At 67.9% G+C, this 41,208-nt stretch carries 30 protein-coding genes and 1 pseudogene; 13 read left to right on the top strand and 18 right to left on the bottom strand.

Features of this window, described 5'->3' with window-relative positions:
• From ACGFRF_RS34225 to ACGFRF_RS34210, 4 genes are all read left to right on the top strand, one after another.
• The coding region (locus tag ACGFRF_RS34225) for a WD40 repeat domain-containing protein (RefSeq protein WP_393746726.1) at positions 1-555 on the top strand (555 nt) is incomplete at its 5' end.
• A gap of 701 nt (positions 556-1,256) precedes the next feature.
• Positions 1,257-2,438, top strand: coding sequence for an MFS transporter (locus ACGFRF_RS34220; protein WP_393746724.1), 1,182 nt, complete (start codon positions 1,257-1,259; stop codon positions 2,436-2,438).
• 288 nt (positions 2,439-2,726) lie between these two features.
• Entirely contained in the window at positions 2,727-3,128 is a 402-nt protein-coding gene (gene msrB / locus ACGFRF_RS34215; RefSeq protein ID WP_393746722.1) for a peptide-methionine (R)-S-oxide reductase MsrB, read from the top strand.
• A gap of 344 nt (positions 3,129-3,472) precedes the next feature.
• A complete protein-coding gene (locus ACGFRF_RS34210; RefSeq protein WP_393746721.1) occupies positions 3,473-4,189 on the top strand; it encodes a hypothetical protein in 717 nt (238 codons plus the stop codon).
• Positions 4,190-4,347: 158 nt separating this feature from the next.
• Here the strand turns inward: ACGFRF_RS34210 and ACGFRF_RS34205 are convergent, their stop codons facing one another.
• The 5 genes from ACGFRF_RS34205 to ACGFRF_RS34185 form a co-directional block, all read right to left on the bottom strand.
• Positions 4,348-5,484, bottom strand: a complete 1,137-nt coding sequence (locus ACGFRF_RS34205; RefSeq protein ID WP_393746719.1) for an LLM class flavin-dependent oxidoreductase — start codon at positions 5,482-5,484, stop codon at positions 4,348-4,350.
• A gap of 182 nt (positions 5,485-5,666) precedes the next feature.
• Entirely contained in the window at positions 5,667-6,815 is a 1,149-nt protein-coding gene (locus ACGFRF_RS34200) for an NAD(P)-binding domain-containing protein (RefSeq protein ID WP_393746717.1), read from the bottom strand.
• 58 nt (positions 6,816-6,873) lie between these two features.
• Positions 6,874-7,602: a CE1759 family FMN reductase gene (locus ACGFRF_RS34195; protein ID WP_393746715.1), complete on the bottom strand. Its 729-nt coding sequence runs from the start codon at positions 7,600-7,602 to the stop codon at positions 6,874-6,876.
• Positions 7,599-8,063, bottom strand: coding sequence for a MarR family winged helix-turn-helix transcriptional regulator (locus ACGFRF_RS34190; RefSeq protein ID WP_393746713.1), 465 nt, complete (start codon positions 8,061-8,063; stop codon positions 7,599-7,601). Before ACGFRF_RS34190 ends, ACGFRF_RS34195 begins: the two co-directional genes overlap by 4 nt.
• Before the next feature lie 26 nt (positions 8,064-8,089).
• Positions 8,090-9,274: a CE1758 family FMN-dependent luciferase-like monooxygenase gene (locus ACGFRF_RS34185; RefSeq protein ID WP_393746711.1), complete on the bottom strand. Its 1,185-nt coding sequence runs from the start codon at positions 9,272-9,274 to the stop codon at positions 8,090-8,092.
• Positions 9,275-9,523: 249 nt separating this feature from the next.
• On the opposite strand from ACGFRF_RS34185, the gene ACGFRF_RS34180 reads away from it, so the two are divergent.
• The gene (locus ACGFRF_RS34180; RefSeq protein ID WP_393746885.1) at positions 9,524-10,138 is read left to right on the top strand and encodes a DUF6000 family protein; all 615 of its coding nucleotides are present in this window, start codon (positions 9,524-9,526) and stop codon (positions 10,136-10,138) included.
• Between the two features lie 240 nt (positions 10,139-10,378).
• Here ACGFRF_RS34180 and ACGFRF_RS34175 read toward each other — a convergent pair whose 3' ends face one another.
• Together ACGFRF_RS34175 and ACGFRF_RS34170 are read right to left on the bottom strand one after the other, a co-directional pair.
• Positions 10,379-10,918, bottom strand: coding sequence for a hypothetical protein (locus ACGFRF_RS34175; RefSeq protein ID WP_393746709.1), 540 nt, complete (start codon positions 10,916-10,918; stop codon positions 10,379-10,381).
• A gap of 28 nt (positions 10,919-10,946) precedes the next feature.
• Entirely contained in the window at positions 10,947-19,634 is an 8,688-nt protein-coding gene (locus ACGFRF_RS34170; protein WP_393746707.1) for a DNRLRE domain-containing protein, read from the bottom strand.
• A gap of 1,115 nt (positions 19,635-20,749) precedes the next feature.
• Here ACGFRF_RS34170 and ACGFRF_RS34165 point away from each other — a divergent pair.
• Complete coding sequence (locus ACGFRF_RS34165) at positions 20,750-21,214, top strand: MmpS family transport accessory protein (RefSeq protein ID WP_393746705.1); 465 nt, start codon at positions 20,750-20,752, stop codon at positions 21,212-21,214.
• A gap of 435 nt (positions 21,215-21,649) precedes the next feature.
• Positions 21,650-21,805 (top strand): hypothetical protein, encoded by a 156-nt coding sequence (locus tag ACGFRF_RS34160; protein ID WP_393746703.1) that lies wholly within the window; start codon positions 21,650-21,652, stop codon positions 21,803-21,805.
• A gap of 50 nt (positions 21,806-21,855) precedes the next feature.
• Here the strand turns inward: ACGFRF_RS34160 and ACGFRF_RS34155 are convergent, their stop codons facing one another.
• Positions 21,856-22,038 (bottom strand): hypothetical protein, encoded by a 183-nt coding sequence (locus tag ACGFRF_RS34155; protein ID WP_393746701.1) that lies wholly within the window; start codon positions 22,036-22,038, stop codon positions 21,856-21,858.
• Between the two features lie 645 nt (positions 22,039-22,683).
• Between ACGFRF_RS34155 and ACGFRF_RS34150 the strand changes: the two genes are divergently transcribed.
• On the top strand, positions 22,684-23,916 hold the full coding sequence (locus ACGFRF_RS34150) for an acyl-CoA dehydrogenase family protein (protein WP_393746699.1): 1,233 nt from the start codon (positions 22,684-22,686) through the stop codon (positions 23,914-23,916).
• A 91-nt stretch (positions 23,917-24,007) separates the two neighbouring features.
• Here the strand turns inward: ACGFRF_RS34150 and ACGFRF_RS34145 are convergent, their stop codons facing one another.
• The 7 genes from ACGFRF_RS34145 to gvpJ form a co-directional block, all read right to left on the bottom strand.
• A complete protein-coding gene (locus ACGFRF_RS34145; protein ID WP_393746697.1) occupies positions 24,008-24,601 on the bottom strand; it encodes a GAF domain-containing protein in 594 nt (197 codons plus the stop codon).
• 31 nt (positions 24,602-24,632) lie between these two features.
• A complete protein-coding gene (locus ACGFRF_RS34140; protein ID WP_393746695.1) occupies positions 24,633-25,235 on the bottom strand; it encodes an ATP/GTP-binding protein in 603 nt (200 codons plus the stop codon).
• Complete coding sequence (locus ACGFRF_RS34135) at positions 25,213-25,593, bottom strand: DUF742 domain-containing protein (protein WP_393746693.1); 381 nt, start codon at positions 25,591-25,593, stop codon at positions 25,213-25,215. Before ACGFRF_RS34135 ends, ACGFRF_RS34140 begins: the two co-directional genes overlap by 23 nt.
• A gap of 2 nt (positions 25,594-25,595) precedes the next feature.
• Positions 25,596-26,033 (bottom strand): roadblock/LC7 domain-containing protein, encoded by a 438-nt coding sequence (locus tag ACGFRF_RS34130; protein WP_393746691.1) that lies wholly within the window; start codon positions 26,031-26,033, stop codon positions 25,596-25,598.
• Positions 26,034-26,073: 40 nt separating this feature from the next.
• The gene (locus ACGFRF_RS34125) at positions 26,074-27,648 is read right to left on the bottom strand and encodes an ATP-binding protein (protein WP_393746689.1); all 1,575 of its coding nucleotides are present in this window, start codon (positions 27,646-27,648) and stop codon (positions 26,074-26,076) included.
• Positions 27,649-28,233: 585 nt separating this feature from the next.
• Positions 28,234-29,022: a GvpL/GvpF family gas vesicle protein gene (locus ACGFRF_RS34120; protein ID WP_393746687.1), complete on the bottom strand. Its 789-nt coding sequence runs from the start codon at positions 29,020-29,022 to the stop codon at positions 28,234-28,236.
• Positions 29,019-29,411, bottom strand: coding sequence for a gas vesicle protein GvpJ (gene gvpJ / locus ACGFRF_RS34115; protein WP_393746685.1), 393 nt, complete (start codon positions 29,409-29,411; stop codon positions 29,019-29,021). Before gvpJ ends, ACGFRF_RS34120 begins: the two co-directional genes overlap by 4 nt.
• 481 nt (positions 29,412-29,892) lie before the next feature.
• Here gvpJ and ACGFRF_RS34110 point away from each other — a divergent pair, with 481 nt between their 5' ends.
• Positions 29,893-30,645 (top strand): hypothetical protein, encoded by a 753-nt coding sequence (locus tag ACGFRF_RS34110; protein WP_393746683.1) that lies wholly within the window; start codon positions 29,893-29,895, stop codon positions 30,643-30,645.
• Positions 30,642-31,025 (top strand): GntR family transcriptional regulator, encoded by a 384-nt coding sequence (locus ACGFRF_RS34105; protein ID WP_393746681.1) that lies wholly within the window; start codon positions 30,642-30,644, stop codon positions 31,023-31,025. The genes ACGFRF_RS34110 and ACGFRF_RS34105 overlap by 4 nt, the downstream gene beginning before the upstream one ends.
• Before the next feature lie 807 nt (positions 31,026-31,832).
• On the opposite strand, the gene ACGFRF_RS34100 is transcribed toward ACGFRF_RS34105, so the two are convergent.
• Entirely contained in the window at positions 31,833-34,172 is a 2,340-nt protein-coding gene (locus ACGFRF_RS34100; RefSeq protein WP_393746679.1) for a M4 family metallopeptidase, read from the bottom strand.
• 771 nt (positions 34,173-34,943) lie between these two features.
• Between ACGFRF_RS34100 and ACGFRF_RS34095 the strand changes: the two genes are divergently transcribed.
• Positions 34,944-35,972: a helix-turn-helix domain-containing protein gene (locus tag ACGFRF_RS34095; protein ID WP_393746677.1), complete on the top strand. Its 1,029-nt coding sequence runs from the start codon at positions 34,944-34,946 to the stop codon at positions 35,970-35,972.
• Between the two features lie 602 nt (positions 35,973-36,574).
• Here ACGFRF_RS34095 and ACGFRF_RS34090 read toward each other — a convergent pair.
• Positions 36,575-37,042: a PH domain-containing protein gene (locus tag ACGFRF_RS34090; RefSeq protein ID WP_393746675.1), complete on the bottom strand. Its 468-nt coding sequence runs from the start codon at positions 37,040-37,042 to the stop codon at positions 36,575-36,577.
• An 816-nt stretch (positions 37,043-37,858) separates the two neighbouring features.
• On the opposite strand from ACGFRF_RS34090, the gene ACGFRF_RS34085 reads away from it, so the two are divergent.
• Positions 37,859-38,560 carry a hypothetical protein gene (locus ACGFRF_RS34085; RefSeq protein WP_393746898.1) on the top strand — a complete coding sequence of 234 codons (702 nt, stop codon included), beginning with the start codon at positions 37,859-37,861 and terminating at the stop codon, positions 38,558-38,560.
• 45 nt (positions 38,561-38,605) lie between these two features.
• Here ACGFRF_RS34085 and ACGFRF_RS34080 read toward each other — a convergent pair.
• Positions 38,606-38,783: pseudogene (locus ACGFRF_RS34080) on the bottom strand (IS110 family transposase); the annotation flags it as partial.
• Positions 38,784-39,213: 430 nt separating this feature from the next.
• Between ACGFRF_RS34080 and ACGFRF_RS34075 the strand changes: the two are divergent.
• Complete coding sequence (locus tag ACGFRF_RS34075) at positions 39,214-40,779, top strand: glycosyltransferase family 39 protein (protein WP_393746673.1); 1,566 nt, start codon at positions 39,214-39,216, stop codon at positions 40,777-40,779.
• The last annotated feature ends 429 nt before the right edge of the window (positions 40,780-41,208 follow it).

Raw genomic sequence — 41,208 nt, 5'->3', positions numbered from 1 at the left:
GACGGCCGCACCCTCGCCACCGGCGGTCGTGACCAGACGGTACGGCTGTGGGACGTGGCCACCGGCAAAACCCGCCGCACCCTCACCGGCCACACCGATCCCGTGGAAGCGGTGGCGTTCAGTCCCGACGGCCGCACTCTCGCCACCGGCGGTGACGACGATACGGCGCGGTTGTGGGACGCGGCCACCAGCGAAGTTCGCCGCACCTTCACCGGCCACACCGGCCCCGTGTACGCGGTGGCGTTCAGCCCGGACGGCCGCACCCTCGCCACCGGCGGTCGTGACCAGACGGTACGGCTGTGGGACGTGGCCACCGGCAAAACCCGCCGCACCCTCACCGGCCACACGGGGTATGTGTTCACGGTGGCGTTCAGCCCCGACGGCCGTACCCTCGCCACCGGCGGCTGGGACAAGACGGTGCAACTGTGGGACGTGAACCTCTCCACACCATCCGAAACCATCCGCCACATCTGCCGGGCCGTTCACCGAGACTTCACCGCTGAAGAATGGTCGCTGTATCTGCCAGGCCGGGAACTCAGCCCAGTGTGTGCCTGACTGTGATCGTGTGGTGGGGTGGCAGTGGGTGGGCGCCAGCGGGATCGGGACCTGACACCGAGTGGTGGACACCTCTGCGCCCGATCCCGGCGGGGGCCGAGAGGAGGCCCCGCATCTTCCGCCACACGCACGACGACGCCCGCCTGGTTGCGGTGCAGACTTGCCAGGAATCAAATACGAGCATATCCTCGTATCTGCCAGGGCCGCCCGGCGCCTCGAATGCGTAAGGGGGGAACTTCTCATCATCGGCGGACGTGTCGATCAGGTGCAGGCGCGCGAAGCCGTCGAGCTATGCGATGCGCATCGGGGCCTCGGCAGCTGAGGGGATCCCGTGAGTGCGAGAAGCGGGTGACTGCGGCACGCACGCCCTGACGCTGACGACCTGAAAGCGCCCCAGCTCCCCGAGCCCACCGTCGACCCCGTTGTCGGCCGCCATGGGGAGCGGGGGTCGTCATCGCGTCGCGCTCGGCTGCCCGAGCGGCAGTCGCGACCGGGCGAGGATTCCCCGCCGACCCCGCGGGATGTCCGAAGCCGTGGGGAGCCGACGTACCGGCGTGGCGGCTGTCGCGCTCAGCGAAGGCCGCTCTTGCCTCATCCCTTGAGCGGACCGTCGTCCACACCGGGCCGCTGTCTAAAGCACCGGCCCGCCATCGAACCGTCCTGATGCCGAACCGCTACATGTTTCGTGGAGCTCTTCCGTCGTGTACCGATCACTCCTAGTCCTGTCCGTCGCGATGTTCGCCATCGGAACCGACAGTTTCGTCATCGCCGGCATCCTGCCGGACGCCGCACACTCCCTCGACGTCAGCGTCGGCACCGCGGGTTGGCTGATCACCGCTTACGCCTTTTCCTACGCGGTCCTCGGCCCCGTCATGGCAGCGCTCACCACGCGCTGGCCGCGCCGCAAGTTGTTCCTCACCGGGCTCGGCATCTTCGTCGCGGGCAACCTCCTCACGGCTCTGCTCCCCGTCTTCGGCGTGGCCCTGGCCGCGCGAGCGGTTGCCGGACTCGGCGGCGCCATGGTCAGCCCCGCGGCCGTGGCCGCGGCCGCCGCGCTCGCGCCGCCGGAGAAGCGGGGACGGGCCATCTCCACCGTTCTGGCCGGCCTCAGCGCGGCCACCGCACTGGGTGCCCCCATCGGCACGGCGATCGGCAGCTTCACCGGCAACTGGCGTGTCACGATGCTGTTCGTCTCCGCCCTGGGCGTCCTCGCCGCCGCGGGACTCGCCCTGCTGCTTCCCAGGATCCCCAACCCACCGCTGATTGCCCTGCGTGCCCGCCTCGCACCGCTCGGAGATCGCCGTGTCGGGATGACCCTGCTGACAACCCTCATGGTCTTCACCGGCCTGTTCACCGTCTACTCCTACATCGCGGAGAGTCTGGACCGTGCCACCGGCGGCAGCGGCACCACCCTCGCGGTTCTGCTGTTCGTCTGGGGCGTGGCGTCCACCGTCGGGACGCTCGGTTCGGGCGCTCTGGTCGATAGGCTCGGCGCCCGGCGCATCCTCAACACCGGCCTCGTGGTGCTCGTCATCGACTTCCTGCTGCTGCCCTGGTCCAGCGCGAACCTGGCCACCTCCATCGTGGCGCTCGTCGTGTGGGGCGTCTGCGGATGGGGCCTCCTGACACCGCAGACGCATCGCCTGATCGAGGCCATGCCGGACGCGGCGCCCATGCTTACCGGCCTGAACACCGCCACCACCTACGTCGGTGTCTCCATCGCGCCGCTGATCGGGCAGGTCGGAATAGCCTGGGTCGGTGCGCACCGGCTCGGTCCCATCGGCGCCCTGCTGATCGCGCTCAGTCTCATCGCTGCCGAGACGGCGCACGTGGTCATCCGCCGCCACCGAGCGCACGACGTGGCCGCGGCACACGCGGCGTGAGTCGCCGGCGGCCGAGTAACGCGCGGCCGCGGATCGCGGGGAAGTTCTCCGCTCCGCGACACGGAAACCGGCATGCCTTCCCCTACGTGGAGGTCGGTGATCCGGGCCTTCGCCTTGAGGTCATGTCTGCCGAGTTCCAACTCGTCGGCAGCCACGTAGAATCGACAGTCGACCTCGGCTGGCGTGGTTTTCTGCCGCTGAGTTCCAACTGCACGACAAAAGGCAACGATCCGTCCAGTGCTGCTCACCTCCTGAAGCAGCGTTCCCGTCCCTGAAAAGGATGAAGTCATGGCGTATGATGTCGAGAAGTCAAATGACGAGTGGCGCGCAGAGCTGACCACGGAGGAATACAGGGTGCTGCGTGGCGCTGTGGACGAAGCGGCGTTCACGGGAGAGTACACCGATACCAAAGAAAAGGGTGTGTACTCCTGCAGGGCCTGCGGTGCTGATCTTTTCACTTCCGAGGAGAAATTCGACTCTCGCTGCGGCTGGCCTGCGTTCTACGACCCCAAGGACCTCGACTCGGTCGAAGTGCAGAAGGACGGGTCCTCCTATCCCGTGGTTCGGTGCGCTCGTTGCGGGTCATATCTCGGAGAATTGTTCGAGGGTGAGGGATTCGCGACGCCGACGGACAAGCGATACTGCATCAACAGCCTGTCCCTGCGGCTGAAGCCTGCGGATTCCGAATGATCTGACTCAGCTCGTCAATCCCGAATCATTGTGTCTGGCTCGGCGTCCGCCAGGCCCTCACCGCCGTGCAGGGCGCCGGCAGGCGGAGCCAGACATCAGGATCGCTGAGGTCGGAGCGCCTCGCGCAGGAGGCGGGGGCCGAGGAGGCGGCCGGCGGCGCGGGCCCGAGGTGCCTACCTGCGAGGTCCAGTTCCCCCCTGGACAAGGCGGTCAGAACAGGATCGCCCACTTGCCGTAGCACGGATAGGAGCATATGCTCCTAAATCTTGGGCGGTCGGCGATTCGCCCGGCGATGCCGAACTGGGTGCCGACCACACTCACTACAGCTCACGGGAGGGTTCGCCATGGAAGATCTGGTCACCACCGCCATCGAGGCGCACGGCGGTCTGGACCGCTACAACCAGTACAGCTCGGCCACCGCGCACATCCGCGTTGCGGGTTCGCTGTGGCAGCTGAAGGGGCAGGAGGGGATTCTGAGTCATGCGGCTGTTCGACTCGACCTGCACCGGCAGCATGCCAGCCACTATCCCTTCACCGCTCCCCACCTGCGGACCTCCTTCACGCCCGAGCGGGTGGCCGTGGAGACCGTCAGCGGCGAGGTGGAGGCCGAGCGATTCGACCCTCGCGCCTCGTTCCCGAGCGAGTTGCACGCTCCCTGGGACAACCTGCAGGTCGCCTATTTCGCCGGGTATGCCATGTGGACGTACCTGACCTCCCCGTTCACCTTCAGCTCTCCCGGATTCAAGGCTGTGGAACTGTCTCCGGTCACCGAGGAGGGCGAGACCTGGAGGCGCCTGCAGATCACCTTCCCGGACCACATCGCGACGCATTGCCGCAAGCAGGTGTTCTACTTCGGCTCCGACGGCCTGCTGCGCAGGCATGACTACACCCCCGAGGTCATCAACGCGGGTCACGCCGCGCACTATCCCTCGGACTACGAGGAGTTCGACGGGATCATGGTCCCGACCCGGCGGCGGGTCTTCCGGCTGGGCGAGGACGGAACGGTGTACCGAGACATGGAACTCGTCACCATCGACGTCGAGAGCGTCCTGTTCATCTGACCGTGGAAGCGCTTCGGTGAGGCCCTGGCGCGTCCCCTGCCGCCCCGCCGGTCCCGTCATCCGCCGCATGACGGGGCTTTTGGACGGCCGGGGCGTCTGGATCGCCGCCCCGGCCTGACCACACGGCTACGGTGGAACAAGCTGACCCTCTTACGCGGTCAGTGCCGTGCCTGTTCGATCTTCGTGGCGGCGTCGGGGACGGTTCGGCCGTGGACGGCGGGGCGTCCGCCGTAGGGGTCCTCATCGCTCCACAGTGTCGTCGGGGCGGCCTTGCGGACGAGCGGTATGACCTCGCTGGCGAAGCGTTCGAGCATGGTGAGCTGCTGCTCGTGCGGGAGCATCGTCGGGAGGTTGAAGGACTGCAAGTCGTGTCCGAACGCCTCGTGCCACCAGAGGATCTTCTCGGCGATCTGCTGCGGCGACCCGACCAGGACGGGGCCGCGCTCGATGGCGTCCTCGATGGTCGGGAACTCCACCCCGTTGCCGGGCGTGTGGTTCCCGGGCTGGTTGAAGTAGGCCATGATCTGCTCGTACGTCGGTCCGAAGGCCTTCTGGGCCTCCTGGGTGGTGTCGGCCAGGTAGAGGAAGCCCGCGCCCGCGGCGACATAGGCGAACCGCGGGTCGTGGCCGTGCTGGACGTACTGCGTGCGGTAGTGGTCGATGAGTACGGCGTATTTGTCGCGGGGCTGGAGGGCGTTGGCGGAGAAGAGCGGGTCGCCCCACTTCGCCGCGAGGTTCGCCGAGGTCAGCGTGGTCGCTGACCCGTGCCACACGCGAGGGGCGCCGGCGAAGGGGCGCGGCAGGCTGGTGACCCCGTTCAGCGGTCCGCGGAAGCGGCCCTGCCAGGTGACGTCGTCCTCGCGCCACAGCCGGCGGAGCAGTTCGTACTTCTCCGCCAGAGCATCCCACTGGTCGCCGTTCTCGATACCGAACATCGGGAGCTGACGCAGCTCGTTGCCCTTGCCGATGACGAGTTCGAGCCGGCCACGGGAGAGCTGGTCGATCGTGGCGTAGTCCTCGGCGACGCGCAGCGCATCGTGGATCGACAGGACCGACACACCGGTCTGGAGCCGGACCCGGCTGGTGGTCGCGGCGATCGCACCGAGCAGGACCGTGACACCGCTGGAAAGGAAGTCGCCGGCATGCCGCTCGCCCAGCGCGACCGCGTCATACCCGAACTCCTCGGCGTAGCGTGCCGAGGTCAGCGCCTGGGAGTACCGCTCGTCCGTGCGCACTTCACGCCCGGTCACCGGGTTCTTGACATGCGGCAGGATGTCGAGGACTTGAAATTTCATGAGGAAACCTCTGGTTCTTTCATTGGACTTGTGATCAGACCGCCGTGAGACAGTGCTGGGTCAAGGCTTCGGCCATGCCTCGGCCCTGATAACGGCGCGGCTGCCGCCGTCGGAGGTGGGACCTGGCCGATCACCGTGCGAAGCCGGGAGCATCGACCAGGAATGGACTGGTGCGGGAATGGTCAATCACCGGCCGCTGCGCCCCCTGCGCATGCACGTGCCGCGGTACCTGCGTTGCTCGGCGGACCACTCGAAGCAGCGTTCCACTGCCGCAACAGGCTGTTCACTGCCTGACGACCGGAGCGGTTGGAGCCGACGGTGGACTGAGACGGTCCGTAACCGACCAAGTGCACGCGTGGTTCGTCGGCCACCTGGGTACCGCGCATCGTGATCCCACCGAACTCGTTGCGCAGCCCCAGAGGCTCCAGGTGCGCCAGGGCAGCCTTGAAGCCCGTGGCCCACACGATCGCGTTCACCGACGTGAAGGAACCGTCTGCCTCGCGGACTCCGCCGGGTTCGATGGCGGTGAACATGGGACGACGCCTAAGTGCCCCGCGCTCCTTCGCCGCCAACGCGTACGGCGTCCAAGCCAGGTCGGTGTAGGAGACGACGCTGCCGGTGGGTCTGCCTGCTTCGACATCGGCGGCGACCTTGGCGACGATCTCACGGCCGGCGACCTCGGCCTCGAACTCACCCTCACGGAAGACGGGTTCGCGACGCGTGTACCAGGACGTGGTGGCCACCCGTGAGATCTCCTCCAGCTGCTGGAGTGCCGAGATGCCACCGCCCACAACGGCGACCCGCAGCCCGGCGAGCCGGTCGGCCGAGACGTAGTCGTGGGTGTGCATCTGGATGCCGGTGAAACTCTCCTGCCCCGGGTAGCGGGGACGGACGGGGTTCGTCCAGGTGCCGGTGGCGTTGATGACCGCCCGGGCAGTCCAACTGCCTGCGCTGGAGTCGATCACCAGCTCCCCGTCGTGCTGGGCGTTCACGCGCCGTACGGCGGTGACGGTCACCGGCCGCAGGATCGGCAGATCGGTCACTTGCTCGAAGGCAGCGAAGTAGCGGGGCACCGCTGTACGACTGGGCTCGTCCGGGTCGACGGGCGGTTGAGGGAAGTCGGGCAGGTCGAAGATGCCGTTCACGGTCGCCATCCGCAGCGACTCCCAGCGGTGCCGCCACGCCCCACCGGCTGCCGGCTCTGCATCGAGCACCACGAAGGTCCGGTTGCCGTCCGGGCCGTTCGTGCCCTTCAGCGCGCTGGTGAAGCCGCGCCGCTTCAGGTGGTAGCCGGCCGAGAGCCCCGACTGCCCGCCCCCTATGACCACCACCGTCGCGTGCCCACCGGTTCGATCCAGGCCCGCTGGTCCCCGTGCCGGGGCGGGTACGTCAGCGTGCATCCGCCTGGTCACCGGCCAGGGGGCGTGCGGTTTGGCCGGTGGCCAGGCGCATGAGATCGGTGTCGAAGTCGACGTCTTCGATGCCGTGTTGGGCGCGGGTGGCGTTGCCGCCGAACGCGTGCCGGTAGCCCGCCCAGTTGTCGTCGGCGATTTCGCGGCCGGCGCCGCTGCGCAGGAAGGCGGCAAGTTCACCGGCCGCGCGGGCGATGCGCTTGCCGAGGTCGGTCGAGCCCCAGTCCTCCGGTACGGCGTAAAGAGAGGTCGGCATCGGGATCGCCCGTAGGAACGCGAACAGCGGTCGGAGATGGTCATCCACGACCATGCTGTGCCTGGCCGAGCCACCGGTGGCAGCGAGTACGACCGGTTTGGCGATGAGCAGGTCGTTGTCGATCAGGTCGGCGAACGACTTGAACAGGCCGCTGATCCCCGCCTTGTAGACCGGAGTCGCGGCGATGATCGCGTCCGACTCGGCGAGCTTTGCGATGGCGTGCTTCACCTTCGCATCGTGTATCCCCGAGACGATCGACCGTGCGATCTCAACGGCGAGAGGTCCCAGATCGATCGAGCGCACGGTCGCGGCAATGCCGATCTCACGCAGGGCGTCGATGCTCTTCTGGGCGATCCGGTCGGACAGCAGCCGGGTCGAGGACGGATCACTCACCCCGGCGTTCACGACCGTGATGGTGACTTGCTGGGAGGCGGTGGGCACAGTGTTCATGCGGTGTTCCTTGCGTCTGGCTTCGTGTGCTGCGAGGTTGCCGGCGGGGCTGCGGCGGTAAGCGCCTTCCCGAGGTCGCGCAGCGCTGTCAGTTGTGACGCGGTGAGCGCGCGGGTCATCGCCTCCCGGACGTGTCGCGCGTGTGCGCGACCGAGGCGCTGCTGAACATCGCGTCCCTCGGTGGTCAGGACGATGCGGCAGGCACGGCCGTCGTCGGGATCCGGGAGACGCTCGACAAGGCCGCGCTTCTCCAGCCGCGCCACCAGCCGGGAGACCCCGGCCTGAGTCAACAGGACGTCGTCGATCAGCTCGGTGATGCGCAGACCGCCCTCGGCGCCGGCGAGGGCGTAGAGCACGCCGTACTCACGGGGCGGGAAGTCGCCCCAATCGCCGCAGTACTCGAACTCGCGCGCGAGTGTCGCCTGTGCCCTGAACAGCGCTTCCCAGGCCTCGTTCGCCAACCTGGTCAAGCCCCTGGTGTCCGTCATCACGGGCCGACCGGGAAGCGAGCCGCGTAACCTGAGGCACTGTCCTGGTAGGGCGAGGTGCCCGAGAGGTTGTCGCCCCGATTGGGGTTCGGTCGCAGCTGGCGCGGTTCGGCGTCACCGTACTTCGCCTTGACCAGCGAAGCGTGCGTCGGTGCGTCCGGGACGCCGGGCTTGCGACGCGCCTCCATCTCCCGGCGCAGTACCGGGACCACCTCGGTGCCCAGCAGCTCGACCTGTTCCAGCGCCATGTCGAGCGGGAGGGCGAGCGCGTCGACGGAGAAGAGCTGGCGCTGGTAGTCGCCGAATCCCTCCTGGAAGGTGAGCACCTTCTCGATGACCTGTTGCGGGCTGCCCACCGTCAGCGGCGTGGCGGCCATGTACTCCTCCAGCTTCGAGCCGCGGAAGACCGGGTAATTCTCGAAGTAGGGCCGGTACGTGTTGATGGCGTCCTGGGAGCGCTTGGCGATGAACGCCTGGCCGCCCAACCCCACGATGGCCTGGTCGGCGGTTCCATGTCCGTAGTGCTCGAACCGTTGCCGGTAGAGATCGACGAGCGGCTTGAAGTGGAAGTTCGGGGCCAGGATGTGGTTGGCGAAGAACCCGTTGCCGTAGTACGCCGCCTGCTCCGCGGTCTCAGGGGTGCGGATCGAGCCGTGCCATACGAAGGGCGGGACGTCGTCCAGCGGGCGCGGGGTGGAGGTGAAGCCCTGCAGCGGGGTGCGGAACTGTCCCTCCCAGTCGACCACGTCCTCGCGCCACAACCGGTGGAGCAGGTTGTAGTTCTCCAGGGAGAGTGCGACGCCCTGGCGGATGTCCTTGCCGAACCACGGGTAGACCGGGACGGTGTTCCCACGTCCGAGCATCAGGTCCAGCCGCCCCTTGGCGACGTGCTGGACCATCGCGTAGTCCTCAGCGATCTTCACCGGGTCGTTGGTCGTGATCAGGGTCACGGCCGTGCTCAGGATGATCCGCTCCGTCAGCGCCGCGATGTGGGCAAGCAGAGTCGGCGGAGAGGACATCACGAACGGGGGGTTGTGATGCTCACCCAGCGCGAAGACGTCGAGGCCGACCTCGTCGGCCCGCCGGGCGATCTTGATCAGGTTACTGATCCGCTCCGCCTCGCTCTGGGTGTAACCCGTCGGGTCGGGAGCGATGTCACCGACCCCGAAGATGCCGAACTGCATGCCGTTCTCCTGTCAACTGGTACATGACTGCACTGATACATGACTCCGCATGTATCCAAACAGCATGACGGCGCATGCATTCCCGGACCTGTCCGGCGGCGCTGTGATCCTGGTCATAGCTCACGGCCTCACCCGGCGCGGGTGGCGGTGCCAGGGCGCGGACGTTGCCGCCCCCTTCAGCAGCCGAGCGGCGCAGTGTCGAAAGGAGGTGGCCTCCTTGCACACCAGTGGGGCAGGATCGGCCCTGTGATGCGTCGTGCCCATGAGGATCCCGAGCTGCTGGCCCTGGTTCGCCGCTACGTCACGCCCGAGCGGCGCTACATGAAACTCGGCGGAAACTTGCTGCGCATGCAGAGTCCTGAGTACGACCGCTTCGTGCGAAGGCTGAGCGAGGACTCCAAAGTCATCACTGCGGAAGAGATCACCACCCTTCTTGAGGGCGGGTGGCGGGAACGGAGGACTGCGACTTGGCTCGTGGCCGTCTCTCGCCGAACCGAGTTCCGTGAGCGTCTCGGGGAGCTCCTGCTGGCCAGCGAGGTCTGCTGCGCTGGTTCTGCCTATTGCGTGACCCTGGCCAGTTTCGGGACGCCGCGCGACTCTGAGCTGCTGGTCGCCTACCTTGATCGCTACCTCCGCCGACCCGACCTTGCCTACGACCAGACGGCGGCCATGGCCGCTCTCTTGTTCATCGACCTGAATGCCCAAGGTGACCAAGCCGCCCGTTTCCTGGGACCAGGCGCCCTCTGGCAACAGTGGCTCCAAGACGCACCCCACATGCGGGGTGTCACGGACCCGTCCCCGTCTTCCCTGAGCCACATCCGTCAGCTCTGCGCCTTCGTCGACGAGTGCGCCGACATGAGTTGATGGCACGCCGGCCAGGGCGATGCCTTCGTCGTCCAGCCAGGCCGGCAGTTCCAGCGGCCGCTGAATGAGGGAGCGTGTCCGCGCCAGGGACGAAGGGCTCAGCCCTCGGGACGGCAGGGTGACCGCCTGAGGGCCGGCCGCGGCGCGGCAGGGCGGAGGGCCCGGACCAGGTCCCGGTCCGGGCCCTCCGTTCTCACCGTTTCGCGTAAGCCGCCGGATCGGACGGTTCGCCGCGGTGGGTCAGCGCTTCGTCCAGGCGGCCTCCCCTCGCCCGAAGAGGTCGACGTCCTCCAGCGGGCTCTTGGGGAACTCGCCCCGCAGCAGCCGGGTGAGGAACTCCACCATCCCGCATTCGTAGCGGCTGAAGAGGTCGTCTCCGCGGTTGAACACGAGCACCGGCCAGGCGGCCGGGTCCTCCCCGGAGGCATCCCAGCACATCATGTCGGCGGCGGAGTCGACCCCCCAGTTGATCAGACGGGGGGAAGTCCCCTCCAGCTCCGGTGACTTGTCCGCGAGCTCCCATGCTCCCTCGACGGTCAGGGTCTCCTGGACCATGCCGTCCAGGCCGGCCTCCTCCAGCGGCACCTTGGCCTGCGGCGCGTCGACGACCAGGAAGCCCTGGACGGTTCCGGCGCCGTACTCCTCGATGAACCGCTGGTAGTCGGGCGGGAACGGCCGGCCCCACGACAGGGCCATCCCTTCCCAGTCGACGGACGTGCCGCCGTCCCGCGGCGGCGGCATCAACCGCCGCAGGGCGTCCACATCGGCTCTCGCGCTCATCGTCGGCTCCTCTCCTTCGTCCCGGCCGTCATGGTGTCGAACCCGTCGGTACGGGCGTGCCGTTCTGCGACTGCGTACCCAGGTTGGCCCCCGTGCTCAGGGTGTTCGGGACGGGGACCAGGTTGGTGAGGTTGATCCCCACCGTGCCGTCCGGGTACGTGCCGTAGGCCGAGATCTTGTAGCTCGTCGGGACGGTTCTGCTCCCCTGATAGACGGGCGTCACCGAGTACATCACGTCCTGACCGGCGTTGATCGCCGCCTTCACCTGCTTCTCGACGGTGTACATGCTGTTGCTGCCCTGTGTCGAGCCCGACTGGGGGAAGTTGGCGCCCCGGGCACAGGGGGACAGGTTGCGCAGGTCGGTGCCGGACCCGCCCAGGGCCTTGCCGAGCAGGTGGCAGTTGTTGATGTTCTTCGACTGGTCGAGGCCCTGACTGGTGGCGAAGCCCTGCGCCCACTGGTAGCCGGGCGGCTGGACACTGGCCGGCGTGCCCGTGTGGGAGGCGAGGTATCCCTTGTTCAGGCATGCCGTGACACCCTGCGCGCGGTTGCCGTTGCTCGCGTCCGTGGCCTGGAAGTTGTCCCAGCCCTTAGGTCCGCAGTTGAGGGGCTGTCGGTTGCCCGCCGTGGGCGCCGGTGACGGTGTCGGGTTGCCGCTGGGCGCCGGTGTCGGCGTCGGAGACGGCGACGGTTCGTCGTCCGTGTCGTCGGCCGTATCCGTGTCGGAGTCGACGTTCTCCGCCACCACGACCGCCGTGACCACGACGGCGGCCACCACCGCCGTGACGATCAGGGCGGGGATCACCACCTCCGGGGCGAAGATAGCCGCTGCCGCGAGCGCCCAGGCGAAGTGCCCGTCGATCTCCACGTTGCTGATCGGGTTGCCGCCCGTGAACGCGTAGCGGTTCCCGGTGAACGGATCGCTGCCCAGACCCATGTCGGCGAGGGCGCCGTTGTACATGTCCCGGGTGGTGAAACGGTTGAGCCCCGGGTCGTAGTCGCGGAAGCCCATGTCGTACGTGCCGGAGTTCTCGTCCCACCGCTTGGCGTTGTAGCGGTAGGAGTTGTATTCCTCCTTCGTAGGGTCGGCCGGGTCCGGCTTGTCGATGCCCGTGTACTCCGACTTGTCGGCGTTGCCGTAGGCCGTGTAGCCGTACGTGGCCTTGGTGTTGCCGCTGTCGTCGGTCAGGGTCTCGACGTCGGTGTGGGAGTTGTAGCCGTAGTAGCCGTCCTCCTTGGTCCCGTCGTCGTCGTACTTGACCTGTGACAGGCGCTCACCCCACGGGCTGTACTGGTAGGACTTGGTGAGCTTGTCGGCCACCTCCTCCGTCAGCACGCTGTCGGACATGCCCAGGTACTGGAAGTCCGTCGTCTTGCCGTCGGTGGTGGTCGACCTGGTGCGGTCGAGCGGGTCGTAGGTGCTGGTCGTGGACTTCATCGTGCCGTCCGCACCCCGCTGCTGGGACTCCACGACATGGTCGAAGCCGTCGTAGACGTTCCGCGACTGGACCTTCCCGTCCACGGTCGTCGACTCCGTACGGCCCAGTGGGTCGTAATTGAAGGAGGTGACGGCTCCGCCGGTGGTGGAGGTCTGCAGCCGGTTGCGGTCGTAGGCGAAGTCCGTGGTGACGTCGTCCACCGTCTGCTTGGTGACGTTGGCGTTGTCGTCGTGGACGTACGTCTCCGTGTTCGCGCCGTGGCCGGTCTTGACGGCCTTGGCTATGCGGTCCACCGGGTCGTAGGTGTACGAGGTGGTGGACTCGAGGTACGCCGAGTGGTCGTCGGCGTTCATCTTCTTCGACTGGTCCTGCGACTTGTTGCCGTTGGCGTCGTAGGTGTAGGCGTGCGAGGCGACCAGGGTGCCGTCGGCCTTCTTCTCCTCCGACGTCTTGAGCGTTCCGTCGGCGAAGTAGGAGTTGGTGACGACGTTGCCGTTGTCCTTGGTCTCCGTCGCCGTGTCACCGCGGTCGTTGTACGTGAACGAGGTGACCTTGGGGCCGGCGTCGGAGGGCGAGGTGCCCACGGAGACCGACTCGACCTTCTCCCTCAGGTCGTAGGTGTACGACGAGAACTGTTCGGGGTGGGTGATCGTCTCGGGCTGGTCGTCGGCGTCGTAGGTGTAGGACGTGGTGGTCTTCGCCGCGTCGGCGAGGGACTCGGTGACGCCGCTGACCTTGTTCAGCTCGTTGTAGGCGAGCGTGTACTTGTCGATGTCGGCGCCCGGCGACAGGTCGTCGATCACCGACAGGTTGTCGTTGAGGTCGTACGAGTAGCGGAACAGGTGCTTTTCGTTGTCGGCCTCGTCGGACAGGTCACGGACCAGCTTGACGCCGTCCGCGACGACCGTGCCGTCCGTGCTCTGGAAGAGCTGGAGCTTGGACGTGTTGCCCTGGCTGAAGTCGTACTGGCCGAGGCTGACCCAACTGCCGCTGCCGGCCGACTGGTCGACGGTCTTGTCGACCGTGCCGCCCTTGTGGGTCAGCGTGTACTTCGCCGACTTGCTGCCCCCGGAGACCGTCGGGACCCTCACGTAGGCCGTGTACTTCCCGTCCTTCGGGATGTTCAGCGTCCAGGTGAAGGAGTCCGTCCCGCCGCCCGCGGCGTGGGTGCGCACGTCGTAGCCCAGCTGACCGGTCGCGGTGGTGGTGCTCCAGGTACCGGTGGTGGCGACGTTCTGTCGGTCCGAGTCGTCGACGAGCGGGACCGCGGTGCCCACGGGCACGCCGTCGTCGGTCTTCTCCTTCAGCTTGCCGTTGGGGTAGTAGCTCCAGCCCATGGTGCGGCTGACGTCACCGTCGGCCGAGGAGATGGTGCGGGAGGTCTGCAGACCGACATCGTTGTAGTCGTAGCTCGTCGTGATGTCCCACGGGTCGGTCGAGGTCCTGGCCCACCCGTTGTCGAAGTAGGTCTGCACGGTGTCGTTGCGGACGGTCTGTCCCGCGGACGGCGGCATCGAGGTCTTCACGACGCGGCCCGCCGCGTCGTAGGTGGTCTCCGTGTAGATGTTCGCGTTGTTGTACCGGGAGTCCGACGGGTCGTACGGCAGGTACTGCCTCACCGGCCGGTTGAGCGCGTCGTACTCGGTGCGCGAGGCGAAGTCACGGTCGTCCGCCGTGTCCGTGCCACGCGGCGTGACGGTCCGGGTGAGGTTGCCCACCTGGTCGTACTCGTAACGCGTGATCCGGTAGGCGGTGCCCGAGCCGGTGCCGTCGTGCGGGACCTTGAGCTCGGTCTTCTTGCCGCGCTCGTCATAGCTCGTCAAGGTGGTGTTGCCGAGCTGGTCGGTCGCGGAGACCTGCAGCCCGTCCTTGTCGTAGCCGCGTGAGGAGGTCTTGCCGGCCGCGTCGGTGAGCTGGGTGACGCGGTGCTCGAGGTCGTACGCCATCTTCGACGAGAAGTCGTCCGGATCGGACGTCCGGTTCTTCTTGGGGTCGATGACCTCGGTGTTGTTGCCGACGTCGTCGTACCGGTAAGAGATCTTCTCGCCGAGCGAGTTGACCACGTCGGTGGTCTCGTAGATCGCGTCGTAGTGGTTGGTGGTCGTGTAGTCGTCCGGGTCGTCCGCCGTCGCCGTGCCCTTGGGCTCGGTCGTCGTCAGTACGTGGCCCGTCCTGTCGTAGGTGTAGGTCGTGGTCCGGTCGGGCGCGGTGTCCGAGTCCTTCGGCGCGGTGGCCGCGGTGATCCGGTCGGCCGCGTCGTAGACCGCCGTCGACACCGCACCGCCCGGCGCGGTGGCCTTGGTGACGTTGTCGTTGGCGTCGTAGACCGGGGCCGGCGTGGTGATCAGGACGTTGTTCGCCTGGTCCTTGGGCTCGGTCTGCACCAGCGGACGGCCGTACGTGTCGTAGGTCTGCGTGGTGATGTGACCCAGCGGGTCGGTGACCTTGGTGACGTTGCCGCGCTCGTCGTAGACGTAGCCGCTGCTGTCGTTCAGCGCGTCGGTGATCGTCGCCGGGTATCCGGTCGGGCCGAACTCGCTGTTCGTCGTCGCGTGGCCGCCTGCGTCGGTCGACTTCGACATCTCACCGTACGCGTCGTACACGTAGCGCGTGGTGTAGTCGCCGGCGTCCGGCGTGGCCACGCCCTTCGGGTCGGTGACGGCCGTCAGGTTGCCGAAGGTGTCGTAGCCGAAGTTCCAGGTACGGCCCTGCGGGGACGTCTTGCGGAAGATGTCCGACGAGTAGCCGTCGAGCCGCTTGACGTACTCGTACTGCTGGGAGTTCGCCGGGTACGTGCCCGCCGCGCAGTCGCTCTGCGGCGGCACCCCCGCCTTGTTGAACTCGGCGGTGCGCTTCCACAGCGGGTAGCCGGTCAGCGGGTCGTAGCAGTACGCGGTGGTTGCGCCGTTGTTCTCCTCCATGTAGGTGACGTTGTTGTTCGCGTCCCAGGCCAGCTTGGTGGTCTGGTTCTTGGCGTTGGTGGACTGGACCGGCCGGCCGTAGTCGTCGGTGACGTACTTCGTGGCGTGGCCCTCGGCGTCCGTGACCGTGGTGTCGGTGTGGGCGGTGTTCGCCGCGTCGGCCGCGTAGGCGAAGTCCGTGTGCCCGCCGAGGCGGTCCGTCAGGGTCTGCGTCCACCAGTGGTACGCCGGGTCGTCGCCCTCCTTCGGGTAGTAGTACGCCAGGCCCGTCGCGTGGGTCCGCGGGTCGGTGATCTTGACCAGCTTGACGTTCTTGTTGCCCTGGGTGGCGTCGTACTCGAAGCCGAACACCTTCGGCTGGGACGAACCCGCGCCGTCCGTCAGCTTGGTGAGCAGCCCCTGGTCGGAGTACTCGAAGGTCAGCCGGCGCCCTGAGATGTCGGTCACCGACTTCAGGTGGTCGATGATCTTCGGGTTGCTGGTGTCGCTCTTCGTGAAGTACGTGGCGGTCAGCGTCTGCCGGCCCGCCGGGTCGGTGATGTACGTGAGGAACTTGGTGGGCTTGTTGTTGGACTTCCGCTCCGCGTACGTGAACGTCTGCGTGTTGCCGTTCTTGTCGACCGTCGACGACAGGTAGCCGTCGCAGCCGAAGAGGAAGCGGGTGCCGTCCGGCTTGGTCAGCGTCCAGGCGTCCGGGATCGGGTCCTTGTTCGGGGTGCAGTCCAGGCCCGGCTTGGCCGACAGCCTGAAGTGCACGCCCGCCGGGGCCTTCCAGGTGCCGTCGTCCTGCAGGCTGAAGACGTGCGTGGTGCCGTCGCCGTCCGGCAGCCGGACCTCGGTCGGGTGCGGGTTGGGGTGGAAGTCCAGCGGGCTGCCGAGCCGGATCGGCCCCGACGCCTGCACGGACCAGCCCGCCCCGGCCACCGTGTCGGAGGTGTCCTGGGTGTTGTAGGCCAGGCGGAAGAAGGTGTTGAGACCGCGTCCCGGGTTGCTGAACGCGTTGTACTGCCACACGCTGTTGCCCGCCGCCGTGTTGGTCATCAGCGACGACCCCGCGCCGGTGTTCACGCCGTTGTACGAGTAGAACTTCTCCAGGCCGAGCTGGTCCGAGGTCGGGTCCTCGACGGCGACGGTCTGCCGCAGCCCGGGGATGCCGTCCGTGCCCGAAACCCACGTGTCCGCCTGGGTGTCGAGGACGTCCCAGACCAGGGCGTAGTCGGTGCGCTTGTTCCCCGAGTCGGAGTTGATCGGGGTCTTCACCTGCGCCTGGAGGGTGACGGAGTCACCGGGCAGCAGGTCGGCGGGCAGTGCCGTCCGCACCTGGTTGCCGCCGTTGGTGACGTCCGCGCCGTCCGGGAGCTGCCAGCGGTAGGTCAGGACGTGCCGGCCGGCCTTCCAGGGGGCGGTGGTGGTGTTGGTGAGGGTGAACTCGACCGTGTGGTCGGAGTTCGGCGTCATCCGCGCCGGGGTCTGCGGCGCGTAGTACGTCGAGTCCGTGGTGGAGTCGATGTACGTGACCGCGAGCCGCGGCCTCAGCCGGGCCTCGACGCCCTCGCCGGAGACGAACAGGGTGCGTTCCTGGACCCCCGCCTCGTCGGCGAGCTTGACCATGACACCGTGCTGGCTCGACGGGGTCTTCACCCAGCCCTGCACCGTCGAGGTCATGTCCCACTCGTGCTGGACGGGGTCGTTGGTGAACCCGCCGTTGTCGGAGACCGCGTTGCCGGCGTCACCGCCCGCCGTGGTCCACGTCGTGCTCGCGTCGGCCTTCTGCCAGGTCGCCGTCGCCTCGTCGAAGTCCCGTGTGAGCGGCCGTAGTTCGTAGTCGGCCGTGCCGGTACCCGAGCCGTCCGCCGTGACGGTGGTGAAGCCCCACATCTTCATCTGGGCGTCCACCACCCGCGCCGTGGACGGGATCCCGAGCGCCGGGAACTTCGCCAGGGCACGGCTGGTGCCGTAGGTGGCCGAGTTGTCACCCACCATCAACCACGGGTTGGCGAGACCGCCGTCGGTGATCGTGTCGTGCGGCTGCGTCGGCTGGTTCGCCGTGAGTGTGGTGTCCTGGGACGCCTCCACCAGCTTCGTGACCCGGCCGGCCTTGGGCAGTCGCACGAGCTGAGTGGGCGCCGGGATCAGCTGCCCGTCCCGGGTCCTGACCGCGATCATGTAGTAGTAGGCCCGGCCCAGCGGATCCGCGTCGTCCGCTCTTGTCGGCACCGCGGAGGTGTCCGCGTAGGAGGTCGTGCCCGGGGCCACCGGAGCGACCAGGGTGGACTGCGACGGGGTGAAGTTCTGGTACACCGAGCGGTGCACCTGGTACTCGACGATGTCGTCGCCCGGGGAGGTCGACGGGTCCTGGTACGCCGACCAGTCGAGGTCGGCGCCGGTGGCGTGGATGGTGTCCGGGGCGGCCAGGTTCACCCCCTGCCGGCCGAAGGTGAGCACCAGACGCGGCTCGTTGGCGTACTCGCCGCCGTACGCGTACTCGCTGCCCTCGTAACGCGGGCCGCCCTTGGGGCCGTTGGCCGACTCGTCACCGGCCTTGACGACGAACCCGTAGTTGGGGTAGCTGCCGTCGATCCACTGCTGGACGGTCTTGGTCACCGAGAAGGTGTGCCAGGCGTTCGACTCGCCCGGCGCCTTGGTGACCACGCCGCCCTTGGTGAAGCGCATCGCGTCCGCGAGGACCGCGGTGGAGGTGGACGCCGGACCGTCGCCGAGGACCACCTTGCCGGCGGTGCCGGCCTTGAACGGCAGACTGCCCAGCGTCTTCCACACGCCCGCCGATCCGGCCGCCTGGTTGACGGTGTACGACTTGCTGCCGCCGTTGTAGGTCACCATGTACGGCGCGCCGGTGGCCCGGTCCGAAGCGGGCACGTAGTGCGTCTCGACCTGGTACGTGCCGTCCTCGGGGAGGTTCGGCTGCCAGGTGTAGGTGTCACCGGCCACCGAGTCCTTGTTGTACAGGTAGTCGCCGTTGACGGCGTACTTGGTGTAGTCGGTGTTCCCCGACGCCGGCCAGGAGCCCTTGGCCGCCGTAGTGCCGGTGTCACCGTCGTCGACCGTCACCGACGTGCCGGACAGTTCGCCGGTGATGTCCTTGGCGTTGCTCCACGTCGCGGTGGACTCGCTCCACTGGGCGGTCGCGCGGTGCGCCTCGAGCTGCACCTCGTTGTCGTCCGTGGTGTGGGTCTGGTCGAAGTACAGCTTCAGGTCGGCGGAGTCCAGCTTGGTGCCGGCCGGGATGCCCGTGACCGGGAACCGCAGCAGGGCGCGGGAGCTGCCCGTGTTGGTGTTGCCGACCGAAAGCCGCCAGCTGCTGTCGTAGTTGTCGCTGGGCCCGTCCGAGGAGATCATCACGTCCTGCGCCTCGGACGGCGTAGGCATGATCGAGATCGTCGGGTCGACGGTGACCGGATACTGCCGTGCGGGGTCGGCAAGCCACTTGGCGTCCGGGGTGACGGTCACCTTCCAGGTGCTGCCGCTCTTCCCGTCACGGCTGAGCTTCTGGCTGACGGAGGTGCTGTACCTGGTGCCGTACGGAGAGCCGGCGTCCTTCTTCGCGTCCGTCATGAAGGCGGGCGGGAGCTGGAGGACGGGGGAGTCGTCCTTGCCGTACAGGAGGATGGAGCCGTCCTTGCCGGCCTTGGGCGTCAGGCCGCCGGTGTCCAGCGTGAACGTGAACGACACCGGGCTCTCCGGCCGTTCGTGAAGGAGGATGCTCTCCTTCACGCTGCCGGGCCCGACCTGGTACCGCAGGTCGGCGTTCTGGTCCTTGACCGCGCCTTTGTACGTGACCGCGTTGCCCTCGGCTGTCGGCGCCAGCTTGCCGGCGTGCGCAAGGCCGAGCGTGACGGCCTGCCCCTCGGCCGTCTCGAACCGCACCAGGTGCCGTGAGTCCTTGCCGAACCAACTGCGGGCGCTGTTCGTGGTGTTGGCGAAGGTGTACCCCGCCTTGCCGGACTTCTCGACATCCGCGTCGATGGACTTCCAGCTCTTGCCCGACCGGTAGGCGGTCGGCACGGCCGAGACCTCGGCCTGCACCCGCCCGTCGGACAGCTGCCAGTAACGGGAGTACGGCGTACGCCTGTTGGTCAGCTCATCGAGGCGCTTCGCCTTGGGTGCCGCCTTCCCCCTGGCCAGCTTGTCCCGGCTCGGAAGGGTCGGCGTCCCACCGGTCTTCGGCTGGGTCGGCCGGTAGCTGTTGTCGTCGTCGGTGAACCAGCCCTTGATGGTGTCACCTATGCTCTTGCCTGTTCCCTTGCCGTCGCTCTGCGACGGGATGGCGGCATAGGCCGCTTGAGGAACGACGGAGACGATGACCGCGGTCGCGACCGTCAGAGTGAGCGCCCGCATCCTCCTGCGTTGTATTCTCCGGGAAATGCCGTATCTGCTGGATCCGCCGAATGCCACGGATCTGCCGGATTGCTTGGACCTGTTGGATCTTTGTCTCGATCCCAACGCGAATCCCTTCTCTTTATGCGCGTGGACGTCTGCGGCGTGCAGAGCTTCACGCAACAAAAAGGTCCGCGGCATACGTCGCGAACTCGGCTTGTCCACTGACTGTCAGATGCGTGTCGACGCTGCTGATCCTCCTGCTCGGCGTCAGCCCGGGGCGCATGCACGCATGGCGCTGAGGACTGTCGCTCCACGCCTGTCTGAGCGTCAATCACCGTCATGGCCAGGGAATTTGGGGGCTAGGCATGTTCGGCCATGGCGCGCAGGCTGCGGGTGGGAGGGCGTAGTGCGAATCGCCCTTGGCCACCGGCGGGACGGCATCCGGCGGCAGCTTTCGCAACGCTCCGGCCACCAGGGATGCGGCAATCCGACTTCGTCTCGCCACCCACGACTCCTTGTCACGCATGCTCGACAATCGCGACACAAGTGGCCGCTTCCACGTGCGTGAGTTTCGGAGCGCTATATCCCGACACATGGCCGGCATGGCCATTCCGGCAGCCCCCTCTCGGGGTCGTCGCCGGCGTGCAGGGAATTACCAACCGCAGCACCGTACATCACGTACGCAGACGCGACCGCAAAACACCGGCCGTAGCACACGCCTAAGCCGGTATTGCGACCAGTGCTGGGGGACACCGAATCAGCGACGGGACTGTGACACACAGATTTCGGCAGGTCCAGGGCGCCGTCGCTGCATCAAAAATCTGGGCAAACCATACATCCAGCCAGCAGGTTAACCGAGTTCTTACCGATTTGACGGCACAGTTTCAGCCATCACGAATACGGCAACCTTGGCGTTCACTTTACCTTCAGTTGGCACTGCTTTGCCGAGTGTAAACATTCATTTGAACACGGTGCAGGGTTCGCTTGGATTTCAGGTCTTGCATCGGGGTTACGAAACCGGCCTTTCGGACCTAGCCTTGCGCCCTCTCACCACATTGGCTCTAATCGACGGGCACACCGCAAGGAATTCGAAGCCAGGCGCCCACCACCCACCTGCGGAACGGAAGTCGGCGATGAGGACCCAGACAGCGGCAAGCACCGAGAACCCCGACATCGACGACACCGCGGCGGCGCCCGTCACACGGCGACGCCTCCGCCCGCTCGTCTTCGGCGGCGCCCTTCTGTGTGTCGCCACCGCCGGCGCCTTGTTCGCCACCCACGACACGAACGACGAGAACGGCGCGGGAGCCAGGCACCACAGCCCCACCGTCCCCGTGGCCTACCACGTCACCGGACACGGCACCGCCCAAATCAACTACGCCGGACCGGACGGCAAACTGCACACCGTCAACGCCCACCTGCCCTGGCACAGCAACGCCAACATGACCACCGGGGCACACGCAGCCGTCTCCATCGTCCTGGGAAGAGAGGGCGGCAACGCCGCCTGCTCCGTCAGCATGCACGGCAAGATGGTCCAGCACGCCACCGCCTACGGCTCCTACGGTCGCGCCAACTGCGCAACGGGCGCCGGAGGTTGACGTCACCCGGCCCCGCTCCGCTGCGCCCGCAGCCGCTGCGGTCCCGATTCCCTCGCCACAAACGTGAGTAGGGAGGTGTTGCCAGCTCTGCTCGCCGCCACCACCGACCCGCCGGGGCTCCGGCTCCTGCCCACCCCCCACGACGTCGACCCGACCTGGCGACGAACCCGGCCCAGACGCCGAAGCGGCCGCACCTCCGGCCTCGGCAGTCCTGGCAGCCGTCGGGCTCGACCTCGTCGTCCGGCTCGGTCTCAAGCTGCGCCGCCGCGGTCAGGCCGCCGGCGCGGTCCACCCTGACGCTGCGCTTCGCGGGCGGCACCGTTCGGGAGAAGACCCGACGCCTGCCCGCACCCTCTGGCCACGAGGAGGACCTGCGCACGCTCGCCTACCAGCCGATGGACGCCGCCGGCGGGCAACGCCCCCCTGACCGGGCTCGTGCCGAAAGGCGCGGACCTCGTCGATGCCGGCCAGGTCACCGAGCAGATCAGCCTGGACGGCGCCCGGGAGTCCCGGCTGGTCGCCGAGCAGGCCATGGACCGCATCCGGAAGAAGTTCGGACCCGACTCCATCGGGCCGGCCGCGCGACGGTGATGCATCCGACGCGGGAGGTTCCGGGGAATACCACTGCGGTCACCTGGCGATCACCCGTGAACTGGCTTACGGACCAGCTCGCAAGCGAAGCTCACCGTTTCCGTGAGCCGGTCGTCAACCGTGTGGCGGCTCAGTTCGGTGGTGAGGTCGGCGTCGAACTCGGCGGCGTGATCTGCGAGCACCGAGGGCGGCAGGAACGACGTCGACCGAATGTGCCCGGCGAGCTCACCCATCGTCCACTCTCAAGAGGCGTCCGGGCCTTCGTCATGCCCCGGAGCTTCCCTCCCGGTCGCCGCTGTCCGGGTGCCGACTTCCGGCCCCACGGGGTGAAGAAGCAGGACCCGGGAGGGCGAGGCGCAGCCACCTGAGGCGTGGGAAACCGGACTTGCCTGTGACCGGGAGGCCATCGGTACGGAGGCCGGCCGGGACCCCGGCACGGCCGGGCAGTAAGGGTGCCCCGTGGGCACTGGTCTATTCTCAGTGCAGAAACGTTGTCCGAACTGCGCCCAGGGGTCGGTGATCGCTGTTCCGCAACAGGCGCGAATAAGCCAGGGAGTAAAGGGCCGAGTGCGACGCCAGGGACCCGCGCCCTCGATCAGTAAGTGCCTGGTGGAGGGAGTTGTGCGGGCACCGGCGGCTCGCCCGGCTCATACGCCGCTTCTGCCGCTGCCACCCCTCTCGAACACGTGCTCTATCACGTTATACGGCCGAGGCTGCTCAGCGAGGCGCAGTGTTTGCGCCAATCAGTGCTGGCGATCTTGGCTGAGATGGATCGATAAGGCGACAATCACATGCGGGTCTGCCTGGAGGCGGAGAACCACTGCCGAGGGACGTCCCCCGTATCCGAGCGGGTGCGGAGGCAGCATCGAGGAGGGCCTGTGCAGGGGTACTTCACCAAGCCGTGGCATGAGGATCTGCGGCAGCGTGTGCGTGAGTTCGCCGAACGCGAAGTAAGGCCGCGCATACCGGAGATGGAGGCGACTCGCGGCGTAGCACACGAGTTGTCACGGCTGATCGCCCAGCAGGGCTGGATCGGTGTCACCATCGACCGGGCATACGGGGGCATGGGAGCCGGGCACCTGGCCAAGACGATCATCATCGAGGAACTGGCCCGGGTCTGCGGGGCCATGGGTGCCATGGTGCAAGCCTCGCAACTCGGTGTGGCCAAGATCATTCATTTTGGCAACGATGTCCAGAAGAGGACATGGCTCCCGCGCATCGCTGCGGGAGACTGCCTGCCGACGATCGCGACCACCGAGGAACAGTCGGGTGGCCACGTCCTGGGCATGGCCACTACCGCTGTACGCGACGGTGACGACTACATCCTCAACGGCCACAAGGTCTTCGTCGGGAACTCCCACGTCGGCGACTTGCACGGCGTGGTGGCCCGTACCGGCGAAGGGTCCAAGGGCCTGTCGGCGTTCCTCGTCGAGAAGGACCGCCCAGGCCTCTCGCTCGCCGCGCACCAGCCCGCGATGGGTCTGCACGGCTTCAGTTTCGGGAAGCTGGTCTTCGACAACTGCCGGGTGCCGGCGGCGAATCTCCTCGGGGCGGAGGGGGAGGGTCTCGCCGTCGCTTACTCTTCCAGCGTGCTCTACGGCAGGCCCAATCTGACGGCGGTCTCACTGGGGATTCACAGAGCAGTCGTCGAAGAGGCGACGGCCCTGTGTATCGAGCGCGAGCGCTACGGCAAACCGCTCGGCGAGCTGAACAGCATGAAGCTCAGGCTTGGTGCGATGCAGCACCGTCTGATGACGGCCCGCCTCGCCGCGTACCACGCGGTACACCTCCTGGACGAGGGCAAGCCCTGCGACGCGGAGCTCATGAACGCCAAGTACCTCAACGTCGAGGCGGCCATTGAGTCGGCCGAAGACTGCATGAAGATGCACGCTGCGAGTGGTCTGTTCACCGATCGCCCTGTGGAGCGTTACGTGCGCGATGCCCAGCACATCTACGCGCCGGCCGGGACATCTGACATCCAGCTCTTGCGGCTGGGCGAGTTCGCGCTGGGTACGGCCAAGGGCCAGTGGTCGGAGCGCCTTGCCGGTCTGGTCAGGACCAGTCAGGCGGGCCGGCGGGATGACCAGCGGTTGGAGGCGACTGCCGTGTAGACCACGGGGAGCCACGGACAGAACGCCGTGCTCGTGGCTCCCGCTTCGTACCTTCCTGGGTCCCCCGCCACCGTGGACTGCCGCCCCGTGCTCAGATGCCGCCCTGCTCCTCTATCTCGCGCAGGCGGTCGACCATTTGCTGGGCCATCGACTTGATGGTGTCCAGGCCCTGACGCCCCCAGGGGGTGATTTCAGGGGCGATCGCGCAGACCGTCCCGAGCGCGATTCCCGTGTTCCAGTCGATCAGTGGCGCACCGATGTACGAGCGGATGCCGATCTGGTTGATGACCGGGTTCCCGGCGAACCTGGGGTAGTCGCAGACGTCCTCCAGAACCAGGGCCTTCTTCCGCACCACGACGTACGGGCACCAGCCGTGGTCACGGGCCATCACCCGGTCGGTGCTGGCCGGTTGCGGTCCCAGGTCGACGCTCGGCTGCCCGTCCGCGGGGGTGAACAGACCGGCGAAGTACTGCTGATTCTCGTCGATGAAGTTCACCATCGCGTAGGGAGCGCCGACGGAGCGGGCCAGATTGCGGGCGAATTGGTCGAACTCGGGAACGGGGAGATTGCCGACGCCGATCTGGCGCAATCGGGCTACGCGAGCGGGTGCGTCCGGGTCGTCGGGCGTCACCAGCCTGGGGGCTGTGGGGTCGTCTTGCGGCGTGTAGGGGACGGGCGCGGACATGAAGGCTCCATTCGATGGCGCTGGCCGGGCGTCAGTGCAGCAGGGTTGGCTCCGCGGACGGCGTGCCGGTGGCTGGGGCAAGCAGGTACTCGACCAGCGAGATGAGTACCTGGGTGCTGGAACTGCCCAGGCGCGCGTCGCACATCACGACGGGTGTGTCGGGATTGAGGTCGATTGCGGCGCGGATCTCATCCGGTTCGTAGTGGTAGGCGCCGTCGAACTGGTTGACAGCCACCACGAAGCTGATGCCGCGCCGCTCGAAGAAGTCGACGGCAGCGAAACACTGGTCCAGCCGACGGGTGTCGGCGAGGACGACCGCGCCCAACGCTCCGTTGGAGAGTTCGTCCCACATGAACCAGAACCGTTCCTGTCCCGGCGTACCGAAGAGGTACAGGACGTGGTCGCGGCTGAGGGTGATGCGGCCGAAGTCCATCGCAACCGTGGTGCTCGTCTTTTTCTCGATGCCCACCAGGCTGTCGGTGCGGGCGCTGACCTGGGTCAGCAGTTCCTCGGTGCTCAGCGGTGCGATCTCGCTGACCGAGCCGACGAAGGTGGTCTTTCCTACCCCGAATCCGCCGGCGATGAGGATCTTCAGAGCAGTGGGAAAGGGGTCAGATCCGCTTGCGAAGGCCATCTAGCACCGCCTCCAGGAGTTTTCGGTCGGTAGGGGAGGCCGCCTCGATGGGGCGGGGCGCTTGTGTGGTGAGCGCCTCATGCCCCAGCAGGTCGGACAACAGGACTTTGGTGATAGCGGCCGGCAGCCTGAGCCGCGCGGCGATCTCGGCGACCGAGACGGGGCGGTTCTCGCACAGGGTGAGGACCTGGTCGTAGTCGGGGCCGAGGTACGTCTTGGGCCGGGTGCCGGTCGCCATCACGAGACTGAGAAGGTCGAAGTGTATGGCGGGCTGGGTGCGGCCGTTGCTGACGGTGTAGGGCCGGACTAAGCGTCCGGCCTCATCGTCCAGCCACATCCCTTCCTGCGCGTCCGTCATCCTCAATGCCCCATAGTGCCCGGCGAGGCCGGTGCCTCGTGCCTGGCAGGCGTGGGCAGATAGGCCTTGACGCTCTTGATCAGCATCGCCATCTCGTACCCGAGCACAGCCGCGTCGGCTTCCCGACCGGCCAGAACGGCCAGGCAGGTCCCGGAGCCTGCCGCGGTCACGAACAGAAGGACAGTGTCCAGCTCCACCACGACCTGCCGCACATCGTCGCCGCCGGCGAAGCGGACCCCCAGGCTGCGGGCGAGCGAGTGCATTCCGGAGGCAAGGGCCGCCATGTGGTCGGCCTCGTCGGATGTCAGCCCGTCGGAGGCTTTCCTGAGACCGTCGGCGGACAGCAGAAGTGCGCTGCGGGTATGCGGGACCCTCTGTACGAGGCCCTGCAAGAGCCAGTCCAGGTCCTGGTTTTGACCAGTACGCGTGTCGCTCACCATGGTGCGTCTTTCTCCTCGGGGGTGACTGCGAGATCTGCGGTTAGCGAGAGTCGTCGGCAGGGCTGTCGGCGGCTACCTCTTCCGCGAGGCGGTGCCCGCGCTGGAAGGCCGCCATCAGCCCCGGATCATGCTCGCCCTTCGGCATGCCCCCCGACATGCGAGTGGTGGGTGCTTCCTTCAGTTCTGGCGCGAGGTGCTCCTGTGCCCGGCGCTGCGGCAGCTCCGGCCTCCTGGTGCGCGAGTCCTCGTCGAGCCGGCCGGGGCCGTGGGACGTCGGACGTCGGACGGGTCCCGTGGACTGCGGAGTGTACTGCCGCGGTGGAGGCGCCGGCGCATCCATCCGCTGTGTCTGAGGCATCGGCTGTGCGGTGTGTGTCTGAGGCATCGGCTGTGCGATGTCCAGTGCCGGAGGTGCGTCCCGCCTCCCGTGCTCCGCCGGGAGAGGGGGATGCTGGGAGACGGCGTGCTGCGCCGGCTGGGACACCTCGGCAGCGGCCTGCGAGGGCGCCTGGTCGTTCTCGTCACCGATGAGCGCGTGCGGCAGGATCAGGACCGCCTGGATGCCACCGTAGATGTTGGTCTGGAGCCGAACCACGATGTTGTGGCGGCGGGCCAGCTCGGAGACCACATACAGGCCGATACGGCCGTCCGCGAGCAGCTTGCCCAGGTCGATGCGGTCCGGCTGGGCGAGGAGCGCATTGAGCCGGGCCTGCTCCTCCGGGGGAATGCCAAGGCCCCGGTCCTCGACTTCGACGGCCAGGCCGGCCGTCACCCGCTCCGCGCGCAGCAGTACCTGGGTGCTGGGCTCGGAGAACGAGGTGGCATTCTCCACCAGCTCGGCCAGCAGGTGGACGACGTCGGCGACCGCGTGGCCGCGCAGCGATCCTTCGATCGGCGGGACCAGCACGGCACGGGGGTACTGCTCGACCTCCGCGATGGAAGACCTGAGCACTTCCATCAGGGACACCGGGCGAGTCCACTGGCGCCGCGACACCGACCCGCCGAGGACCGCGACGTTCTCCGCGTGCCGACGGATACGAGTCGCCAGATGGTCGACGCTGAAGAGGCCCTTGAGCAGCTCGGGGTCCTCGACCTCGTTCTCGAGCCGGTCGAGCATCGTGATCTGACGGTGAATGAGGGACTGGAGGCGGCGGGCGAGGTTGACGAAGACCTCGACTCGTTGCTCAGTGCCCTGCGTCCCGCCCTGTGCGAGCTGCGCCGCCCGTGCGACAGCGGCTTTCGCCTCGAACTGTACGCGGGCGACCGCGTACGCGAGACGGCCGAAGGTGTCGGTCTCGGCGGGTGCCTGGAGCGTGAACTGGGGCAACGGCACCCGCATGCCCCGCTCCAGCGCGGCCGTCATCGCCTGAAGGTCGTCCTGGCCCGCGGCAATGGTGTTCAGCAGCGAGGCGTGGCGCCCGGCTGCCCGACGGGCTTCGGCCGTGGCGGTGCGTGCGGCGACGATCAGTACCGCGGCGCCCAGCACCACGGCGGCGGTGAGGGCACCCCAGGTGGAGGCGGCGACCGAGCCGGCCTGGGCGCTCAGAACGAACGCGACCAGCGCGGCGGCGAGCAGTGCCATGAAGGCCGCGGGAAGGACCGTGAGGCGAAGCATCCGGGAGCGAGTGGCGGGATCCGGCGTCTGATTGCGACCCGGCGACTTGCCGTGCCTGTTGCGTACCGAAGCCGCAGCGACCGGCCGAACGGTTTCCGAGGGCGCTGCATATGTCGGTGGTTCAGACATGAGAGTCCTCTCGATCAGCCTGGTGGCGCCCAGCAACACGCCACCCTAACCGCCAACTCAGGGCGGTGACCGGGCACTTAGTAGTGCGGCCACCCTACGCCAGCCGCATGCGCATGCCGTAATCACATCGCTCCACCAATCCCTACAAAGGGGATAATTTAATTGTGATGAAATGGTGGGTCCGCGCCGAGCCGGGTCGATCTTCGACGTCTCGCCGTGGCTGCGGTCCGATGCGCCGTGCCGCCGGAGCGGTTGTTCTGCCACGTGTAGGGGCGTACGAAGACGAGGCCGCCCGGCTCCGGGCGTCGTGGAACGGCTCATCGCGGCGGGCCGGTGGCGGCCCGGGGAATCGAACGTCGTCGCCTCACGGACGCCGGCCTCGCGCTGAGCCGGGCCGGGCCCGGCAGACATCACCCGCAACGGGTGGGCCCGCCGTTCCTGAGGCTCCGCGGCTCCTTACCCGTCCGGCTGGGCTGCCGTGGCTCCGAACGCTTCCGCGGTACCCCCTTCGGTCTGCTGGGAGGAGGGGGTGTCGACGAAGCTGTAGGGCGGCAGCGGTCCGTTGGCACGCAGTTCGAGGTGCGGGTGCTCCTTGCGGAATTCGTCGACCGCGGCCAGGAATCGCTCGGCTGAACCGCGGTCCACCAGGAAGGAGACGTTGGCCAGCCAGCCTGTGCTCTGCGGACCGGCGCTGACCGCCTTGGCCATCGGCTCAAGCGCCTGCTGAAGCAGCTCCGCGTCAGTCGCCTCGCGTGCCTGGACGGCGGCGGCGATCATCTCCCCGAGCCGGATCTTCTCTTCCTGCGTGCCGCCGCCGGCCTCACGGTTCGCTTCAGCCAGGGACCGGATGTCGTCGTGGTCGGCCATGATCAGGCGGAGCACGGCCTCTTCGTCGTGGTTGGCCTTGACGTTGTACTCCGCGGTGCCGTCCAGGGCCCGCAACCGCTCGAGGAAGTGCTCCGCACGCTCGGCGAGCACCGTGGTCACCGTGTCCTCGTCCCCAGAGGCGCTGCCGAAGCGCATCGGCAGGACCACGCCGCGCGCTCCCGCTTCGTGAAGTACACGCTGGTGGGCGAGCAGATCGCGGCGCTTGGGCCGCAGCTGATCGGGGGCGTCACTGACGATCGCGGCCAGCTCGCCCTGGCGCAGCACACGTACCGGCCGCGGAGGGTCTCCGATGCCCTCCAAATCCTGGCGGAGAGGGGAGTGTGAGGCGCGGATGATCCCGTAGACGTAGATGCTCATCTTTCATTCCCTCTCCCGCGCGCGGCCCGGTCGCCCTGACGCTCCCGGCCCTCGGGACGTGCCTGCTGGAAGGCGCCGGAGGTCGTCTCCCCGGCGCCGGGCAGAGCTCCCTTGGTTTCGCCGCGGGCGCCGGACTGCGTGAGCTCCGTGAGTCCGGCCGGCTTGCCCGGCCCCGCTTCCAGGTCGAGGCGGTTGCACGCCTCGGCGAAGCGGAGGTAGGTGTCGACGCTGGCGACGACGATCCGTATGTCGATCTTGAGTATCTCGATACCGAGAAGGGAGACCCGCACGTACGCGTCGATCACCAGCCCGCGGTCGAGAATGAGTTCCAGTACGTCGTAGAGGCCGCTGGAACCGCCTCCGCCGCCCTGCTGTGCCGCGACGGTCATCGCGACCAACCCCTTGTTCGTCTGCCTCTGCGCGGTCCCGTCGACGCCGTCCCTCGCTGCGACACAGGCTTCCGGGGTCGAGTAGCCGCCACCACCTGCGACCAAACGCACGTACGAGCGAGTCGAACCCCGCACCGGGTCCGTCCGGGGCTGCGATCAGGCCACCCCGCCCGCCCTGAACTCGTCTGCTCGGGCCCATGAGACGGCCCGGCCTGCAGGAAGTCGGAGGGACGGGAGGTGACCGAGCTGGTGCGCGGCGCACTTCCGCTGGCCGAAGTCGTCACCGATGTCTGTGTGGCTGACCGCACCAGCGCTCTGATCTCGGTCTTCGGTTCCCCTGGTGGCCCGCACGCTGATCCATCGAGGCGATCTGACCTTTGTGTCAACCACTTGACACAAGATTTTGAGGGGCCGCATCTTGTATTTACCCCTTGATACAAGGGGTACGGGTCAGGTTTCGCATGGTGTTCAGGAGCTTTTCGTGCGCGTACTCGACGCGGCGCCGGCCGGTTCGGCAGCCGACCGCTACCTCCGCTGGGCAGGTCTGCTGATCGGGGTCGTCGCTGCCCAGGTGGTCGGGCACGCAGTAGCCGACGGGGAGGCCGGCATCCTGTACGCCATCCCCGTCTTCGGGCTGTGCGTCGTCGCCGCAGTGCTGTCGGCAGACGCGCTCACTGCTCGCCCTCACGGCCCGGTCCGTACGGCGCACCTGGCACCTCGTCGGGTACGCGACTACGTGCCACCGCGGATGACGGTGCTGCTGATCGTCGAGGCCGCCTTGCTCGCCGCCCTCCTGGTGGTGGCAGGCGTGCTCGCCTCATCCGACGAGATGGGCCGCGCCGACCGGTCCCTCACCGTCACGTGCTCGAACGGAAGCACGGTGAGCACAGCTCCTTGGCCGGGACTCTTCTACGGCTTGCCCATCCTTGCGTCGCTTGCTGTGTCGACGGCCGTTTGCCTCTGGTCCCTGACCCGAATCGCCCGCCGTCCCGGCGACGAGGCCACGCGTCGCAACCGCGCGTTGGCGATCGTCGCCGCGTGGGGCCTGCTGGTTTCGGCACCTCTGCTCGGCGCCGCGTCGACTGCCTCCGGGGCCCTACTCGACATCGCGTGTGACGGCACCGCCGCGCGGATCGGGAACTGGGTGCTATGGCCCACGGCCCTGATCGCCCTCGGCACCGTGCCGTGGTGCCTGTTCACGGTCATTTCACCCAAGGCACGGGGGTACCGGTGAGCAGCCCCGTCATCCGGATCGACACCTCGAGCCATGTCCCACCGTACGAGCAGATCCGGGCGCAGCTCGCCGCTCTGATCACCTCGCGCCGTCTCCCGGAGCGTGAACGCCTACCGACGGTACGACAGCTCGCGGCCGACCTGGGCCTGGCTCCCGGAACGGTGGCAAGGGCCTACCGCGAACTGGAGGCAGCGTCCCTGATCACGAGCCGCCGCGGCGCGGGGACGCGGGTGGCACCGCTCCCCGCCCCCGCCCCCGCGCCGAACCCGGCCGCACTGGCCGAACTGGCGTGGCGCTTCATCACCAAGGCAGAGGAGCTCGGTGCGGACGGGGAGACCATGCTGGACGCGGTACGGGAGGCGCTGGACCAGCGGCCGTAGAGCGGTCGGCACCTGCCTGTCCCGTCGGAACCGTCGATCGGCAACCCATCCTGTTCCCGGGCCGCAGACGCCGGGCCGGTTCGTTTGCATCACTCCCGCCGGCCGAGGTCGCAGTGGCCGGACGACGTCCTCGAACAGTTCCTCCTCGACCACGGCGACAACGCCGCCTTCGTACACGACTACGGCGGCATCGACCTGCGCAACGTGACGTGGCGGCTGGAGACGATCCAGGTCGCGCGCTTCGGAGATGCCGACCGGGGCGTCCGACGCCGGATGTATCGAGAGCTACGCCGAACACCCGGTGGACCGGGTCACGGTCCGGCCTCCAGAGGTCGGCCGGCACTGGGAAGTGCACGGGACGTGGCTGCGCCCGCCGATACTCATAGCCCGGCGTCTCCTCGCCCCGTCGGACAGCGGGCTCCAGGTCCCGGAGGGCCGAACGCGCGCCGGTGTTCTCCCAAGGCTTCCCGCTGACGATGCGATCGGGACCGCGAGCCGGCCTGACTTCCCCGGCTCCCTGGACGACCTCCTGCAAGAGGTCTTCGACGGCCACTGGGACATGATCGGCGGCAACCTCGACGGCGCGCTCACATTCTCGTGGCCCGACGAAAATAGGACTACGAGGATGAGTGTCCCGTCCGCCCGTACTGCGCTGCGCCTCGTAGAACCGGTCCCGGTGCCCGGAAGTGGCGCACACCGGATCGGAGTTCGCTCCTTGAACCGCGCAGCCCACCTCCACGCTCGCGGCCACCGCGTGATTGTCAGGGGGAGCGACCCCTGGTTGCCAAGCGGTGGCCGTCACGCGCTCTACTGGGCGGGCGAGCCGGTTGCGACCGCGGGGCCGGCGCCTGTGAAGTCCAGACTCCAGCGCTGGAGATGGCCCGGGTCCAGGTTGTAGAAGCCCGGGGTGCCGTCGGTCACGCGCAACCTCCAGATGCCGGCCGTGGTGACCGCCGAGGCGTCGACCGTGTAGGTCTCGTGCAGCTCGGGCGTGAGCACCCAGGGTCCCCAGGGCTTGACGTGGATGACGGTGCCGTCGGGGGCGATCAGGTCGATCACCATGGCGTTGCTGAACCCGTGGTCGAGATCGACCGTGACCTTGAGGTCACTCGGTGCGGCGTTGCCCGGCTTCCCCCGGACGATCAGCGGGGACTCGACGGTGCCCCACTTGGGGATCACGTAGGTGGTGGGGTTGACGAAGAAGTGTCCGCCGGATTCAAGAGCGGTCCAGGTGAACGAGAGGTTCCGGGTGTCGCCGGTCGCGTCCGTGATGACGATGGCCGAGCTGTAGTCGCCGGCCTTGTCGGGCGTACCGGTGATGAGACCGGTGGCGTGGTCGATCGACAGGCCCCGGGGCAACGACTTGGCGGAGTAGGTGAGCGCGCCGGGACGGCTGCTGGATGCTGTGATCTGGCGGCTGACGGGCTGGCCGACCGCCACCGGCTCGGTCGGCGGCGGCTCGACGGCGATGTGATGGACGAAGCCTGTGCCCACGTTGACGGCCGCCCAGGCGTTGGCGACGGCCTCGTAGGCGTCGCTGCCCGAACCGTAGAGGTCGGCGGCGGCCTGGAGCGTCGCGGTGCGAGCACCGGCGTAGTCGGTGGTGCTGGTCATGTAGACGGTGAGCGCGCGGTACATCACGTCGGCGGCGTCGGCCAGCCCGATGCCCGCCACCGGGAGCCCGTCATAGGTGGGGCTGTCGTAGCTCACGCCGTTGATGGTCTTCTTCCCGCTGCCCTCGGCCAGCAGGTAGAAGAAGTGGTCTCCCACCCCGGCCGCCATATGCGGTTCGTCCGACTTCGCCTGAGGCGTCCAGTAGTCCAGGGGCGCGTAGCCGACGGAGCTGATGCCGGCCTTGGAGGGCAGGTCCATGTACCGGATGGGCTTGCCGTCACCGTGCAGATCGTCCAGCTCGGCCATCGTGTAGTCGGGCACGTCGTTCGGGTTGTCGGCGTAGAACTCCACGGCGGCGGCCATCATGTCGCTGATCGCCTCGTTGAGGGCCGGTGATTCACCGTAGTCGCCCAGTGCGGCCGTGGAGGAGGTGACTCCGTGCGTCATCTCGTGTGCGGCTATGTCCAGGGACGTCACCGGGTGGTGCCCGTCCGCGCCGTCGCCGTAGCTCATGCAGAAGCAGCCGTCCTGCCAGTTGGCGTTGGCGAGGGGGACCCCGGGCTGCTGCTCGTAGTGGACTCGGGAGGTGCTGCCGCGGCCGTCGTCGGCTATGCCATTGCGGCCGAAGCGGTCTTGGTAGAAGTCCCACGTCGTCCGTGCGCCGTACGCGGCGTCCACCGCCGCGGTCTGGGGGTTCGCCGCCGTTCCGTCGCCCCACACGTCGACATTACTGGTGAACAGGACACCGTTGGACGTGACACTCGAGTCGAGCGTCCGGTGGCCACCGCGCTCGGGGTCGATCAGGGCGTACGTGCCGTCATCCTGGCGGGTGGAGCCGATCGTGACCTGCCCGCTGTAGAGGCTGTTGCCCTGGGCGGACTCCACGTGTTCGGCGTTCTCCAGGACATCCTCGCTCGCGGCGTCCGTCACGACGTGGCGTTCGCTGGGGGAGCCGTCCTGCTGCACGCCGGTGACGACCGTCTCCCAAGCCAGTCTCGGCTGGTCACCCATCATCCAGACGACCTTGCGGGGGGCCGTGTGCGTGGCCGCCTTGTGCGTGCCCTTCGCCACGGCCTTGCTCAGGGCCGCCTTCTTCGCCGCGGCGGCCGGCACCTTGGCCGTGGTCGTCGGCAGGGTCAGCTTCTTCTCGGAGGCGTAGGTGACGGTGTGGGCTCCGTGTCGCTGATGGACGATCAGGTCGCCGCCGATGACGGACAGTCCGGCGTAGGTGCGCTCGTAGCGGGTGTGGACCGTGCCGTCGGCGTCCTGGATCACGTCCTTCGGGACCAGTTTCTCCTGAGGGCCGAGACGCAGTGAACGGGCGGTGTCCGGCGCCGCCTCGGCCGCCTGGTCGAGGAGCCGCCGACGCTGCCCGGGGGACAGGTGGACGGTCCCGGCCCCCGGCCTGGCTGCCGCCTTGACCTGCCCCAGCGCTCCCGTTGTGCGGGCGCCTTCGGGGGCGTGGGACATGGAGGCGGCGCCGGCCGAGTCGGGCAGCGCGGAGAACGCGAGTGCGGCAGCGGTGATCGCCACGGTCGCGGCCAGGCGCCGTCGGGATCTGCGCGCACCCTGGGGGGACGCGGCCCTGTTACGGGAGTGATTCAACCCAAGAGTCCTTCCGTTCGGCCGTCTGTCGGTGCGGACGGCCGCTGTTACGGGGAGGCCGGAGGCCACGGCCTCGGGAGCGGGACGTCAGACGTGTGACACACCAGCGGGCCACATTCACCACTGCACAACCCAAGGGGCGTGCCTCGAGCGCCATCTCACGGTCAACGCCGCCTCACCGGAGTGAAGATGCCAACGCATGCGGAAGCGGCGCTAGGGTTCCGAGGTGGCTGGTTAGCGCCAGGTGGCATCAATCGGCCAGCAACTGGCGGAGCCGAAACAAAAGATGACGTCGTCGGAAACCGAGAGGGTGTACACGGCTCGGATCGAGCTGCCGCGCCATAGTGGCGTCGAGATCACGGCAGTCCTCCTCCTGCTCTTGTCGGGGGGCACGAAGCAGTGCTGCGTACAGGCCGAGCCCTCGGCAGGGCGGGCGTGGCACTTACGCGTCGGCGCGCCAGGAGCGCCAAACGGCCGCGGAGCGGCTTGTCCAGTCCGCGCTCCCGGTCCTGGGTCGAGGTCCGTGGTGTCCCGCCGACCGCCGGCCATGGCCGGCATGGGGGAGTCAGCGGCGAGAACGGAACAAGATTGCGCCAGTTTCCGTTCAGAACGGCGGTTGGGCCGTGGGACTGGCGCCGGTACGCACACATGCGACAAGGACGGCGGCCTGCGGTCGACGGCCGGACTACCGGAGGGCAAATGGAACTTGACGTCGTCGGCCTCGGCGATGAGGCGCAGCGTGTCTATACGGCGCTGATCGGTGTGCCCCACAGCACTGCCTCCGAGGTGGCGAGCGCCTGCGGGACGAGTACGAGCGCGGCGGGACGGCTGCTGTCCATCCTGGTGAAAGCGGGTCTCGCGACCAGATCGGCCGGCCGCCCTCCACGCTTCGCCGCCACCGCCCCCGACGTCGCGGTCACCGAACTGATCAAGGAACGCGAACGGCAGCTCGACACGGCTCGCGCGTTGGTGCGCCAACTGGCCGACAGACACCGCGAGGCGCTGCGGATCGCCGACCCCGACATCGCGGTGGAAGTGCTCCGTGGCCGTGACGACATCAGCGCCGCCGTCCGCAGGCTCACCGCGAGCGCCCGCCGTCAGATCCGCACCTTCGACCGGCCGCCCTACGTGGACCGCCCCGGCAGCAATCTGGACGACCAGCGCCGCAGACAGCGTTCGGGCGTCACCCACCGCGTGCTCTACGACCGGGGCGCGGTCGCCTGGCCGGGCCGCCTCCGGGACGACATCCTGCCGAGCATACGCACCGGCGAACAGGCCCGCGTGCGACCACAATTGCCGATCAAACTTGTGATCGCCGACGACGCGCAGGCGGTCATCCCCTTCAGCCTCGCCCCGGGCGGGCACCTCGCCGCGTACCTGATCAACCGCTCACCCATGCTGACCGCGTTGGAAGCACTCTTCGAAGCGGAGTGGGACCGCGGATCCCCCCTTCAGGCCCCCGCACCGCCCACGGCCCCACCCACCACCTCTGGCCATCCCGACCACCTCGCCCTCGTCAAGCTGCTCGCCACAGGCTGCTCGGACGCGGCGATCGCCCGCGCCCAGGGCTGGAGCCGGCGCACCACCCAGCGCCGCATCCGCGATCTGATGACCGAACTGGGCGCCAGCACCCGTTTCCAGGCCGCGGTCCAGGCCGCTCGGCGGGGGTGGCTGCAGGAGCCTTCGGCATTCACCCAGCCCACGAACGCGGGCGAGGGGGAAGGATGATCGTCGAGGGCGGGCCCGCCCTTCCCGCACCCCTCCGCGTCCGAGAAGAGCCCCGGGCCTATCTGCGCGTGGCGGGGCGGGCGGTGTGGACGTCGCGGACTGCTACGCGAACCGCCGCCCGCACGGCGCGCTCATCGAGGGCCTGCAGGGCCGCCACCGACACGGATGCCCTGGCCGTTGCGACTAACTACCGGACAACCAAGAGGTGATGCCCGGGCCTCCGGCCCGGTCTGTCGGCAAACGATCCGTTGACGACAGGGCAGTGGCGACTCCAATGAACCCCGTGCACTCCGGGTGTTCACGGCGGCCCGAATCCAACCAGATCCGATGGTGATTGCTGACAGGGCTTGACGACAGATAGGGTCCGATCCTCGCGTCACCGCCGTACACCGCCGGCTCCTCGCCCGCTGTCAGCCGCTCGACGGCGCCCGTGAGGGAGCCGACGGTGAGGGCGCAGTGTCAGGCGGCGGCCGGTCGCACTTCGCCGAGTTGAAGACCGACCCGGGGCACTGGGCCTGGAGAGCCTGCACTTCGTCTCGCTGCCGGGCTCGGACCATCGGGGTCTCGTCGTCGAGCCGGAGCTGCACGCGGAATCCAGGTAGTCATGGGGTGCCGGGCCTGTAGTGATGGTGTGCTGCGCGCAGGGCGCGCAGTTGGTCCTCGAAGCGGAACGCGTCCACGGAGCCGGCGTACGGCACCGGAAGCCAGACGGCTTCGCCGCTGCGCAGCTTGGCCACGACACGGAGGTTGTGGGTGCTGAGGCGGCGGTCGCCGGGCTGTACCCGCACGTCCTCGAAGCGGTCGATCTCGTCCCATTCCAGTCGGTGCCACCGCAGCACTGTGCGGTACCGCAGCCCGTCCTGGCCCGCCTCCAGGCGGCGCCTGAGGAACCCGAAAGCCATCAGGGTCCCCGCAGCGAGGACCGAGGAGCAGGCCACCCACTGGTCGCCCCCCGGAACACCCAGACCGGCCGCGACCCCTGCCCCGACCGCCGCCAGCGCGGCCAGCGCGGTCGCCCGGCGTGCGGACGCGCCCATGATGCGGAAGGACAGCTCAGCGTTGGTTGTCATCCTCATGATCCTTCCATCCGCCTACCGCCGTGCGTAGATTCCGGCAGGCCGCAACTTGATGACCATGCCCCCCGGTGCGGGACGGCACGGCCGTCCACGGCTGATCTCAATGTCTGCTGTCGCCGGGCGCGAGCAGGCTTGGAAGAGCCTCACGCCCCAGCCGTCGCGGGGACTCCAGCAATGGCCTATTGGATCAGGTCGGCATGCGTGTAGCACGTCGGGCAGACGTAGAGCTGCAGATGATTCGCGTCGGAGACCTGGATACCGGGCGGGTTCGACACGTTGTCGTTGTCGAGCACAGCGATGGCTTGGTCCTCGTACGGGACCCAGCCCCTTCTGTACTCACGACATCGCGTTCGGCGGCCTCCTTCCGGGGCAGCCTCCGACTCCAACAGGCTGTCGACCGGTCTCGCCGGTCCACGCCGCACAGATCTTCAACGGCCCGTTCCGCTGCCTCCTCCCACGACAACCGCCGCGGCCCCCGCCTGCGACGAGCGTCCCGCCGACGCTCAAGGACGCGGGCCGGCCAGCCACCGCGCACACCAGAATTCTGCTCATCGATCACGGAGCAAGATCGTCTCGTGGCCCCTCTTGGGCTTCTTGGGCTCACCTCGGCGATACCCCTCACGGCTTCAAGATCACGCGGCTCGGAGCGCATCGACTGCGACGACCTGCTGATCGGCCTTGCCCAGGGTGGCCGCGGAGTGCCGCCAACGTCCTGACCGAGACACCTCACGTTGCTACGCCGTCAAGTCGCTCGGCCGTGAAGGCCGGGGTCTTCGAACAGCCCCGACCGCGCTTGGAGAGAATCCCGGCATGGTGATGGCACGGCACTGGTACTCCTCGTCGCCCGTCGTGGACGGGCACCCGCTCCTGGATGAGCCGGGCTTCTGGCCTGCGTACTTGGCGGACCTGGCTGAGGGGTTCACGCCGGAGGCCTTCGGATCGGACACGGGCGACGCGGGCGCCATGCTGGACACGCTCCACGACCCGTCGGCGTGGCCCATGTTCACGGTGCCGCTTTCCGGCGGCTTCGCGATCGTCGTGCACTTCAACAGCGGCGAGGATTTCACGACCACGGACTACTTCCTCACGCATCCCGACTGGAGCCAGGATCTCGTCCTGGCCAGCGACGATCAGGACCGTATCGGCCCCGGGCTGTGCTGGCCCGAGCTGGCCGCCCTGCTGGAGGCACCACCGGGTGCGGCAGGCGTCACCGACTCTCACGCCCGTCTTCTCCTTCTTCTGCCTGTTCTCGGCGACGCGACGGTTCCTGAGGAGGCCGTGACGTCGGTGGTCGAGGCTCTGGTCGCTCAGGGTGCGCCCGAGGCGAGCGAGGCATTGGCCAGACACCTGCTTCAGGGGCACCCCATGTGGGGCGTCGAGGACTGGTGGTTCGACGATGACGAGCAGAGCTGGCTCTGCGACGGCGATCACAGCCCCCGCAAGATCCCTCTCGGCGACCACCTGCCCCCACAACAGCGAGCCGCCCTCGAAGCCTGCCTCACTCCCCGCTGAACGCGTCGAGCCGCGCTGACAACAGCCTCGGCGGGAGGGGCCCCTGAAGGCGAGTGACTCGTCGTAGGTCCTGCCCTGCTTCAGGCAGTGGTAGAGCTGTCCGATCATGCGGTTGAGGAGGTTGCACTGGGCGGCCGCGTGCCGGTCGCTTTGTTCGCGGCGGCGCCGGTAGTGGGCAGGCGTTGGCTCCGGTGGACGCCCGTCGCGAGGCAGAGGCCCAGAGGTGGAGGAAAGGGATCACAACGGCAACTTCTGACGTACGGGCCGCCGTGACGATCACCGCGACGTCTCACCGCCGTGCTAAGGACGAGACGCTGCTGCCGTCCTCGTGCTGGACCTCAAGATCCGTACGGACTGCTGGTACCGGGTACGTATTCCAACCACGAGGTATTCCGCCAGGGTGACCGAAAGATCCTCATGTCGGGGCGGGAAACGTCCATGGATCTTCCCCCGCCCCCGCCACTCCGCCGACCCCTTGGTGCCGCACGAACACCGGGCTCGGACAGCCGGTATGTTCCGTACAACTGGGTTCTGAGCGACGGAGGTTGGTCATGGGGGGAAGTCGTGTGCAGGCAGTCAAGCTTGGCAGTCGTCGAGTTCTGCTCGATCGCTTACGGGCGTCGCCTGCTCCGCTCCAGTCTCCCGTGACAACGGTGCTCAGCTATCTGGAGACGTGGGGGGCACCTGACCTGCGGCATCCGGTGCTTGATCGAGATCGGTTGAACCGCTGGTATCGGAAACTGCTCGCGGTCCTTCTCGTCCTGCTGGTCGGGCTGGTGAGTCTCTGGAAGGTCGACCGTGACGCGTCGTCCTGGCGGGACGAGACGGTGAGCTATGCCGTGGCCAAGCGTTCCCTCGACGAGTTGTGGCTCCTGGTGCAGAACATCGACGCCGTCCACGGCCTGTACTACTTCCTGGCCCATCTCGCACTTGGGGCATGGGACGACGGCGTCCTGACACTGCGCATCCTGTCGGTGCTCGGCACGCTGACCGCTGTGCTGGGAGTCCACGCCATCGGGACGCGGCTCGGTGACCCGGCAACCGGATTCTTGGCCGGAGTTGCCTTCATGTGCGTTCCCCAAGTGCAGTTCTACGCGCAGGAGGCCCGCTCGTATGCGTTAGTGACCGCCGCAGTGGTATGGGCGACGTGGTTCTTCGTGCGCGCGCTGCAGGACGGCCGACAACGCTGGTGGGCGGGATATGCAGGGTTGCTGTTGCTGGGCGGGTGGCTGCATGTGTTCGCTCTGCTGGTCATCCTCGCGCACGCCGTGACGTTCTGGCGCAGCGGCCACCTGCGCCGCCTCGGGCGTCGCTGGCTGCTGTCGATCGCCTTCATCGGTTGCGCCGTGGCGCCGTTAGCCGTGGTCGGTGCTGGTCAGGCGTCAGCGCAGCTGGACTGGCTGGGCCGTCCGAGTTTTCAGGACTGGCTGGGTTTCGTGGTTCCTGCCGCCGTGGCAGCCGTCTTGGGTGTTTTGCTTCGTCGGCAAGACGCGGGCTCGGCCAGGGCGGTGACGCTTCCAGCGATCGGCGTGCCGCTCCTGATCGTCCCTGCCGGATTCCTGCTGACGGTGTCCCTCGTCCACCCGTGGTATGTCGATCGCTACGTCCTGTACTGCATGTCTGGCCTGGCGCTCCTCGTCGGTCAGGCTCTACGGCACTGGCAGCGGATCCTGCGAGCGGAAGCGGACCCGGCGCGCAGGCGGCGCAAGCTGTACGCCACAGCAGCCGTGGCCTTCGCTCTCTTGTCAGCGCTCGGCCCCTGGTACTGGCAGATGCGCTCGGCTGCAAGTCGCACCGACACGGTGGAGAGCTATTGGGGGCTTACCGCTACCGTTCCGGGAGACCCCGAACCGGTTCTCTTCCAGCCTGCACGCCGCCGTGCATGGGTGCTTGCCCGGCCAGCCGTCTTCGGGCCGCTCGACGACATCGCGCTGCAGCAGACGCCGGCTGCGTCCGGCACGTTGTACGGCGTCGAGGCGTCTCCGGACGTTATCCGGCAGCGCATGCTCCAGCATCGTGAGATCAACGTCCTGCGCGATCGTCCCGGCCAGCCCCTGGACAACACTCCCGCAGAGATCACCAAGCGAGAAGTCCTACGTCAGCACTATCAGCTTTGCTGGGTGATCCCGGTCAACGGTGGCGAATCCGCAATCTTCATCCGTCGCGATGCCGCAGCGACGAACCCCCTGTGCGCGCCCGGGCGCGACATCTACAGCTGATCGGCTCAGCATCCGCTCCAGGATGGCCCCGAGTCTGTGGCGAGTGTCTGGGCGGATCGCGAGGTCAGATAGGTGTTCCAGTCGCGGGTTGGAGCAATGCTCAAGACTTGTGGATCAGCCCCGGGTGGGGACGCGGAGGGCGTACCTTCCCGAATGATCCGTAAGGTCTCCGAGTAGGCCCGCGTTGCAGCGCGGGTCGGGAAGGCACGCTCGTTCTCAGCGTAGTCACCGAGGACGGCTCCATACATTCCGGCTCCTTGATCGACGAGATCGTCCGGGAGGGCGACCGTCGGATGCTCGCCACCGCGCTGGAGGCGGAAGTGAACCACTACAGGGTGTGTCAACTTAACGGCTGATCTTGGGTTGTTGAGGTGTCAGTTGCTCGGTGTCAGGCGGCCCTCGAAGGCGATCTGGAACGCGTTCAGGGGT

It is taken from the genome of Streptomyces sp. NPDC048521, assembly GCF_043199855.1.
Taxonomy (GTDB): Bacteria; Actinomycetota; Actinomycetes; order Streptomycetales; family Streptomycetaceae; genus Streptomyces.
This window is presented reverse-complemented; position numbering and strand designations above follow the sequence as displayed.

Bases quoted from the DNA above. Each gene is read 5' to 3' on its own strand.
- ACGFRF_RS34130 (WP_393746691.1), bottom strand. From the start codon at position 26,033: ATGGTGAGCGACACGCGTACTGGTCAAAACCAGGACCTGGACTGGCTC.
- ACGFRF_RS34090 (WP_393746675.1), bottom strand. From the start codon at position 37,042: ATGACAACCAACGCTGAGCTGTCCTTCCGCATCATGGGCGCGTCCGCA.
- ACGFRF_RS34085 (WP_393746898.1), top strand. From the start codon at position 37,859: ATGGTGATGGCACGGCACTGGTACTCCTCGTCGCCCGTCGTGGACGGG.
- ACGFRF_RS34145 (WP_393746697.1), bottom strand. From the start codon at position 24,601: ATGTCCGCGCCCGTCCCCTACACGCCGCAAGACGACCCCACAGCCCCC.
- ACGFRF_RS34180 (WP_393746885.1), top strand. From the start codon at position 9,524: ATGCGTCGTGCCCATGAGGATCCCGAGCTGCTGGCCCTGGTTCGCCGC.
- ACGFRF_RS34125 (WP_393746689.1), bottom strand. From the start codon at position 27,648: ATGCTTCGCCTCACGGTCCTTCCCGCGGCCTTCATGGCACTGCTCGCC.
- ACGFRF_RS34135 (WP_393746693.1), bottom strand. From the start codon at position 25,593: ATGACGGACGCGCAGGAAGGGATGTGGCTGGACGATGAGGCCGGACGC.
- ACGFRF_RS34175 (WP_393746709.1), bottom strand. From the start codon at position 10,918: ATGAGCGCGAGAGCCGATGTGGACGCCCTGCGGCGGTTGATGCCGCCG.
- msrB (WP_393746722.1), top strand. From the start codon at position 2,727: ATGGCGTATGATGTCGAGAAGTCAAATGACGAGTGGCGCGCAGAGCTG.
- ACGFRF_RS34195 (WP_393746715.1), bottom strand. From the start codon at position 7,602: ATGAACACTGTGCCCACCGCCTCCCAGCAAGTCACCATCACGGTCGTG.
- ACGFRF_RS34095 (WP_393746677.1), top strand. From the start codon at position 34,944: ATGGAACTTGACGTCGTCGGCCTCGGCGATGAGGCGCAGCGTGTCTAT.
- ACGFRF_RS34170 (WP_393746707.1), bottom strand. From the start codon at position 19,634: ATGCGGGCGCTCACTCTGACGGTCGCGACCGCGGTCATCGTCTCCGTC.
- ACGFRF_RS34185 (WP_393746711.1), bottom strand. From the start codon at position 9,274: ATGCAGTTCGGCATCTTCGGGGTCGGTGACATCGCTCCCGACCCGACG.
- ACGFRF_RS34120 (WP_393746687.1), bottom strand. From the start codon at position 29,022: ATGAGCATCTACGTCTACGGGATCATCCGCGCCTCACACTCCCCTCTC.
- gvpJ (WP_393746685.1), bottom strand. From the start codon at position 29,411: ATGACCGTCGCGGCACAGCAGGGCGGCGGAGGCGGTTCCAGCGGCCTC.
- ACGFRF_RS34155 (WP_393746701.1), bottom strand. From the start codon at position 22,038: ATGGGTGAGCTCGCCGGGCACATTCGGTCGACGTCGTTCCTGCCGCCC.
- ACGFRF_RS34205 (WP_393746719.1), bottom strand. From the start codon at position 5,484: ATGAAATTTCAAGTCCTCGACATCCTGCCGCATGTCAAGAACCCGGTG.
- ACGFRF_RS34210 (WP_393746721.1), top strand. From the start codon at position 3,473: ATGGAAGATCTGGTCACCACCGCCATCGAGGCGCACGGCGGTCTGGAC.
- ACGFRF_RS34165 (WP_393746705.1), top strand. From the start codon at position 20,750: ATGAGGACCCAGACAGCGGCAAGCACCGAGAACCCCGACATCGACGAC.
- ACGFRF_RS34140 (WP_393746695.1), bottom strand. From the start codon at position 25,235: ATGGCCTTCGCAAGCGGATCTGACCCCTTTCCCACTGCTCTGAAGATC.